This window comes from Burkholderia sp. ABCPW 14, assembly GCF_001523835.1.
Classification (GTDB): Bacteria; Pseudomonadota; Gammaproteobacteria; order Burkholderiales; family Burkholderiaceae; genus Burkholderia; species Burkholderia mayonis.
Window position 1 is genome coordinate 115,344 of record NZ_LOVS01000009.1, and the last position, 55,533, is coordinate 170,876.

Below are 55,533 nucleotides of genomic sequence, written 5' to 3' on the forward strand. Positions count from 1 at the left end.
ACGTCAGCCGAGCAGCAACGCGTCGTCGTCGAGCTTCTCGTGCCGCGTCTTCTCGAACAGCTTCAGCAGATCGGGCACGTCGAGCCCGCGGCGCTCGTCGCCGGACACGTCGAGCACCACCTGCCCCTGATGCAGCATCACCGTGCGATCGCCGTAATCGAGCGCCTGCCGCATGCTGTGCGTGACCATCATCGTCGTCAGCTTGCTCTCGGCGACGATTCGCGCCGTCAGCTCCAGCACGAACGCGGCCGTCTTCGGATCGAGCGCGGCCGTGTGCTCGTCGAGCAGCAGGATCCGCGACGGCTGCAGCGACGCCATCAGAAGGCTCACCGCCTGCCGCTGCCCGCCCGACAACAGGCCGATGCGGTCGGTGAGCCGATTCTCGAGCCCGAGATTCAACAGCCTCAGCTTGTCGCGGAACAGCTCGCGCGACGCGCGGTTCAGCGCCGGCCGAAAACCGCGCCGCGCGCCGCGCGCCATCGCGAGCGACATGTTCTCCTCGATCGTCAGCGCTTCGCAGGTGCCCGCCATCGGGTCCTGGAACACGCGCGCGACGAGCGGCGCGCGGCCCCACGCGGGCTTGCGCGTGACGTCGACGCCGTCGATCGTGATTCGCCCCGAATCGACCGGCTGATCGCCGCTCACCGCGTTCAGGAACGTCGATTTGCCGGCGCCGTTCGAGCCGATGACCGTGACGAACTGGCCGTTCGGGATGCCGAGCGACAGCCCTCGCAGCGCGCGCGTCTCGATCGGCGTGCCGGGGTTGAACGTGAGCTTCAGGTCTTGTGCGGACAGCATTTACGCCCCTCCCGTCTTGCGGGCGAATAGCTTCTTGCGCGTCGCGGGCAGCACGAGCGCGACCGTCACGAGCACGGCCGTCACGAGGTTCAGGTCCTGCGCCTTCAGGCCGATGAACTCGCCGTTGAGCGCGAGCGCGATGAAGAAACGATAGAGAATCGCGCCGAGCACGACGGCGAGCGTCGTGAGGAAGAGCCGCCGCGCGGGCAGCAGCGTCTCGCCGATGATCACGGCGGCGAGCCCGATCACGATCGTGCCGATCCCCATCGAGATGTCCGAGCCGCCCTGCGTCTGCGCGAACAGCGCGCCCGCGAGCGCGACGAGCGCGTTCGACAGCGCCATGCCGGCGAGCGTCGCGCGGCCGGTGGCGACGCCCTGCGCGCGCGCCATCCGCGGATTCGCGCCCGTCGCGCGCATCGCGAGCCCCAGTTGCGACGAGAAGAACCAGTCGAGCCCGAGCTTCGCGATCACGACGACGACGCACAACAGCGCCGGCCGCAGCACGTAGTCGGGCATCCAGTCGGGCTGCAGCACCGTGAAGAGCGTGGGCTCGGTGATGAGCGGCACGTTCGGCCGCCCCATGATCCGCAGGTTCACCGAATAGAGCGCGATCATCATCAGGATGCTCGCGAGCAGATCCATGATCTTCAGGCGCACGTTGAGCCAGCCGGTGACGAAGCCCGCGCACGCGCCCGCGGCGATCGCGACGAGCGTCGACGTGAACGGATCGTGGCCCGCGGAGATCAGCGTCGCGGCGACCGCGCCGCCGAGCGGAAAGCTGCCGTCGACGGTCAGATCGGGAAAGTTGAGGATGCGAAACGAGATCAGCACCCCGAGGGCGACGAGGCTGAAGATGAGGCCGATCTCCAGCGCGCCCAGAAGAGAAAAAAGAGACATGGTGGGGAAATCCTGTTGCAGCGTGCTAGGCGGGACGGGACGGCGCGTGGCGGCGCGCGAGACGCGCGGCGGCGGCGCCCGACCCGGCCCGAGCCCATGGGCCGCGCGCATCGAGCGGCCCGCCGAGGCCCGTCGAGGCCCGCCGAACGAGCACCCTCGTTCGGCGGGCGCCGGCTCGCGCGCTCGCGTTACTTGATGACCGTCTTCGCCTCTTTGACGAGATCGGGCGCGAGCGTCACGCCTTGCTTCGCGGCCGCGTCGGCGTTGACGAACAGCTCGAGGTTGCTGCTCGTCTCGGACGCGATCGCCCCCGGCTTCTCGCCCTTCAGGATTCGCGCGACGACCTTGCCCGTCTGCCGGCCGAGGTCGCCGTAATTGATGCCGAGCGCCGCGACGCCGCCGCGCTTCACGCTGTCGGTGTCGCCCGCGACGAGCGGGATCTTCGCCTCGTTCGCGACCTTCACGAGCGATTCGTACGCGGACACGACGTTGTTGTCGGTATTCGTGTAGATCACGTCGACCTTGCCGATCAGGCTCTTCGCGGCGGGCGCGATGTCGACGGTGCGCGGCGCGGCGGCTTCCTTGAGCGCCATCCCCTGCTTCGCGAGGATCTCCTTCAGCGCCTTCACGACGACGACCGAATTCGCCTCGCCCGGGCTGTAGACCATGCCGACCGTCTTCGCCTTCGGCACGACGCGCTTGATGAGCGCCACTTGCCTGTCGAGCGGCAGCTTGTCGGACACGCCCGTCACGTTGGTGCCCGTCGGTCCCCAGCCCTTGACGAGCTGCGCGGCGACAGGATCGGTCACGCCCGTATAGACGACGGGCACGCTCTTCGTCGACGCGACGACGGCCTGCGCGGCGGGCGTCGCGATCGCGACGATCACGTCGGGGCGATCGCCGATGAACTTGCGGGCGATCTGCGCCGCGGTGCCGGTGTTGCCCTGCGCGCTCTGATATTCCCACTTGAGCTTGTCGTCGCCGTAGCCTTCGGCCTTCAGTTCCGCGCGCACGCCGTCGCGGATCGCGTCGAGCGCCGGGTGATCGACGATCGACAGCACCTTGACGGTCTGCGCGTGCACGGCGCCGGCGCCGAGCATCGCGAACGCCGCGACGCCCGCCGCGATCGAATGAGCGGCAACGATCTTGAATTGCTTCATGAGTCTGTCTCCCCCGGTTCTGAATGGTAGGCGGACCGCGCTCCCCGGAACGTGCGCGGCTCGCGCCGCCGCGCCGAAAACGGGGCGCGACGGCATGCGTCCGAGGATATCATTTCCGCAGACTATTCAATATTTCGGGACAGTCCGGACGAGCGCGCGCCGTCGGACCGCAGGCCGCTTCGCCCAAAACGAAAAAAGCCCGCGCAATTCAAATTGCGCGGGCCTTCCGGCGATTCGAAGCTATCGGACGGCGCTCAGAAAGACGCGACCATCGAGCCCTTGAACTGCTTCGCGATGAATTCCTTCACTTCCGGCGACTGGTACGCCTTCACGAGCTTCTTCACCCAAGGTTGATCCTTGTCCTTCGCGCGGACCGCGATCAGGTTCGCATACGGGCTCGTCAGCGATTCGAGCGCGATCGCATCCTTGGTCGGCTGCAGGTTCGCCGCGAGCGCGTAGTTCGTGTTGACCACGGCCGCGTCGACATCGGACAGCACGCGCGGCAGTTGCGCGGCGTCGAGCTCGGTCAGCTTCAGCTTCTTCGGATTCTCCACGACGTCGAGCACGGTCGCGTTGTTGCCGCCCGTGCCGGCGCCCGCCTTCAGCTTGATCACGCCCTGCGTCTGCAGCAGCAGGAGCGCGCGGTTCTCGTTCGACGGATCGTTCGGCAGCGCGACCTTCGCGCCGGCCGGCAGATCCTTCAGCGACTTGAACTTCTTCGAATAAACGCCGATCGGCGAGATGTACGTGAGGCCCGCGCTCACGATCTTGTAGCCGCGCTGCTTCACCTGGCTGTCGAGGTACGGCTGATGCTGGAAGCTGTTCGCGTCGAGGTCGCCCGCGTCGAGCGCCGCGTTCGGCTGCACGTAGTCGTTGAATTCGATGACCTTCACGTTCAGGCCTTGCTTCTCCTTCGCGACCTTCTGGACGACTTGCCAGACCTGCGCGTCCGGGCCCGCGACCGTGCCGACCTTGATCACCTTGTCCTGCGCTTGCGCGCCGGCGGAAACGGAGAGGGCAGCCGCGCCGGCCGCGACCGCGGAAACAATTTTCAGGAGAGTGCGACGCTTCATCTATTTCTCGCTTGCTTGCAGAACCATCCAGGCTCGATAAAGGGAACGCGACGGCCTGACCGGCCGGGCCGCGCATCGGAAAGCGCAAATGGTGTCACAAGATCGCAAGGCTGTGAAATACATCCCGTTCATATCGGTATGGGAATGCGTCATGCGAGCGCCGGCTCGACGCGGCGGGACGGCGCGGCCGCGTTCGGCCCGCCCCGCGCCACCGCACCCGCGCAAGCCGCGCCGTCGCCGACCTGGAACGCGCTCACCGATTCGCGCAGCCGCGCCGCCTGCTCCTGCAGCGACGACGCGGCGGCGGCCGCCTCCTCGACGAGCGCCGCGTTCTGCTGCGTCATTTCGTCCATCTGCGTGACGGCGCGGCCGACCTGCGAGATCCCGCTCGACTGCTCCTCGGACGCGGCCGCGATCTCGCCCATGATGTCGGTCACGCGCCGCACCGCCTGCAGGATCTCGGTCATCGTCGTGCCCGCCTGGCCGACGAGCGCCGAGCCGTTGTGCACGCGCTCGACCGACGCGTCGATCAACTGCTTGATCTCCTTCGCGGCGGTCGCGCTGCGCTGCGCGAGCGAGCGCACCTCGCCCGCGACGACCGCGAAGCCGCGCCCCTGCTCGCCCGCGCGCGCCGCCTCGACGGCCGCATTCAGCGCGAGGATGTTGGTCTGGAACGCGATGCCGTCGATCACGCCGATGATGTCGGCGATCTTCTGCGAGCTGTCGTTGATCTCGCCCATCGTGCCGATCACGCGGCTCACGACGTCGTTGCCCTTCAGCGCGATCTCGGACGCGCTGTTCGCGAGCCCGCTCGCCTGCCGCGCGTTCTCGGCGTTCTGCTTGACCGTCGCGGTCAGCTCTTCCATGCTCGCCGCGGTCTCCTCGAGCGATGCGGCCTGCTGCTCGGTGCGCTGCGACAGGTCGTGATTGCCCGCCGCGATCTCGTGGCTCGCCGCCGCGATCGACTCCGCCGCGAGGCGAATGCCGCCGATCGTCGACTGCAGGCGGCCCTGCATGTCGCGCATCGCGGCCATCATGCTCGTCTCGTCGCCCGCGCGCACCGCGACGGGCCGCGTCAGGTCGCCCGCCGCGATCCGCGCGGCAAGCGTGGCCGCCTCGTCCGGCTCGCCGCCCAGGCTCGCGCGCACGTTGCGGATGATGACGAGCATCGCCACCGTGATCACGAAGCCGATCACGAACACCACCGCGAGGTGGCCGACGAGCGTCTCGTAGTAGACAGTGTCGATGTCCTTCACGAACACGCCGCTCGAGATGTTCCAGTCCCACGGCGCGAAGCGCGTCACGTAGCTGATCTTCGGCACCGCAGTCTCGCTGTGCGGCAGCCGCCCGCGATATTCGGCGAAGCCGTGCCCGCTCTCCTTCGCCGCGTTCAGGATCGCGACGAAGAGCGGCTTGCCGTCCGGGTCCAGGAAATCGCCGACCTGCGTGCCGACGAGCTTCGGCAGCGTCGGATGCATCAGCACGACGGGCTTCGAATCCATCACGAACAGATAGCCGGAATCACCGTAGCGCATCGCCGACAGGCGCTCGAGCGCGTCGCGCCGCGCATCGGCGTCGCTCATCTTGCCGCTCTGCGCGAGCGCGTAGTACGCCTTCACGACGCCCGCCGCCGAATCGACGAGGTTCGCCATCCCTTCCTTGCGCTCGGCGAGCATCGTGGAGCGCGTCTCGAACGCGCTCCATGCCCCCACTCCCAGCAATCCGACCCATACGAGCGCAAGCGCCAGCCACAACTTGCGATTCAAGCTCATTCTGTTCATCGTGTGTGCCTTCCCGTGTCGTGTTCGTTGCGCACCATCCGCGCCGCGGCCCCGGCAGCGAACGATCGCTGCCGCTATTTACGGCACGCTGGCTTACAACTTGAATGGAAGCGCGACGGCGGCGGCTGTGCTACAAGGACGGCTTGGCCGCGACAGGGCGTCGCGGTCCGCTTTCCGAAGAGGCCTCCATGTACGTGATCGACATCCGCTACACCGCGTCGCTCGAGCGCATCGACGACGCGCTCGAACGCCACCGCGCGTATCTGCAACGCCATCTCGACGCCGGCGTGTTCGTCGCCTGCGGGCCGAAGGTGCCGCGCGACGGCGGCGTGATCCTCGCCGTGCGGATCGATCGCGACGCACTGGATGCGATCCTCGAGACCGATCCGTTCGTCACCGATGGCCTCGTCACGTACACGGTGACCGAATTCCGGACGACGCGCGTCGCGCCGGGCGTCAATCTGCCGGCACTGCCGTAAGCGGCGCGCGGGTTCGGAAAAAGACGGGAAGAAGCGCGCAGGCGGGATCGACTGATGGGACGGCAAAACCGACTGCTTGCGGCAAGACGCCGTTGTCCGCGGCGCTTGCCGCGATCGCCGCGCCGCGATTTCCGCCATCGCCATGAAAAAACCCCGAAGGCCGGACCGGCGTCCGACGCTTCGGGGTGCATGCCGCGCCGACGAGCGGCCGCGCGGCCGCTCGATTCTCTATCAGTCGAGCAGCAGCTTCAGGTCGTGGACCCACGGCCCCGGCCCCTGGCCGTCGCGCACGAAGAGGCGCAGCTTGCCGCTCGGATCGAACACGTAGCTCGCGGCGGTGTGGTCCATCGTGTAGCTGTCGGGCGTCTTGCCCGGCACCTTCGCGTAATAGACGCGGAAGTCCTTCGTCACCTTCTTCAGCTGCGCCTCGTCGGCGGGCCGCAGGCCGATGAAGGCCGGATTGAACGCGGGCACATACTGGCCGAGCAGCGCCGCGGTGTCGCGCTCCGGATCGACGGTGACGAACAGCACCTGCACGCGCTTGCCGTCCGGGCCGAGCTGCTGCAGCGCCTGCGACAGCTCCGCCATCGTCGTCGGACACACGTCCGGGCAGTGCGTGTAGCCGAAGAACACGACGACCGCCTTGCCCTTGAATTCGCCGAGCGTGCGAATCTTGCCCGTCGTGTCCGGCAGCGCGAAGCCGCTCGCGAATTGCGTGTTGCCGGTGATGTCGAGATTCTGGAACGCCGGCTGCTTGTTGCAGCCCGCGATCGACAATGCGCCCGCGAGCATGCAGGCGAACAGCCAGCCGCGCTGCGCGCGGCGGCGTGCGAACAGGGATTTGAGCATCGCAATCGAACCGTTGGAGTTACATCCCGATCACGGGACGTGCGTAGTGGTCGACCAAAAGCGCGGCGAACAGCAGCGACAGATAGACGATCGAATAGCGGAACGCCTTGCGCGCGAGCGCGTCCGAATAGTCGCGGTAGATCTTCCATGCGTACGCGAGGAAGATCGCGCCGAGCAACACGGCGCTCGTCAGGTAGACGGCCCCGCTCATGCCGGAGATGAACGGCATCATCGTGACCGCGAACAGGATCACCGTGTACAGCAGGATGTGCAGCCGCGTGAACTTCTCGCCGTGCGTGACGGGCAGCATCGGCAGGCCCGCGTTCTCGTAGTCCTTGCGGCGGTACAGCGCGAGCACCCAGAAGTGCGGCGGCGTCCAGACGAAGATGATCAGCACGAGAATCCACGCGTCGCCCGGCACCGCGCCCGTGACGGCCGCCCAGCCGAGCGCGGGCGGCATCGCGCCCGACGCGCCGCCGATCACGATGTTCTGCGGCGTCATCGGCTTGAGCAGCAGCGTGTAGATCACCGCGTAGCCGACGAACGTCGCGATCGTCAGCCACATCGTCAGCGGATTCGTGAACGTGTAGAGCGTCCAGGCGCCGAGGCCGCCCAGCACGGTCGAGAACACGAGGATCTGCGCGGACGTGATCTCGCCGCGCGCGGATGGCCGCCACGCGGTGCGCCGCATCATCGCGTCGATCTTCTGCTCGACGAGGCAATTGATCGCAAACGCGGCGCCCGCCAGCAGCCAGATGCCGATCGTGCCGCCGAGCAGCACTGTCCACGGCACCATCCCCGGCGTCGCGAGGAACATCCCGATCACCGCGCAGAACACGGCGAGTTGCGTGACGCGAGGCTTCGTCAGCGCCAGATACTGGGAGAGGCGGCTACCGGGCGTTTGGGAAAGTGTGGTGTCCATGTACGGTCAACGTCACGCGGGCGCGGCGTCGCGCGCGGGTTGCGCGGCGCGGCCGGGACGGCTTGAAAGGATGCGAAAGTTTAGCATGACGACGAGGAGGAGCAGGATCGCGGCCCCCCCGTTATGCGCGACCGCGACCGGCAAAGGCCACTGCAACACGATATTCGTCAAACCCGTGACGAATTGCAGCACGACGACGAACAGCACGCCGTTCGCCGGGCGCCGCAACGACGCGAAGCGGCGCATCTTCAGCGCGAACGCGACCAGGTACGCGACGACGACGAACGCGAACGTCCTGTGCGTCCAGTGAATCGCGACGAGCGCGTCCTGCGTGATCGCGTCGCCGTCGTTCGTCATGCCGAGCGCGCGCCACAGGTGGAAGCCGTTGCGGAAGTCCATCGGCGGAATCCATGCGCCGTTGCAGGTCGGGAAGTCGGCGCACGCGAGCACCGCGTAATTCGTGCTGACCCAGCCGCCGAGCGCGATCTGCGCGACGAGCAGGACGAGCGCGGCGAGCGCCGCCGCGCGATAGCGGCCGGCCCCGGGCTCGTATGCGGGCAGCGGCGTCTGGCGCGCGGCGAGCCAGCCGAGCGTGCCGAGCAGCATGAGGCCGAGCAGCAGATGGATCGTCACGATCACGGGCTGCAGCTTCATCGTCACGGTCCACGCGCCGAACGCGCCCTGCACGAGAATCAGCAGCAGCAGGCTCGTCGGCCACCACGGCGACACGTGGAGCGGCCGGCGGCGCAGCCGCGCGGCCCACGCGATCACGGTCTGCGCGATGATCAGCACGCCGATCGCCATCGCGAAATAGCGGTGGATCATCTCGATCCACGCCTTCGTCATACTGACGGGGCCCGTCGGCATCGCCTGATGCGCGGCGGTGATCGCCGCGTGCGCGACGAACGGCGACGACGTGCCGTAGCAGCCCGGCCAGTCCGGGCAGCCGAGGCCGGAATCGGTCAGGCGCGTGAAGCCGCCGAACATCACGAGATCGAGCGTCAGGAACGTCGTGATCCAGACGAGCTTGCGGAACTTGTCGTCGTCCGCCTTCACCCACACGTACGACAGCGGCAGCAGCGCGATGCAGAGGCCGATCAGGCCGAGTTGCAGTAGATACATCCGTGTTTCTCTCTTACCCTCTATCGCCGGTCGCAGCCGGCGCTCAACCGATGCTCGACCACTTGAGGAGCTTCGTCACGTCCTTCTTGATCTTGCTCGGATCCGGATTCTTCGGGAAACGCATCATCAGATTGCCGTTCGGATCGACGAGATAGATGTGATCGGCGACCTGCGTGCCCGCATCGGCCGGCAGCCATGCGGCGACGGCGGCCGGATCGGCGCGCAGCTTGACCGTGTCCGGATACGCATCCGCGATCGCGGCCGGCACGTTCGCCGCGTCGCTCTTCAGCCACACCATCGTGATCCGTTGCCGCTCGCCTGCCTGCGTCGCGCGCACCTGGCGCATGAAGTAGAGCTTCTTCGCGCACGCGTCGTTGCACGCGCCGCCGTCTTCCATCACGAACAGCCACACGCCGCGCAGCGACGCGAGCGGCACCGTCTTGCCCGCTTCGTCGACGACGTTCAGATCGGGCGGAATCGGCCGCTGCGGCTCGATCAGCGTGCCGTAGTTGGTCGCGCTGCCGCGCGGCTTGATCACGTAATACGTGAAATACGACGCGATCACAGGCGCCGCGCAGACGAGCGCGAGCGCGAGCAGCACCCAGCGGCCGCGCTTCCATGAACCGCGCTGCGCGGGTTCCGCTTGCCGGCCGCCCTGCGGCTCCGTCGGACGGGAAGATTGCATCACCAAAGAAACCTCTTGAAACGATGGACGTCGCGCGGCGCCGCGCGACGGACCGGCGCCGCCGTCACGCGTCGCCGGACTGCTTTTTCGCCGCGCGCCGCGCGGCATACAGACCGAAGCCGGCGGCAGCCGCCGCCATGCCCCACCACTGAAACATGTAACCGTAGTTGCGCTCGACGCCCGTCGTCGGCGCGGGCCAGTCGCGCACGAGTTTGTCGCCGCCGTCGCTCGTCTGCTGAATCACGAACGGCTGCAGCGGCAAGCCGGTTTCCTGCGCGTACGCGGCGGCGTCGAGATTCTGCCGGATCTTCTGATGCGCGGCCGAGCCGCCTTCGCCGAGCTCGAACGCGCGCGACGCGCTGCCGCGCGCGATGCCCTCGATCGTCACGTCGCCCGCTGGCGTCGCGAACGGCTCGATCGCGGTGCGGTCGGCGAAATTGCGCGGCAGCCATCCGCGGTTCACGAGCACGTAGCCGCCGTTCGCGAGCTTCAGCGGCATCACGACATAGAAGCCCGGCTGATCGTTGTACGGCCGGTTGTCGAGGAACACCGCGAGCTCCGGCATGAAACGGCCAACCGCGCGCACGCGGTGGAACTCGATATCCTTCAGCGCGACGGGCTCGCGCGACACGTCGACGGGGCTCGCGTGCTCGTAGCGCGTGATCTGCGATTCGAGCGCCTCCTTCTGATGCGCGCGGTCGCGCTGCCAGAAACCGAGCCGCACCGTCACCGCGATCACCGCGAGAATCAGCAGCGCGGGCAGCCAGCGAATCCTCATCGCGCCGCTCCCTGGGGGCGACGACTGCCCGACCGAAGTGCGATAATGGTTTTTTCTTCCTCTAATTGCCGGTTTCCGGTTAGCTTCATGCACATTCTCGTTCCGATCGCCTTCGTACTCATCATCGCCAGCATGGTATCGGCGCTGTATTTCATGATGCACGACCGGGGCCATACGAAGCGGATGGTCTGGTCGCTCGCGATGCGAGTCGGCCTGTCGATCTCGCTGTTCCTGTTCATCCTGTTCGCGAACTGGATGGGCTGGATCCATTCGACCGGTATTCCGATTGGTCGCTAATGCGGCATAACGCCGCACGAGTACGATCCATTTAAGCAAAAACGCCGCCCGACGAAGTCGGGGCGGCGCACCGGTCGGCCTGCGGCCCTTCGGCGCACATCGCGGCGCCGACGAACCAAGCAAACGGCCCGCGCATCGCTGCGCGGGCCGTTTTCGTTGTTACAGCCAATAGACGACGACGTACAGGCCCAGCCAGACGACGTCGACGAAGTGCCAGTACCACGCGGCGCCTTCGAATGCGAAGTGGTGATCCGGCTTGAAGTGGCCGCGGATCATCCGCGCCAGCACCACCGCGAGCATCGTGCCGCCCAGAAACACGTGGAAGCCGTGGAAGCCCGTCAACAGGAAGAACGTCGAGCCGTACACGCCGGAGCCGAGCGTCAGGTTCAGCTCGTTGTACGCGTGGAAATACTCGAAGCCCTGCAGGAACAGGAAGCAGATACCGAGCACGAGCGTCGCGGCGAGCCATGCGATCGCCTTCGTGCGGTGATCGTCGCGCAGCGCGTGGTGCGACACCGTCAATGTCGCGCCCGACGACAGCAGCAGCGCGGTGTTGAGGGTCGGGATCGGCCACGGGCCCATCGTCTTGAAGTGGCCGACGAGCGCGCCCGGGCCTTCGTTCGGCCACACGGCGGAAAAGTCCGGCCAGATCAGCTTGTAGTCGAGGCTGCCGAGCTGATGCATCGCGATTTCACGCGCGTAGAACAGTGCGCCGAAGAACGCGCCGAAGAACATCACTTCGGAGAAGATGAACCAGCTCATGCTCCAGCGGTACGACTTGTCGACACGCTTGCCGTACATCCCGCTTTCGGACTCGGCGATCGCATCGCCGAACCAGTGATACAGCACGAACAGAAGCCACAGCAGCCCGACGAGCGCCGTGTAGGGCGCCCACGGCTCGCCGTTGACCCACAGCGCAAACGAGCCGAGCATCACCAGCAGGCCGACGGCCGCGCTGATCGGGTGCTGCGACGGATGCGGCACGAAATAGTACGGGCTCTCGTTTTGACCGGTCATGCTTGATTCTCCACTTCAGTCCAATTTGTTCCGGAACGATCCGGCTTATTTCTCTCTCGCGGCGCGCGCGGCGCCGCCTCACCTTCTGCTTGCGGGCTCGCGAAGCCGCGCGCCCGCCAAATCCGAATCCGCTACCCCACCACCGCGCGCACGATCAGGATCAGCACGCCGACGAACAGCGCCGCCCCGATCAACGCGGCGATCAGCACGTACAGCGGGTTGAGCTGCGTCGCGTCCGCTTCGAGATCGCGCCGCTTGCGCACGCCGAAGAACGACCACAGTACCGCCTTCATCGTCTGCAAGAACGTACTCTTGTTACCCGATCCGCTCGTCATTGTCGCCCCTCCCCTATATCAGGCGGCGGGCTTCGCCGCGGCGAAGCCCGTCTGCCCCGCGGCGCCACGCACAGCGGGCGCGGGCGTATTCAGCTCGAAAAACGTATACGACAGCGTGATCGTCTTCACGTCCTTCGGCAGCTTCGGATCGATCACGAACACGACCGGCATGTCGCGCGTCTCGTTCGCCGCGAGCGTCTGTTGCGTGAAGCAGAAGCACTCGATCTTCTTGAAGAACTCGGTGGCCTGCTTCGGCGCGTAGCTCGGGATTGCCTGCGCGACCACCGTTCTGCCCTGCCCGTTCGTCACTTCGTAGACGACCGTCATCAACTCGCCCGGATGCACGTCGATGCTGTTGCGCTTCGGCTTGAAGCCGAGCGGTCCGCGCGCGTTCGCATCGAGCTCGATCGACACCGTCCGGGTGTAATCGATCTGCGTGTTCTTCGCCTCGCGCTCGCTGACGTCGCGCTGCAGCAAGTTGTTGATGCCGGTGATCTGGCAGATCGCGCGATACATCGGCACCAGCGCGAAGCCAAAACCGAACATCAGCCCCGCCACGACGACGAGCTTCACGAGCATCGACCGGTTGAACGCGCGATCGACGTTCGCCTCGGACTTCGACATCAGGCCTTCCTCAATACTGCGTCAGGACGTGGACGCAATCCACTGCCGGACGACGGCACCCACAAAGAAAACGGCGACGACGATGAGCAGGATCAAAAGCAGCCGCTTGTTGCCCGCGCGAATCTCGTCGGGCGTTCGTCTTTTTTGTGAATTCCGGGTCATGCGATATTTTTTCGATTGGACTCCGCCGCCCGCGTCGCACGACGCGGGCGGCGAAAATAGGCAAACCGTTACTCGACCGTCGGCGGATGCTCGAACGTGTGGAACGGAGCCGGGCTCGGCACCGTCCACTCGAGGCCCGTCGCGCCGTCCCACGGCTTGTCGGAAGCCCGCTCGAGCTCGCCGCCGCCGCGATACGCGGGCAGCACGACCGCGAACAGGAAGTACACCTGCGCGAGGCCGAAGCCGAATGCGCCGATTGTCGCGAGCTGGTTGAAGTCGGTGAACTGCGCCGGGTAGTCCGCATAGCGTCGCGGCATGCCCGCGAGGCCGACGAAGTGCATCGGGAAGAACGTGACGTTGAAGAAGATCATCGACGACCAGAAATGGATCTTCCCGCGCGTCTCGTTGTACATCCAGCCCGTCCACTTCGGCGCCCAGTAGTACCACCCGGCGAAGAGGGCGAACAGCGAACCCGCGACGAGCACGTAGTGGAAGTGCGCGACGACGAAGTACGTGCCGTGGTACTGGATGTCGAGCGGCGCCATCGCGAGCATCAGGCCCGTGAAGCCGCCCATCGTGAACACGAACAGGAAGCCGATCGCGAACAGCATCGGCGTCTCGAACGTCAGCGAGCCGCGCCACATCGTGGCCGTCCAGTTGAACACCTTCACGCCCGTCGGCACCGCGATCAGCATCGTCGCGTACATGAAGAAGAGCTGGCCCGTGACCGGCATGCCGGTCGCGAACATATGGTGCGCCCAGACCATGAACGACAGGATCGCGATCGACGCCGTCGCGTACACCATCGAGCTATAGCCGAACAGCGGCTTGCGCGAGAACGCCGGGATCACCTGCGACACGATCCCGAACGCCGGCAGAATCATGATGTACACCTCGGGGTGCCCGAAGAACCAGAAGATGTGCTGGTACATCACCGGATCGCCGCCGCCTGCCGCGTTGAAGAACGACGTGCCGAAGTGACGGTCGAACAGCACCATCGTGATCGCGCCCGCCAGAACCGGCATCACCGCGATCAGCAGGTAAGCGGTGATGAGCCACGTCCACGCGAACATCGGCATCTTCATCAGCGTCATGCCCGGCGCGCGCATGTTGAGCACCGTCACGACGATGTTGATCCCGCCCATGATCGACGACGCGCCCATGATGTGCACCGCGAAGATCGCGAAGTCCATGCCCGGGCCCATCTGCGTCGACAGCGGCGCGTACAGCGTCCAGCCGGCGGCCGTCGCGCCGCCCGGCGCAAAGAACGAGCCGACGAGGAGCACCGCCGCGACGGGCAGCAGCCAGAAGCTGAAGTTGTTCATCCGCGCGAACGCCATGTCGGACGCGCCGATTTGCAGCGGAATCATCCAGTTCGCGAAACCGACGAAGGCCGGCATGATCGCGCCGAACACCATGATGAGGCCGTGCATCGTCGTCAACTGGTTGAAGAACTCGGGCCGCATGATCTGCAGGCCCGGTTCGAACAGCTCGGCGCGAATCGCGAGCGCCATCACCCCGCCCGACAGGAACATGATGAACGAGAACAGCAGGTACAGCGTACCGATATCCTTGTGGTTGGTGGCGAACAGCCAGCGCCGCCAGCCGTGCGGGGTTTCGTGCGCGTGGTCGTCGTGCGCGTGGCCCGCGGCTACGTCGTGCCCGATGCTAGACATGAGAATCTCCTAATGCGAATACGTCGACAAACACAGCGACACGTCAAGCCGCCGGCCCGATCTCGACCCGCCGGGCTTCCTTCGCGTCAGCCCCGCCCGTGATCGTTTCCGGCTTCTTCAGAATGATGCGCTCTTGCGCGATGCCCGCGGCCTTCAGCGCATCGCGCACCGCTTGTGCGCGGCGCTTGGCCAGTTCGGCGTTCGCGTCGGCCGGGCCCGTCTTGTCGGTGAAGCCCGACAGCGCGAGCTTCGCGTCCGGATGCGCCTTCACGTATTCAGCCGCTGCGGCGATCGCGTCCTTCGCGTCGGCCGGCAGTTCGCTCTTGCCCGTCTCGAAATAGATTTCCGCCGGCAGCGCCTGTGCCTGCGCCTGCGCGGCCGCGCCCGAAGCTTCCGCCGCCGGCGCCGCCGTGTCGCCCGCCTGTTGCGCGACGTCTTCCGGCAGCTTGCCGTTGCGTGCGTCGGCCACCTGCTTCGGCTGCAGCGAGTCGCCCTTGTGGTTGCCCCACGAATTGCGTTCGTACGTGATCACCGACGCGATGTCGAGATCCGACAGCGACGCCCACGACGGCATCGCGCCCTTGCCCTTCAGCACCTGCTCGAGGTGGCCGGCGATCGGGCCGTTGACGATCTTGCCGCCGTCGAGCGCCGGGAATACGCCGACGCCCTTGCCGTTCGGCTGGTGGCACACCGCGCAGTTCGCCTTGTAGACCTCTTCGCCGTGCGCCACCAGTTCGGCGCGCGTATACACCTTGCTCGGATCGACCGCGCCGGCTGCGAGCTTCGCCTTCTGCGCGCTCACCCACTTCGCGTAGTCGTCGTCCGACAGCACTTCGACGACGACCGGCATGTACGCGTGCTCCTTGCCGCAGAGTTCCGTGCAGAAGCCGCGGTAGGTGCCCGTCTTCTCCGCCTTGAACCAGGTATCGCGGACGAAGCCCGGGATCGCGTCCTGCTTGACGCCGAACGCCGGGACATACCACGAGTGGACGACGTCGTTCGCGGTCGTGATGATGCGGATCTTCTTGTTGACCGGCACGACGAGCGGGTGATCGACTTCCTGCAGATAGGTGTCGCTGATCGGCTGCTGGCCGTTGACTTCGCTGCGCGGCGTCGACAGCGTCGACAGGAAGCTGATGCCTTCGCCCGGCCCCTTCACGTAGTCGTAGCCCCACTTCCATTGGTAGCCGGTAACCTTGACTGTGAGATCGGCGTTCGTCGTGTCCTTCATCGCGACGACGGTCTTCGTGGCGGGCAGCGCCATCAGCACGACGATGATGAACGGCACGATCGTCCAGATGATTTCGACGGTGGTGCTTTCGTGGAAATTGGCGGCCTTGTGGCCTTTCGACTTACGGTGCGCGAAGATCGAATAGAACATCACGCCGAACACGCCGACGAAGATCACCGTACAGAGGATCAGCATCATCGTGTGGAGGTCGTAAAGCTCCTCGGCGATCTTCGTCACGGGCGGCTGGAGATTGATCTCGTTGACGCGGGGGCCGCCCGGGCTGTCGCCGACCGCCAGAGCGGCGCCGGACAAGAGCAACCCGCTGCATGCCAGCACGCCCGTGAGGGCTCGCTTGATTGTTTTCATAGCTTCCTTACCCAAAATTTCCATTCAAACCCTCCCCCGTCGCTGGCCGCCCGCTTCACGCCGGCCACCCCGTTCAGCCGCAGCGCGACAGCGAAGCGCGCAGCTCGCGCGCGAACTGCGCGCGCCGGTATTGCGCGAGGTGCTGCCCGACCACGACGGCCTCTCCGCGCGACACCAACTTGATGGGATCGCGCGGCGACGCACCCGGCTCGACCCGCACCCAGCGCGGGTTCAATTCGATCTGCGTCAGCCGCTCCGCGCTCATCCGCTCGATGACGAGCCGGTGAGGATACAGCCGGATGCGTTCGTAATCGACCGCATGGCGCGCATAGACTGCGAACGCGACACCCACCGCCAGCAACTCGACCCCGGTGAAAGGCAGCACGAGCCAGGCTCCGCGCCACGACAACAGGACTGCGATCGACAGCGAAAACGCCGCGAGCGAAACGTAGAACGCCACGAATTGACGCGGCGACACCGAACAGTTGCGCTTCATCAGCCAGTCCGCGAGGACCGGTTCGGCGTCATGCAAACCGTTCGCTGCTTCCATCGCTGCCTCTCGCGAATGGCGTCTGATGCTCGCCCTCATCGGGCGGCCGTCCTGTATTGTGAGGACCCCCAGGACGACAAACTGTCGCATTATAGGCGGGTTCAAAGTCATCCACAAGCAAACGGCCATCGCCCGGCAAGCCAAGCGCGACAAGCTTTCCGGCCATTTTAGGAGGCTTTTTCCAGCCTCCCGCGGCCGTTGATTCCCGGCATAACGAAACCCCGCTTTACCGCGTCACGAACGCTTCGGCCGCCCTCTGCCGATGTCCTGCACGCGCACGATGCTGAAGCCTTCCGCAGTCATGCGCGGTGCCGCCTTCCATGCGTGTCCGTAGATCACTTCGAACGTCAGCGGAATCGTGCCGTCGTCGCGCCGGCGCGCTTCGAGCGCGTCGCAGAGCGCCGCGCGCAGGCGGCGCGACGCATGTCCCGACGCGTCGCGCCCGAACGGATACGCGCCCAGGCGGCGCACGTCCGCAAGCAGCGAATCGGGCGACTTGTAGGTGACCGTCAGCGTCTCCTGGTCCATCACCGGAATCTCGAAGCCGCTCTCGACGAGCATGTCGCCGAGATCGTGCATGTCGACGAAATCGATCACGCGGGCGACAGCGGGCGCGTCGCCCGCCGCGGCGGCCGCCTCCGCGCACGCGGCGCGCAGCTCGCGCAGCGTGTCGGGGCCGAGCGTGCTGAACATCAGCAGCCCGTCGACGCGCAGCACGCGATGCCATTCGGGAAACACGAGATCGGGACGCGCGTGCCAGTGCAGCGCGAAGTTGGACCAGAGGAAATCGAACGCGTCGCTCGCGAACGGCAACGCGGAGAAATCGGCTTGCGCGACGCGCGGCCCGCGATGGCCGAGCGCCTTCGACAGCGTCGCCGGCAGGAACCGGCGCCAGCTCGTCTCGGCCGTGTCGCGCGCGGCCGCGCGCGCGAGCATCCCGCGCGACACGTCGACGCCGAACACGGGCGCTTCCGGGAAGCGCGCGCGCAGCAACGGCAGGTCGTCGCCCGTGCCGCAGCCCGCATCGAGCACGCCCGCCGGATTCACCTTGATGTAGTCGAGGCGCTCCCGCATCCGCTGCGCGATTTCGCGCGGCAGGAACGACACGGCGTCGAACGCGGCGGCGCGGCGGTCGAAGATCCGCTGCAAGCGCCGTGGATCATAGGCCGGACGGCTGGTTTCTGCGGGAGCTGGGGACATGTCGGGCACACTGGCGAAGAGCCCGAAGTATACTCGCTCGCTTCGCGCCATTCAGCGAAGCGGCCCGTTGCAGGAGCCGAACCATGGCGAATCCCGCCGTATTGCGATGCGGCATCCGGGCGGCGGCGGCGCGCCTGGGCATTGTCCTGGCACGTTTTTCCGCTGCTGCGCTGCCGAACCGCTGCGCACTGTGCGGCAATTTGTCACATCGGACAATTTGCGACTGTTGCGACAGCGCGCATTGGAATGAGGCGCGGCTGCGCTGCCCGCGCTGCGCGTTGCCGCTGCCCGGCGCGCGCGGACCGGGCGGCGTGATGCGCTACCGCTGCGGCGCGTGCGCCGAGTCGTCGCCGCCGTTCGACGCGACGCTCGCGCTCGCCGATTACCGCGCGCCGCTCGACAGCCTCGCGGTCGACCTGAAGTTCCGCGCGCAGCTCGCGCTCGGCCGCGAACTCGGCGAGCGCCTCGCGCGGCTCGCAGCGGACGCGCTCGACGGCGCGCCGCCGCTCGACGTGATCGCGCCCGTGCCCCTCGCGCGGCGCCGGCTCGTCGAGCGCGGCTACAACCAGGCGTGGACGATCGCGCGGCCGCTCGCGCGCATGCTGAAGGTGCGCGCCGACGCGACGCTCGCCGCGCGCGTGACCGACACCGCGCCGCAATCGCGGCTCGCATTCGATGCACGGCGCGCGAACGTCGCGGCGGCGTTCGAGATCGCGCGTCCGGTCGCGGGGCTGCACGTCGGCATCGTCGACGACGTGATGACGTCGGGCGCGACGCTCGACGCGCTCGCGCGCAAACTGAAAGAAGCGGGCGCGCGGCGCGTGACGAACTTCGTCGCGCTGCGCACCGCGAAGGATTGACGGCGCGCCGCATCGCGCCACCCGTACGCGTTCATACGCTTTTCACCGATCGAATCGAAACATGTTCAACGTCGTTCTCGTCGAGCCCGAAATTCCGCCGAACACCGGCAACGTGATCCGGCTGTGCGCCAACACGGGCGCGCGGCTGCATCTGATCGAGCCGCTCGGCTTCCCGCTCGATGACGCGAAGATGCGCCGCGCAGGACTCGACTATCACGAATATGCGCAGATGCGCGTCCATCGAGATTGGGATGCGTTCATCGCCGCCGAGGCGCCCGATCCCGCGCGCATGTTCGCGTTCACGACGCGCGGCTCGGGACGCTTTCACGATCGCGCGTTCGTGCCGGGCGACTGGTTCGTGTTCGGCGCGGAAACGCGCGGGCTCGCGCCCGAGCTCGTCGAGCGCTTTCCGTCCGGGCAGCGCGTGCGGCTGCCGATGCGGCCGGGCAATCGCAGCCTCAATCTGTCGAATACGGTCGCGGTGGTCGTGTTCGAGGCGTGGCGGCAGGCGGGGTTCGAAGGCGGAGCTTGAGAAGCGCGCGAAGCATCGAGCGGATCGATTCGAGCGATCGGGACCATGGCGAAAAGCTGCGCTGAACGTCGCGTCGCCTGTGTCGCGGCCGGTCGCCGGCGGAAGTGAATCCGGCAAGACGAACGGGCCGGGATCGTTCACGCCGCGACGAACCGCTCCGTGACGGATCGACGGCGAGGACGTCGGGAACGAAGAAGGCCGCGACTTCGTACTACGTCGATGACAGCGCTCGACGCCTCCGTCAAAACCGCGCAAGCTCCGTGCGATAAAGCTCGAGCATCGCGTCGGAAAAGCACGCGAACACGATGCGCTCGAATTTCGCGCCAGCCAACGCATCGACCACCGTGCGCACGGCGATCGCAGTCGCATCGTCGGGCGGGAAGCGATACACGCCGCAACTGATCGCGGGAAACGCAAGCGACACGCAACCGGCGTCGGCCGCCACCTCGAGCGAGCGCCGGTAGCACGACGCGAGCAGTTCGGGCTCGCCGCGCCCGCCGCCGTGCCATACCGGGCCGACCGTGTGGATCACGAACTTCGCGGGCAGCCGGTAGCCGCGCGTGAGCTTCGCGTCGCCCGTCGCGCAGCCGCCGAGCGTCGCGCATTCCTTGACCAGCTCGGGCCCCGCCGCGCGATGGATCGCGCCGTCCACGCCGCCGCCGCCCAGCAACGACTCGTTGGCCGCATTGACGATTGCGTCGAGCGCGAGCGTCGTGATGTCGACGACGCGCGCCTCGACCGACGTCGAACCGATGCTCGGCATGACGTCCTCCATCGAATTGATCGCGATACGCACAGCGTACGCTCGCTCGGCCCGTGCGCACAGACGCACGAAACCGGTGCGCGCAATGCCGCGCGCCCGATTTCGCTTGTCTCGCCTGATTGGGTTCGATTCGGCTCGTCGGAGCCTATTCGGCCTTCGCGTCCCTGCGCAGCAGACCGCTCACCGCGTCGCGCGGCGCGACGCCGTCGAACAGCACCGCGCATACCGCTTCGGTGATCGGCGTGTCGACCCCGCGCTCGCGCGCGATCGACAGCACCGCATGCGCGCACCGCACGCCTTCGGCCACATGGCCGAGCGCGGCCAGAATATCGTCGAGCGAACGGCCGGCGGCGAGTTGCAGACCGACGGTCCGGTTGCGCGACAGATCGCCCGTCGCCGTGAGGATCAGGTCGCCCAGGCCCGTGAGGCCGGTGAACGTCTCCGCGCGGCCGCCGAGCGCGACGCCCAGGCGCGACATCTCCGCAAGCCCGCGCGTGATGAGCGCCGCGCGCGCGTTGAGCCCGAGGCCAAGGCCGTCGGCGATGCCCGTCGCGATCGCGAGCACGTTCTTCACCGCGCCGCCGACCTCGACGCCGACGACATCGTCACCGGTGTAGATGCGCATCGCGCCGTGATGGAACGCGGCGAGCGTGCGCTCGCGGCACGCGGCCGACGCGCTCGCGACCGTCAACGCGACAGGCAGCCCCTGCGCGACTTCGCGCGCGAAGCTCGGTCCGGACAGCACGCCGTAGCTGGCGTGATCCGGCAGCTCCTCGCCGACCATCTGATGCGGCAGCAGCCGCGTGTCCGCCTCGAAGCCCTTGCAGACCCAGACGAAGTGCGCGGGTACGCAGCCCGCATCGCGCATCGCGCGGCACAGCACACGCAGCCCGGCCACGGGCGCGGCGATCACGCAAAGCGCGTCGTCCGCTTGCGCGTGCGACACCGCCGTCGCGAGATCGGCCTCGTAGCGCAGCGCCGGCCGCAACGCGACGCCGTCCAGGTAGCGGACGTTCTCGCGTCGCGCCGCGAGCTCGGCGACGAGCGCGGCGTCGCGCGCCCAGAGCAGCGTGTCGTGCCGCGCGGCGAGATGCGCCGCAAGCGCGGTGCCCCACGCGCCGGCGCCGAGAACGGCGACTTTCATGCTCAGCACCGGGGGTCGTCCGCGCTCAGTTCAGCGTCGTGCCGTTCGGCGCGCCGCCTTGCTGCTGTTGCGAAATTTCCGCGAGACGCTGCTCGTAGAGCGCCTGGAAGTTGATCTCGGCGAGATGGATCGGCGGGAAGCCCGCGCGCGTGATCGAATCGGCGATGTTCGAGCGCAGGTACGGGAACAGAATCGTCGGGCATGCGATGCCGCAGAGCGGATCGATCTGCTCGGCCGGGATGTTGCGGATGTCGAAGATGCCTGCCTGCTTCGCTTCGACGAGGAACGCGACCTTCTCGCGCACCTTCGCGGTGACGGTGCCCGCAACGATGATCTCGTACACGGTGTCGGCGAGGCGCTCGGCCTTCACGTCGACTTCGACTTCAACGGCCGGCATCTCCTGCTCGAGGAAGATCGCAGGCGAATTCGGCTGCTCGAGCGACAGATCCTTCAGGTAGATGCGCTGGATGTTGAAGAACGGTTGGTTTTCGACGTCGGACATGGTGGCTCCCTAAAAATGATTTCGCGGCGGCCGGAACCCTCCGGCACGCCCGGTGTGATCGTGCTTGGACCGCGCGCCGCCCGCAAGGCGGCGGCAGAGCGTTGCTTGCGCCTTGTCAGGCGGCTTCGAGGAGCGGCTTCAGGCCGCCTTCGCGGTCAAGCTTCGACAGGTCGTCGTAGCCGCCGACGTGCATGTCGCCGATATAGATCTGCGGCACGGTGCGGCGGCCCGTGCGCTCCATCATTTCGGCGCGACGCTCCGGCTCCTTGTCGATCAGCACTTTCTCGACGTGCTCGACGCCGCGCAGCTTGAGCAGCCGCTCGGCCTGGATGCAATACGGGCACACCTGCGTGCTGTACATGACCACTTTGTTCACTTCGCCACTCCTTATTTGACGACCGGCATGCCGGCTTGCTGCCACGCGCTCAGGCCGCCCTGCAGGACGTGGACGTCCTGGTAGCCCGCGCCCTCGACGATCTTGCGCGCCTTTTGCGACTGCTGACCGTTCTGGCACACGAGCAGCACGGGCGTGCCCTTGTTCTTCGCGAGCTGGCCGGCCTTCTCCTGCAGGTCGCCGAACTCGACGGAGCGCGCGGACGGCAGATGGCCCGCGCCGTACTCGGCCGCCGGGCGCAGATCGACGACGATCGCATTGCGGCGGTTGATCAGTTGGGTCGCCTCCGCGGCCGACAGGCCGCCGCCTCCGCGCCGCAGCGCGGGCCATGCGAGGAGACCGCCGGAAACCACCAGGATCGCGATGAGCGCGAGGTTCGTGTAATCGGTGAAAAACGTCACGGAGAATCCGCCGAAAAAGAGAAATCGGAAAGGGCAATCCCGCCATTATAAAATAACCGTCCGACGCGATGTCGCCCCCGAGCCGGGTCCGCATGCGCGCTTACCGCTTCCTCACTACCGACCGCAAGCATCTATGTACAAGCTCGTTCTCATCCGCCACGGCGAATCGACCTGGAACAAGGAAAACCGGTTCACCGGCTGGGTCGACGTCGACCTGACCGAACAAGGCAACCGCGAAGCCCAGCAAGCCGGCCAGCTCCTGAAGGACGCCGGCTACGCGTTCGACATCGCGTACACGTCGGTGCTGAAGCGCGCGATCCGCACGCTCTGGCACGTGCAGGACCAGATGGATCTGATGTACGTGCCCGTCGTCCACTCGTGGCGGCTGAACGAGCGCCACTACGGCGCGCTGTCGGGCCTCAACAAGGCGGAAACGGCCGCGAAGTACGGCGACGAGCAAGTGCTGGTCTGGCGCCGCAGCTACGACACGCCGCCGCCGGCGCTCGAGCCGACCGACGAGCGCGCGCCGTACGACGATCCGCGCTACGCGAAGGTGCCGCGCGAGCAGCTGCCGCTCACCGAATGCCTGAAGGACACGGTCGCGCGCGTGCTGCCGCTGTGGAACGAATCGATCGCGCCGGCGGTGAAGGCCGGCAAGCAGGTGCTGATTGCCGCGCACGGCAACTCGCTGCGCGCGCTGATCAAGTATCTCGACGGGATCTCCGATGCGGACATCGTCGGCCTGAACATCCCGAACGGCGTGCCGCTCGTCTACGAGCTCGACGAGAGCCTGAAGCCCATCCGGCACTACTACCTCGGCGACCAGGACGCGATCGCAAAGGCGCAGGCCGCCGTCGCGAAGCAGGGCAAGGCAACCGCGGCGTAACCGCCGCGCGGGCGCGGGCAGCGGCGGGGCCGCGCCCGCGCCGCCCCGCCCGCACGGCGCCGCGCGAACCTGTTTCGCGCGGCGCTGTCGGAATCCTGCTGGCGTTCCCGGTTTCGCCCCAATCCACAAGGCATCCGGACGAACAGTTATACTTGACCGTCCTATGACCGTCCCGTTGCTCCCGCGACAGCCACGCGCTTTCCGATCGCACCAGACTCTATGCGTATGAAATTGAAGAACATCGGCCTGATTGCCGCGGGCCTCGCGACCGGCGTCTTCGCGACGCTGCAAATCTCCGCGTCCGCCCAGCAGGCCGTCACGACGGCCGCAGCGCCGCTGCCGCTCGACCAGTTGCGGCTCTTCGCCGAAGTATTCGGGCAGATCAAGCGCGAATACGTCGAGCCCGTCGACGACAAGAAACTGCTGACCGCGGCGATCAAGGGCATGGTATCGAGCCTCGACCCGCACTCGTCGTATCTCGACAAGACCGATTACCAGGAACTGCAGGAGCAGACGAAGGGCCGCTTCGCGGGACTCGGCATCGAAATCTCGCAGGAAGACGGCCTCGTCAAGGTGATCTCGCCGATCGAAGACACGCCCGCGTTCCGCGCCGGCATCCGTCCGGGCGACCTGATCACCCGCATCAACGATCGCCCGGTGCGCGGCATGACGCTCGACAAGGCGGTCAAGCAGATGCGCGGCGAACCCGGCACGAAGGTCACGCTGACGATCTTCCGCAAGAGCGACGACCGCACGTTCCCCGTCACGGTCACGCGCGCGGTGATCCGCGTGCAGAGCGTGAAGATGAAGCTGCTCGATCCGGGCTACGCGTACATCCGCGTCACGAGCTTCCAGGAACGCACGACGCCCGATCTCGCCGCGAAGCTGCAGGACATCGCGCGTCAGCAGCCGAACCTGAAGGGCCTGATCCTCGATCTGCGCAACAACGGCGGCGGCCTGCTGCAGAGCGCCGTCGGCGTCGCGGGCGCGTTCCTGGCGCCGGATTCCGTCGTCGTGTCGACGAACGGCCAGATCCCCGATTCGAAGCAGATCTATCGCGACAACTACGAGAACTACCGGCTGCCGTCGTTCGATTCCGACCCGCTGAAGAGCCTGCCGCCCGTCTTCAAGACCGTGCCGATGGTCGTGCTGACGAACGCGTATTCGGCGTCGGCGTCGGAGATCGTCGCGGGCGCGCTGCAGGATGCGCATCGCGCGGTCATCATGGGCAAGGCGACGTTCGGCAAGGGCTCGGTGCAGACGGTCCGGCCGATGACGGCGGACAGCGCATTGCGCCTGACGACCGCGTACTACTACACGCCGAGCGGCCGCTCGATCCAGAACAAGGGCATCCTGCCCGACATTCCGGTCGACCAGTACGCGGACGGCGATCCGGACGACGTGCTCGTCACGCGCGAGGTCGACTACACGAACCACCTCGCGAACACGCAGGATCCGAACGAGAAGAAGGAACTCGAGGACCGCGAGCAGCGCCGGATGGAACAGTTGCGCATCCTCGAAGAACAGAACGACAAGAAGACGCCCGAGCAGCGTCAGAAGGATCGCGAACGCAAGCCGATCGAATTCGGCAGCGCCGACGATTTCATGATGCAGCAGGCGCTCAACAAGCTCGAAGGCAAGCCGGTCGAGCAGTCGAAGATGCTCGTCGCCGAAAGTGCATCGAAGGGCGCGGCCGACAAGGCGGCTGGCGCGTCGGCGCCGAAGGCCGCATCGAAGGCGGCGGCCAAGCCCGCGTCGGCGGCCAAGCCGGCATCGGCAGCGAAGCCCGCGTCGGCGCCGCAGCCGCAGTAAACGCGCGATGCAACGCACGGGCCATCGCGGCAAGCCGCCGCGATGGCCCGTTTTCTTTACGCGCCTAGAATAATATCGAGACCGTTTCCCCGCCCCACCGCCCCACGATGAACGACGATCAACTCCTGCGCTATTCCCGCCACATCCTCGTCGACGAAATCGGCATCGAAGCGCAGCAGCGCTTTCTCGACGCGCATGCGATCGTCGTCGGCGCGGGCGGGCTCGGGTCGCCCGCGGCGATGTATCTCGCGGCGGCGGGCGTCGGCACGATCACGCTCGTCGATGCCGACATCGTCGATCTCACGAACCTGCAGCGGCAGATCCTGCACGTGACGGCGTCGGTCGGCCGCCGGAAGGTCGAATCGGGACGCGACGCGCTCGCGCGGCTCAATCCCGACGTGAGGGTGAACACGGTTGCCGAGCGTGTCGACGACGCGTGGCTGAACGCGCACGTGCCGCAAGCAGGCGTCGTGCTCGACTGCACCGACAACTTCGCGACGCGCCACGCGATCAACCGCGCGTGCGTCGCGCATCGCGTGCCGCTCGTGTCGGGCGCGGCGCTGCGCTTCGACGGGCAGATCAGCACGTTCGACTTCCGCGATCCGGGCTCGCCGTGCTACGCGTGCGTGTTTCCGGAAGATCAACCGTTCGAGGAAGTCGCGTGCTCGACGATGGGCGTGTTCGCGCCGACCGTCGGCATCATCGGCGCGATGCAGGCAGCCGAGGCATTGCGCGTGATCGGCGGAATCGGCACGACGCTCGTCGGCAGGCTGATGATGCTCGACTCGCTGCGGATGGAATGGAACACGATGAAGATCGCGCGGCAACCGGATTGCCCGGTGTGCGGCGCGGGGGAATCGCATTGAGCAGTGCGGCGCGGCGGCGCATCGCCGCAGGCGTTGGCGTTGGCGTTGGCGTTGGCGTTGGCGTTGGCGTTGGCGTTGGCGTTGGCGTAGAAACGTAACACGCGATCGCGCTTTCGAACGGCCCGCGACGAACGAGCCTCCCCATTGCGCGCGAACACTTCAGCTCCGGCTTCCGTAGACGACGCGCGCGCCCAAGCACACGCCGCGCCCGGTCAGGCCGCGACGTCCGCCCGCGGTTCGGCGCTCGCGAGCCGCGTGAGCGCCGCCTGCACCTCTTCGGGCTCGAACGCCGCGAGCACGTCCGCGGTCGGCTTCTCGAGCGCCTTCAGATGCGCACGCAGGATCTCCTGCTTCACGACGAGCAACTGGCTCGGATGCATCGAGAACTCGGTGAGCCCCATGCCGAGCAGCAGGCGCGTCAACGCCGGATCGCCCGCCATCTCGCCGCACACCGACACCGGCACGCCCGCACGCTTCGCCTCGCGCAGCGTGAACGCGATCAGATGCAGCACCGCCGGATGCAGCGGATCGTACAGATGCGCGACCGCGTTGTCCGCGCGGTCGATTGCGAGCGTGTACTGGATCAGATCGTTGGTGCCGATCGACAGGAAATCGACGCGCTTCAAGAACAGCGGCAGCGCGATCGCCGCAGCCGGAATCTCGATCATCGCGCCGACGCGCACGTTCGGATCGTACGCGAGCCCCGCCGCGTCGAGCTGCCGCTTCGCCTCGCTGATGAGGTCGAGCGTCTGGTCGATCTCCTGCGCGTGCGCGAGCATCGGCACCAGGATCTTGACCTGGCCGAACGCCGACGCGCGCAGGATCGCGCGCAGCTGCGTCAGGAACATCTGCGGCTCCGACAGGCTCCAGCGGATCGCGCGCAGGCCGAGCGCCGGGTTCGGCGCGGTTTCGTAGCCTTCGTCGTGCAGGTCGAGCGGCTTGTCCGCGCCGACGTCGATCGTGCGGATCGTGACGGGCATCCCGCGCATCAGCTCGACCGCACGCTTGTATGCGGCGAACTGCTCCTCTTCCGTCGGCATCCGGCTCTTGCTCATGAACAGGAACTCCGAGCGAAACAGGCCGACGCCGACCGCGCCCGCGTCGACGGCCGCCTTCGCGTCGTCGGGCAGCTCGATGTTCGCGAGCAGGTCGATCTTCGTGCCGCAGAGCGTCTGCGCGGGCGAGAACTTGAGCCGCTGCAGCTTGCGCTGCTCGAGCGCCTTCTCCGATTGCCGGTACGAGTATTCCTCGAGCACGATCGGCGCGGGATCGACGATCACGATCCCCTGGTCGCCGTCGACGATGATGAGATCGTCCTGGCGGATCAGCGCGCTCGCGTGCTGCACGCCGACCGTGGCCGGAATCCCGAGGCTGCGCGCGACGATCGCCGTGTGCGACGTGCGTCCGCCCAAGTCGGTGACGAACGCCTGGAACGACTGCGTCTTGAACTGCATCATGTCGGCGGGCGCGATGTCGTGCGCGACGACGATCATCTCGTCGCGGCCGTTGCCCGCGGCCCGGTCGAGCGCCTGCGCGGCGGACGGCGCGCCCGCGAGCGCCTTCAGCACCCGCTCGACGACCTGCTCGATGTCCGCCTTGCGCTCGCGCAGGTATTCGTCTTCGATGTCGTCGAAGTGGCTGGCGAGCACGTCGAGCTGCTCGGTCAGCGCCCATTCGACGTTGTAGCGGCGCGCGCGGATGAGGTCGATGGTTTCCTGCACGAGCAGCGCATCGCCGAGGATCATCGCGTGCACGTCGATGAACGCGGCGACTTCGGTCGGCGTGTCGTCGGTCAAATCGGCGCGCAGCGCATCCAGCTCGCCGCGCACCGCATCGAGCGCCGCGCGGAAGCGCTCGATCTCGGCCTCGATCCGCTCGGCCTCGATCAGATAATGTGCGACGTCGAGCGCCGCCGGCGCGATCAGATACGCTCGTCCGATCGCGATGCCTCTTGAAACGGGAATCCCATGCAGCGTGAAGGACACGCGCACCTCCTTGATCACGTGAGCCGCGGCGCACCGCTGCGATGCGCCTATGACCCCGACGGTCGATTATAAATTCCGCACGACCCGCGTGACTGCGTGCAGTGCAGCATCGCTGCGCGGTGTCACATGACGAAAAAAATGCCGCGACGTTGCGCGGCATCCTCGCTGGATAGCGGAACGGCACGCCGCCGTGGCGTTATTGCCCTTCGCCGAATTTGTCGGCGATCAATTTGAGGAGCGCGTCCATCGCCTCTCGCTCGTCCGGCCCTTCGGTCTCGATCGTCACCGTGCTGCCGATGCCCGCCGCGAGCATCATGACGCCCATGATGCTCTTCGCGTTGATCCGGCGACCGTTGCGCGTCATCCAGACTTCCGACTGAAAATTGCCCGCGAGCTGCGTGAGCTTGGCCGACGCGCGCGCATGGAGCCCCAATTTGTTCACGATGGTCGTTTCTTGTTGAAGCATGGTGTTCCGATGAGGTCAAAACGGGCTGCGGCCGGCCTGCCGGCCGCACGGAGGTAATGCGAATCGGTGCGTCGGCTCAGTGCGGCTGGGTCTGTGCTTTCGGCTCCGGCGGAATCGGTGCGCACTCGCCGCAGCCGAGCGCGCTCGGTCGTGGCGGCGGCGTGCCGGCGGCGATCTCGTGAATGCCTTTCGTCGAGCCGGCGAGCGCCTTGTCGACGAGCGTGTCGAGCGGCGTCGTCCGGTAGCAGACGGCGCGCACGAGCATCGGCAGATTGACGCCTGCGAGCACCCGGACGCCTTCGATCTTCGCGAGCTGCCCGGCGATGTTCGCGGGCGTCGCGCCGTACATGTCGGTCAGCACGAGCGCGCCGTTTTCTTCCTTCAGGCGCGCGAGTTCCGCGTGCGCGAACGCCATGACCTGGATCGGATCGTTGTCCGCCTGCACGTCGATACAACCGATGCGCGCGGGCACCCCGCCGTAGATGTGCGCGATGCAGTCCCGCAAAGCGGTAGCGAGCGGCGCATGCGCGATGATGAGAATGCCTGCCATGTCAGCCTTGCAACGTGTTCGGCCCGACCGCCGGGCCTGACGCACGGAAAACCGTGCCGGGCGAGCGGGCATTGTAGCAGGCCAGTCGAGCCCGTCCGGCCGAGCTTCCTGTCCGGCCGAACCGATCCGGCGACGGGGGCCTGCGCAGCCGCCGCCGGGTCGTGCGCGCGTCAGCCGACCGCGCGCTCCAATGCGTCGACGAACATGCCGGCGACGTCGTATCCAGTCTGCTCCATGATTTCGCGAAAGCAAGTCGGGCTCGTGACGTTTACCTCGGTCAGCCAGTCGCCGATCGCGTCGAGTCCGACGAGCAGCAGGCCGCGCGCCGCGAGCACCGGGCCGAGCGTCGCCGCGATCTCGCGGTCGCGCTCGGTGAGCGGCTGCGCGACGCCGACGCCGCCCGCCGCGAGATTGCCGCGCACCTCGCTGCCCTGCGGAATCCGCGCGAGCGAATACGGCACCGGCTTGCCGTCGATCAGCAGAATCCGCTTGTCGCCGGCTTTGATCTCCGGGATGAACTTCTGCACCATGACCGAGCGCGCACCATCGTGGCTCAGCATCTCGATGATCGAGCCCAGGTTCATGCCGTCCGGCTTCACGCGGAACACGCCCATCCCGCCCATGCCGTCGAGCGGCTTCAGGATCACGTCGCCGTGCTCGGCGTGGAACGCGCGCAGCCGCGCGGCGTCGCGCGTGACGAGCGACGGCGCGACGAACTGCGGAAACTCGCCGATCGCGAGCTTTTCCGAATGATCGCGGATCGTCTGCGGCTTGTTGAACACGCGCGCGCCCGCGCGCTCGGCGAGCTCGAGCAGCCACGTCGACGTCACGTACTCCATGTCGAACGGCGGATCCTTGCGCATCAGGATCGCGCCGAACGACGGCAGCGCGCGCGACTCGTGCGCGCGCGCCTCGTACCAGCGATCGCGATGCAGGTCGGCCGTGTCGCCGACGATCGTCACGCGGCGCACGTCGGCCTCGACGCCCGCGACCGTCCACGCGAGCTGGTTCGGCTCGCACGCGTACACCGCATGCCCGCGCCGCGCCGCCTCGGCCATCATCGCGTAGGTCGAGTCCTTGTAGATCTTGAAGCGCTCGAGCGGGTCGGCGATAAAGAGAATGTCCATGCGAGTCCTGATGCTATAAGGGACGCGTCACACCTGGATCGCTTCCGGGTCGGTCTTCTCGAGTTCGACCGACGACGCGAGCAACCCGAGCCGTGCGACGACGCCATACATGTAGAAGCGGTTCGGCGGCGCCGCGCCGGGCTTCGCGTGCGCGTCCGGCAGCGCCGTGTGCTCGAAGCCGAGCGGCACGTAGTGCATGCCGGGCGCGTTCAGATTCTGGTCGCGCTCGCGCGCGCCGTGTGTGCGGTAGAACCCGCCCACCACGTAGCGATCGATCATGTAGACGACGGGCTCCGCCACTTCGTCGCCGATCCGCTCGTACGTGTGGACGCCTTCCTGCACGATCACGTCGCTCACCGGCACGCCCGCCTTCGATTCGGCCATCTGCGCGCGCTCGTGCTTCGTCATCCGGCCGATCTCGGACGCGTCGTGCACGGTCATCACGCCGCGCCCCGCCGTGCCCGCATCCGCCTTCACGACGACGTACGGCTTCTCGCCGATCCCGTATTCGCGATACTTGCGCGCGATCTTCTTGAGCACCGCGTCGATCGCGTCGGCGAGCGCTTCGCCGCCGTCGCTCCCATGCCAGTCCACGCCTTCGACGTGCGCGAAATACGGATTCAGCATCCATGGATCGACGCCGACCATCTTCGCGAACTTCTTCGCGACGTCGTCATAGCAGGAAAAGTGCGTCGACTTGCGGCGCACTGCCCAGCCGGCATGCAGCGGCGGCAGCAGATACTGTTCGTGCAGGTTCTCGAGCACGCCCGGGATGCCCGCCGATAGATCGTTGTTGAGCAGGATCGAGCACGGATCGAAGTTCTTGAGGCCGAGCCGGCGCGGCGTGCGCTCGAGCGGCTCCAGCACGATCTTCTGGCCGTCGGCGAGCGTGATCGGCGTGATGTCGGAGATGCTCGGATCGAGCGAGCCGAAGCGCACGTTCAGCCCCGCCTGGCGCATGATCGTCGCGAGGCGCGCGACGTTCTCGAGATAGAACGCGTTGCGCGTCGGCAACTCGGGAATCACGAGCAGATTCTTCGCATCCGGGCAGATCTTCTCGATCGCGGCCATCGCCGCCTGCACGGCGAGCGGCAGCACTTCGGGCGGCAGGTTGTTGAACGCGCCGGGAAACAGATTCGCGTCGACGGGCGCGAGCTTGAAGCCCGCGTTGCGCAGATCGACCGAACAGTAGAACGGCGGCGTGTGTTCCTGCCATTCGAGCCTGAACCAGCGTTCGATCGCAGGCGTGGCGTCGAGGATCTTCCGCTCGAGCTCGAGTAGCGGGCCGTTTAACGCCGTAACGAGATGGGGAACCATGTGTAACTCGCGGACGTGAGAAAAAAGATTGTAGAGCAATTGCCCGTCGCATTTGGGGATTGTTCCCGGGATCGCAAGGATTTACCGAATGTTTGTCGCTATTGACCCGATAGCCCGAAGGGTCAACGGATGCGGCCCGCGCCGGGCGGACGTCGAGGCCGGCACGCGACGCCCGGCGCGCAGCCACGCCCCAAAGAAACGACGAATCGAATGACGAAAAAAAACCCGCCTCGGAGGCGGGTCGAAGTCGCTGCGCTCATTCCGGCGGGCGGCGAAGCATGCGTGCGCTTCGACGTCCCGGGATCGGGGATGAATCCGATTATTCGACGTGCTCGCCATGCAGGATCACGTCGAGGCCTTCGCGTTCTTCTTCTTCCGTCACGCGCAGGCCGATCACGAGGTCGATGACCTTCAGCAGCACGAAGCTGACGATGCCGCTGTAGACGAGCGTGATCAGCACGCCCTTCGCTTGCAGCAGCAGGCTGCCGTCGGCGCCGCCGATATCCTTCACCGCGAACACGCCCGTCAGCAGCGCGCCGAGGATACCGCCCACGCCGTGCACGCCGAACGCGTCGAGCGAATCGTCGTAGCCGAGCTTCGACTTGAGCCACGTCGCCGACCAGAAGCAGACGACGCCCGCGGCGATGCCGATCACGAGCGCGCCCGCGACACCGACGAAACCCGCAGCCGGCGTGATCGCGACAAGGCCCGCGACGGCGCCCGACACGATGCCGAGCACGGAAGGCTTACCCTTCGCGATCCACTCGGCGAACATCCAGCCGAGCGCCGCGCATGCGGTCGCGACTTGCGTCGTCAGCATCGCGAAGCCGGCACGGCCGTCGGCCGCGACCGCGGAACCCGCGTTGAAGCCGAACCAGCCGACCCACAGCATCGAACCGCCGATCAGCGTCAGCACGAGGTTGTGCGGCGCCATCGCTTCGCGACCGTAGCCGACGCGCTTGCCGAGCACGAGGCATGACATCAGGCCCGCGATGCCGGCGTTGATGTGCACGACGGTGCCGCCCGCGAAGTCGAGCACGCCGTCCGACGACAGCCAGCCGGTCGGCTCCCAGACCATGTGCGCGATCGGCACATAGACGATCAGCGACCAGAGCGTCATGAACACGAGCATCGCCGAGAACTTCATCCGGTCGGCGAACGCGCCGCAGATGAGGGCCGGCGTGATGATCGCGAACGTCATCTGATAGACGAAGTAGACGGTCTCCGGAATCGTCGGCGCGAGGTGGCTGACGGTGAGCGTCGTCGCCTTGTCGCCGTGGATGTAGTTCATCCCGGACAGGAACACGCGCGAGAAGCCGCCGATGAAGCCGCTGCCCGGCGTGAACGCGAGGCTGTAACCGACCACCGTCCACAGGACCGTGATGAGCGCCGTGATCGCGAAACTCTGCATCACGGTCGCGAGCACGTTCTTCTTGCGGACCATGCCGCCGTAGAACAGCGCGAGGCCCGGGATCGTCATGAACAGCACGAGGGCGGTCGACGTCAGCATCCACGCGGTGTCGCCCGAGTTGATCTTCGACGAATCGACCGAGAACGGCGCGGTCGGTGCGGCAGGTGCAGCGGCCGCCGAAGCCGGTGCGGCCGCGGATGCGGCGGCGGAGGCCGGCGCGGCAGGTGCCGAAGCGGCCGGCGCGGACGCGGCGGCGGCGGGGGCCGACGTGTCGGAAGCGGCGGCGGCCGATGCGGCGGCGGGGGCCGACGACGCGTCGTCGGCCATCGCGGCGCCGATGCCGCCCGCAAGCAGCGAGCCGGCCATCAACAGGGACATCAGGATTTTGCGCATCTTGGTTTTCCTCTTATCGCTCGTGTCTCTTATTACAGGGCGTCAGCGCCCGTCTCCCCAGTACGGATCCGAATCACCTGCTCGATCGACGTGACGAAGATCTTGCCGTCGCCGATCTTCCCCGTCCGCGCCGCGCGCTCGATCGCCTCGACGGCCTGGTCGACGAGGTCGTCCGATACCGCGGCCTCGATCTTCATCTTAGGAAGGAAATCGACGACATACTCGGCACCCCGGTACAGCTCGGTGTGCCCCTTCTGGCGGCCGAACCCCTTGACCTCCGTCACCGTGATGCCCGAGACGCCGAGCGCCGAGAGCGCCTCGCGCGTCTCATCGAGCTTGAACGGCTTGATGATTGCGGTAATCAGTTTCATGAAGTCCTCTCGCTATGGTAGTTGTCCCATCACTGCTGCAATGTGTAGCGGAACATCTACAGCAACTCGCATGCCATGTCGGCTCATGCAGGTCTCGACAGGCTTTCAGGCAGATTTCCGCCATCGACGCACGCTTGCGCGAACGCAAGCGCGCCTTGGCCGAACGGCCAACGCGGGCCCGGTTTGCTGGCGCGCTGAAAGGAAGGTTGCTAGAGTGCACGCACGTCCGGCGCACGGCGAACGCGGCTTCTCGCGGTCGAATGCCCGGAAAACGGGCCTGCGAGCGCACCAATTTCGGTCATGCGCAATTCGTAGGCACGACCGCAACGGCAATTGCACAAATTTTGTGCATCTGGAAGGGGAACACCATGAAGCAACCCAGCGACGTTTTCAACGACCTGCAATCGCGCATCGGCGATCTGCTGAAAAACTCGCCGGCCAAGGACGTCGAGCGCAACGTGAAGGCAATGCTCACGCAAGGCTTCTCGAAGCTCGATCTCGTCACCCGCGAGGAATTCGACACGCAGGCGCAAGTGCTCGCGCGCACCCGCGCGCGGCTCGAGGAGCTCGAAAAGCGCGTCGCCGAGCTCGAACAGAAACTGGCCGACGTCCAATCGTGACGGCCGCCGCCGCTCGCATTCGCTGAGCGGTTCACCCCTGCAGCTCGCGCCACGCCGGCAAGCGCGCATCGAAACCATTCTCCGGACACCACGGGCGACGCAATTCGCGCCGCCCGGTCCGGTCCACGCGGAGTCGAATCATGTCGCTTGCCGTGGTGCGCAGCCGCGCGCCCGCTGCCGGCCGCGCGCCGGAAGTCACCGTCGAAGTCCACCTCGCCAACGGGTTGCCGTCGTTCTCGATCGTCGGCCTGCCCGATCTCGAAGTCCGCGAAAGCCGCGAGCGCGTGCGCGCCGCGCTGCAGAACTGCGGCTTCGAATTCCCAGTGCGGCGGATCACCGTCAACCTCGCCCCCGCCGACCTGCCGAAGGAGTCCGGACGCTTCGATCTGCCGATCGCGCTCGGCATCCTCGCGGCAAGCGGCCAGCTTCCGGCGAACGCGCTCGACGGCCGCGAGTTCGCGGGCGAGCTGTCGTTGACAGGCGCGCTGCGGCCGATGCGCGGCGCGTTCGCGATGGCGTGCGGCGCCGCGCGCGGGCAGCAGGCGGACGAAAGCGGCTCGGCCGAGTCCGCGCCTTTGCCCGCCGCCGCACCCGAGCTCTATCTGCCGCTGCCGAGCGCAGGCGAAGCGGCGCTCGTGCCGGGCGTGACCGTGTACGGCGCGGCCGACCTGCCCGCGTTGTGCGCGCATCTCGCCGACGCGCCGGACGGGCGGCTCGCGCCGGTCGCTGCGCCCCGCCTCGACGATCTGCCCGCCACGTCCGCGCCCGACCTCGCCGACGTGATCGGCCAGACGGGCGCGAAGCGCGCGCTCGAAGTCGCGGCGGCGGGCGGCCATCACATGCTGATGATCGGGCCGCCGGGCGCGGGCAAGTCGATGCTCGCCGCGCGCCTGCCGGGCCTCTTGCCGCCGCTCACCGACGACGAGGCGCTGACGTCGGCCGCGATCCTGTCGTCGAGCCGCGCGGGCTTCGCGCCCGCTCAATGGCGGCGGCGACCGTTTCGCGCGCCGCATCACTCGTCGAGCTCGGCCGCGCTCGTCGGCGGCCGCAATCCGCCGCAGCCCGGCGAAATCACGCTTGCGCACTTCGGCGTGCTGTTTCTCGACGAACTGCCCGAATTCGACCGGCACGTGCTCGAGACGCTACGCGAGCCGCTCGAAGCGGGCCGCATCACGATCTCGCGCGCCGCGCTGCAAGCCGATTTCCCGGCCGCGTGCCAGTTGATCGCCGCGATGAATCCGTGCCCGTGCGGCTGGCGCGGCGATCCCGGCGGCCGCTGCCGCTGCTCGCCCGACGTCGCCGCGCGCTATCTGCGCAAGCTGTCCGGGCCGCTCCTCGACCGGATCGACATCCAGATCGAGATCCCGGCGCTCACACCCGCCGAACTCGCCGAACGGCCGGCAACGGCGGGCGAATCGAGCGCGGCCGTCGCCGAACGCGTCGCCCGTGCGCGCGAGCGGCAATTCGCACGGCAACGCAAGACGAACCACATGCTGACGGGCCGCGAAACCGACGCGCTCTGCCGCCCGGACGGCATGGGCGAAGCATTGTTGCGCGAGGCGGGCGAGCGGTTTCGCTGGTCGGCGCGCGCGTACTACCGGGTGCTGAAGGTCACGCGGACGATCGCGGATCTGGCGGGCGACGACGCGCCGAGCGCGGGGCAGATCGCCGAGGCGATCCGTTATCGGCGGGTGTTTTCGCCGGTCTGAATGGGAGCCGATTGCGGGCCCTTGCGCCTGATCCGGCCGACGAGCGGGAAGATGCAAAGAAAGCGTCGCGCAGCGTGGTGCGACGAAGTGCGAGGCGGGGCGCGCGTCGAATCATCGGCTTGTCGTCGAAGCCTTGCGCCGACGCGCCATCGGCAATGTTCGCCGGCAATCACCGTTCAGGATAAGGGCGAAGGCGGCCGACGCGGCCGGCCACCAGCTTGAATGATGATTCGAGCGGGATGACAGATAGGTCGAAGCGCGCCGCGCCCCGATCCCGAACGGCGACACGCGTCTATGCAGCGAGCGCCGCGTCGCGGCAAGCGGCGCGATACCGATCGTGCCGCGCAGGAGCGCCCGACGCTCGCGATACGCAAATGGTGTGTCATCGGCCGCCCGCTTCACGCGATTCCAGCAGCAGATATTCGCCATCGCCGGACACGCCCGAGCCGATCTCAACGAACCGATGCGCGCGGTAGAACGCTAGCGCCCGGTCGTTCAGCGTCAGACACTTGAGTCGATAACGCGCGGCGGGCCAGCCGGGCAGCGCACGCAGCAACGCGCTGCCGATTCCTTCACGCAAGCGCGATCCTGCGACGTACAGGTGATGGATGAAGCGCTCCGGCCCCCACACCGAGATGAAGCCGACGATGCCCGAACCCGCCGCTTCGGCGACGAGCAGCGATTCGCCTCGCGTGTGTTCGTCGAAATCGTCCAGCGCGAAACCATCGGCTGACAGCCAGTCGAACGTGTCGCGGCGAGTTTGCAGAAAGATTCGGCGCAACGCCGGCCGGTCGTCGGCAGCGGCAGTGCGAACGGTGATCGTCATGATCGTTTTACCCGGGTACGGTGGAGAACGAAGACAATGGGCGGCACGCAGGTCTCGCCGTCGGCGACGAAACGATCGACGCGCCCGCCCGGCCGACGGTTGCGACACGCCGCGCGGCGAGCGCCTGACGCAAACGCGCGAACGCGGTCCGATGCCGTTTCTCGATCGTTGCCTGCTGCAACGCGATCCGGGCGCGGACGCCGCGGACTCGTGACGTGCAACGCGCGATGCGCAACGGCGGACGTCGATAACGCAATGAAGCGCTACAACCGCGAAACGAAGGCGGCAGGCGAATCGTAATATAGTAGGGACAATAACGCCGCACATTTTCCATGGCGTCATCGTCCCGCGCGCCGAGCGCCTGTTGCGGCGTCGGACCGTCCAAGATTTGCCTTCCCCGACTGGAGCGAACGCGCATGGCCTTGCTGCCCGGCACCCTCACCATTCCCGACAGGCGCGAACACGCGCGGCACCGGCTGCTGATGTTCCATCACGCGTGCGGCTCCGCGACGAACTACTACAAATGGGCGACCGGGTTTCCGGCGCATATCGAGGTCTGGCTCGTCGAGCTGCCGGGCCGCGGCAGGAATCTCAACCGCCCCGCGATCGACGCGCTGCCGCAATTGCGCGACTACCTGCGCGAGCTCGCTCCCGAGCTCCCTTCCGACTACGCGATCTTCGGCCACAGCATGGGCGCGCTCGTCGCGTATTGCTTCGCGCACGACATGACGCAGCTCGGACGTCCGCCGCGCTGGCTCGGCGTGTCGGGCGCCGACTCACCGTTCGCGGCATCGCGGCGCCGCGCGTTTCCGGTTCATCAGCGCGCCGACGCGGCGATTGTCGACTACCTCGCGTCGCTCGGCGGCACGCCGCCTGAGGTCTTCGCACACGACGAACTGCGAACGATGCTGCTGACGCTCGCAAAGGCCGACTTCCGGATCGTCGAGGCATTCTTCCCGCTCGCATCGCCGACGCCGCTGCCCGTTCCCGTCACGGTCTTCGCGGGCCGGCAGGATGCGGTGCTGTCCCCGGAAGGGCTGAGTGACTGGCAGCGCGCGTCGACGCGGCCGATCGAGCTCCGGGCGTTCGACGGCGGGCATTTCTACCTGCTTGACGACCTGTCCGCGGTCCATGACGCCGTGGACGCCGCGCTCGCTCAGCATGAGCGGCCGCGCGGCGGAAATGCCGAGCGGCCGCTGGCGAACGGCGCGACGGATAACGATGTCTTCGATGGAGCGCCTTGCGTCAGATAGCCGCGCGATTTGGCGCTTGCGCGCAGTCGGCGCGGACGCCGATCGCCCGACGACGCCCCAGCGCTTTGCGCTCGTTCGGCCGGCACGAAAGCGCTTCGTCCACCGGGGTCTTCGGCACCCATGCGCAAGCGCACGCCGTGGCGGCCAACCTGCCCGCCCAACAAACGGGCGACTCCCGGAAAACTCGCACCACGGAACCGCCGGAAAGCCTCGAGAAAACCGCGCCGCACCGTCGGAAGCCACGCTCCACTGGGCATCCGGGCTTGCCTCTCGCCGCCCGAACGGCAAATAAATGGCTGTCAAGACTTGACTTATGCACAATTAGGCGAATCCGACCCAACTTTCGCACGTCCCAGCCAATACTTGAAACCTATTTTGCAAGTCATTGATTTTAATTATTTTTTGCAGGTGCAAAGATTCGAGGCAATTTAACTGAAGGGCCCTCTGGCGGGACTTTGCAGAAGGCCCGGCAAAGTTTTCAACAAAGTTATCCACAGTCTCTGTGGATAGTCGAAAAAAACCCGCAAAATCCGACGATTAGCGCCCTTTCTTGCGAAGGAACTTTCAGTTCGGAATCGGCTCTTAGGCGTTCCGCATGGCTCGATCAGTCGAGTTTCAACGAGCCGAAAAATTGTTCGAGCGGCTCGGCGGCGAGCGGCGCGTCGGAGATCACGATGATTTCGTACACGTGCCGGCCGTGCGCGACGAGCCGCGCGATCACCGTCTTCGACGCGCCCGCGTCGGATGAGACCGATTCCCGCGCCGCACCGGACGCCCCGCCCGACGCGCCACCAGGCGCCCCGCTCATCCGCAACTCGACGCCCGCCGTCAGGCCGCCCGCCGCGAGCGGCACGAGCACCGCCTGCTCGGCCGGCTGCGCACGCAGGTTGCGCGCCAAACCGGTGCGCAGATAGTCGAGCACCGCGTGCCGGGTCGCGTCGCGGTCGTCGGGCAGCATGACCGTGCCGACGGCGAACACCGCACCCCCGACGTGCGCCGCCTGCATCCGCATCTTCATCGGTACGCCGCCGATCGCGACCGGGTGCTCTTCGACGGTCGGCTTTGCCGGCAGGTCGATCGTGTAGCCGGCGTCGTTGTGCAGCGTGCGCCAGTCGTAAGCGGGCGAGCAGGCGGCAAGCGACGCGAGCGCGCCGAACACGACGGCGGCGCGGCGCGCACGGGCGGCGAAAGATGCGACGAACGCGCGCAACGGCTCCAACAGACGGAGCGAAGCCGACCGGCCCAATGGCTCCACCGGCCCACGTGAACCAACGAGGCCGAGCCGGCCGACCAGACGAAGCAAACGAAGCGGACGCGCGTAGCGAAAACCGGCACGAATCATGAAAGGAACGGGTTGCAATGGACGGTAAACGAAGCCGCATTATCGCCGGTCGGCGCGTCCGCGCGGCGCCGGTGCGCGCGCCCGATTGACGGTACAATGAGCGCCGTTCGCACCGCTTGGGCGCGCCGCCCGTGTGGCGTCGCCCGCATTCCAGAGGTTCAGCAGATGAGTCCCGCTCCCGCCCCCACCGGCCGCCGCGCCGGCCCGTTGCGCTACGTGGCGATCGCCGTCGCCGCCGTCGCGATCGCCCTCGCCGGCTATTTCGCGTTCAACGGCAAGTCGAGCGCGCCCGAAGCGACGTTCACGCTCTTGTCCGGCCAGAAGATCTCGACCGGCGCCGATCTGAAGGGCAAGGTCTACCTCGTCAACTTCTGGGCGACGAGCTGCGCGACCTGCATGCAGGAAATGCCGCAGATGGTCGACACGTACAACCGCTTCAAGGGCCAGGGGCTCGAGTTCGTCGCGGTCGCGATGAACTACGATCCGCCGATGTACGTCGCGAACTACGCGCAGACCCGCCAGTTGCCGTTCAAGGTCGCGCTCGACGACGGCAGCGTCGCGAAGCAGTTCGGCAACGTCCAGCTCACGCCGACGACGTTCGTGATCGGCAAGGACGGCAAGATCCTGAAGCGCTATGTCGGCGCGCCGCAGTTCGCGGAGCTCGACCAACTGCTGCAGAAAGCGCTCGGCACGAGCGCGTAAGCCTTCCGGCCGCGCCGCACGGCGCGCCGCCTCCCTCCGACGGATCGCGCGAGACGGGTCACGCCCGCTTCAGCGGTCCGTTTCTCCTTTCGCCGACAGCCCGTAGCGCTTCATCTTCTCGTAGAGCGTCGCCTTGCCGACGTGCAGCTTGTCGGCCGTCGTGGCGACCGCGCCGCCCGTGCGATTCAGCGTCTCTGCGATCACCGCGCGCTCGAATTGCTCGACGCGCTCCTTGAGCGACTGCTCGGCGTCCTGTTCCGCGTCCGCGTCTGCCCCTGCGTCGCCAATAATGCCTTCCGTCACGCCGAGCACGAAGCGGTCGGCCGCGTTGCGCAGCTCGCGCACGTTGCCCGGCCAATCGCGCTGCATCAGGCTCGCGCGCTGGCGATCGGTGAGAAGCGGCGCGGGGCGCCCGTAGCGAACGGCCGCATCGAGCATGAAATGCTCGAAGAGCGGCACGATGTCTTCGCGACGCTCGGCGAGCGGCGGCAGCGCGATCGTCACGACGTTCAGCCGGTACAGCAGATCGCGCCGGAACGTGCCGGCCGCGACGTGCTCGCTCATGTCGCCCTTCGCCGCCGCGACCACGCGGCAGTTCACGCGGATCGGCTGGTTCGAGCCGAGCCGCTCGAGCACGCCGTCCTGCAGCACGCGCAGCAGCTTCACCTGCAGCGCAAGCGGCATGCTCTCGATTTCGTCGAGGAACAGCGTGCCGCCCGACGCGTACTCGAGCTTGCCGATGCGACGTTTTGCCGCGCCGGTAAACGCGCCCGGCTCGTAGCCGAACATTTCGGATTCGAACATCGGCTCCGGCAGCGCGCCGCAGTTGACCGCGATGAACGGCTTGTCGCGGCGCGGCGACAGCTCGTGCAGGCTGCGCGCGATCAGCTCCTTGCCCGCGCCGGTGTCGCCGTTGATGAGGACCGACGCGTCGGTCGGCGCGACGTTCGCGATCAGCCGCCGGACCTGCTCGATCGCGGGGCTTCTGCCGATGATCCGCGGTGCGACGACGCCCTGCCCCGCGAGCTCGCGCCGCAGCGCGTGGTTCTCGAGCACGAGCGCGCGCCGCTCGAGCGCGCGCCGCACCGTCTCGGTCAGGCGCTCGGCCGCGAACGGCTTCTCGATGAAATCGTATGCGCCGTCGCGCATCGCCTGCACGGCCATCGAGATGTCGCCGTGCCCGGTGACGAGCACGACGGGGACGTCGGGCGTGCGTTCGCGGCACTGCGCGAGCAGGTCGAGCCCGCTCGCGCCGGGCAGGCGGATGTCGGACACGATCACGCCGGCCGCATCGCCGACGATCGCCTTCTCGGCCGCCTCGACCGAACCGAACCCGACGACGTCGAAGCCCGCGAGTTGCAGGCTCTGCACGCTCGCGCGGCGCACGAGTTCGTCGTCTTCGATGTAGATCACTTGCAGGCGGTTCGCCATCTTCTGTCACCCAATGATGCTGTGCGGGCCGAGCGCGGACGCGCGTTCAGCTCGCGGCGGAAGTGTCCGGATGATGCGTGCGCGCGCGGCGCAGCGTCAAGACGAACTCCGCGCCGCCCGCCGGCGCGTTGCGCGCGGTGAGCGAGCCGCCGGCGTCGCGCGCGATCGACGACGAGATCGCGAGGCCGAGCCCGAGCCCGCGCCCCATTTCCTTCGTCGTGAAGAACGGCTCGAACAGACGCGCGAGCGATTCCGGCGGAATCCCCGGCCCATTGTCGCGCACGGCGATCGACAGCGTCGCGGCCGTCGCGTCGATGGTCACGTCGATGCGCGGCGCGGCGACCGCCGCAACCGCGTCGAGCGCGTTGCCGAGCAGGTTGATGAGCACCTGCTCGAGCCGCAGATCCTCGCAGCGCGCGACGAGCGGCACAAAGTCGAGCGACGGATCGAAGCGCACGGTTTCGACGGGATCGCGCGTCTCGTCGCGCAGCGTGAGCCCGAGCTCGACGCCCTTCATGCGCGCCTTCAGCAGCGCGAGCACGTTGCGCAGCGCGCGCGCGACATGCGCCTGCTCGTTGCGCGGCTTCGCGCGCCCGACGAACAGCTTCAACTGATTGGTGATCTTGCCCATCCGCTCGGTGAGCGCCGCGATCGCCTCGAGATTCTCGCGCGCGGCCGCCTGGTCGCCGCGGTCGAGCAGCACGCGCGTGTTGTCGGAGAAGCTGCGCAGCGCGGCGAGCGGCTGGTTCAGCTCGTGCGTGATGCCGGCCGCCATCTGGCCGAGCGCGGCGAGCTTGCTCGCCTGGACGAGCTCGTCGTGCGCGGCGCGCAGCTCCTGCTCCGCGCGGATCCGTTCGCCGACCTCCTTCTTGAGCCGCGCATTCGCCTGCGACAGATCGGCCGTGCGCTCCTCGACGCGCCGGTTCAGCTCCGCATACGCGCTTTGCAGCAGCACGCGGCTGCGGAGCATCTCCTTCACGCGCGCGCGCCGCGTGCGCCAGTAGAAGCCGAGCAGGCTGAGCGACACGAAGCCGAACGCGGTGACGATCGTCGCGTTGCGCGCGTCGGTGTCGACGGGCTCGATCCGCGCGAGCGTGACGAGCTGCCAGTCGGGCTCGCCGAGCAGGCGGCGCGTCGCGAGATAGCGCGGCGCGCGCCGCCCCGCGCCCATCCGGACGATCTGCGCGTCCGGGCCGAGCACGCGCTCGACGCGCAGCGGAAGCGGCGTCACCGGATATTGCGCGTATTGGCGCGTCTCGTGGATCGACGTCGCGATCGGCCCCGGCAGCGGCCTGAGCGTGTGGTACTTCCACTCGGGCACCGACGACAGGAAGATGACGCCGTGGTCGTCGGCGACGATGAGCGGCTCCGACGCGTCCGCGCCCTGGAACCATTCGAGATTGAGCTTCACGACCGCGACGCCGATGATCTTGCCGTCGCGCCGCACGGGCTGCGAGATGTAGTAGCCGGGATCGCGCGAGATCGTGCCGATCCCGAAGAAGCGGCCGGTGCCGCCCTTCACCGCGTCGATGAAATACGGACGAAACTGGTAGCCGATGCCGGTGAAGCTGTCCGGCCCGCGCCAGTTGCTGGCCGCGACGCACAGCCCGTCCGCCGTGATCACGTAGGTCGCCGTCGCGTGCGCGTGGCGGTTCATGTCCTCGAGGTACAGGTTCGCGCGATTCACACGGCGGCGATTGCCGGGCGCGGCGAGAACGTCTTGCACGAACGGGTGGCCGCCCAGCAGGTACGGCAGCGATTCGTAGCGGTCTAGCGTGCTTTTCAGCGCGTTGGCGGTGCGGTCGACGCGCGCCGCCGCGCTGTTCCGCAGATCGGCGACGCCCCGCTGCCACGTGATGGTCCACGTGAGCGCGCAGGCCGCCGCGAGCATCGCGGCGAGCGCGAGAAGGACGAACAGACGGCGCTTCACGGTGACGGCTTCCGGACTGTATGGATCGTCTATTGTGGCATAGCCCCCGCTCGGAAAGACCGCGGGGCCGAACGGAGCGCGCCTCGACGCGCCCGGTTCGGCCCCGCCCGGCGCGGGCGCCGCTGCGCGCCCCGCCGTGTTTCCGCTCATCGTCAGACCCGGGCGGCTTCGCCCGCTGCGACTTCGCCGCCGCCCGTGAGCGCGGCGCGCAGCTTCTTGCGATCGAGCTCCTTCTCCCATGCGGAGACGACGACCGTCGCGACGCCGTTGCCGACGATGTTGGTCAGCGCACGGCACTCGCTCATGAAGCGGTCGATGCCGAGAATCAGCACCATGCCGGAGAGCGGAATGGTCGGCACGACGGCGAGCGTCGCGGCGAGCGTGATGAAGCCCGCGCCCGTCACGCCGCTCGCGCCCTTCGACGTCAGCATCGCGACCGCGAGCAGCGTGAGCTGCTGCATCCACGTGAGCTCGATGTTGGTTGCCTGCGCGATGAACAGCACGGCCATCGTCATGTAGATGTTGGTGCCGTCGAGGTTGAACGAATAGCCGGTCGGCACGACGAGGCCGACGACCGAGCGCGAGCAGCCGGCCTTCTCGAGCTTCTCCATCAGTTGAGGCAGCGCCGCTTCCGACGAACTCGTGCCAAGCACGATCAGGAGCTCTTCCTTGATGTAGCCGACGAAGCGGATGATCGAGAAGCCCGTGAAGCGCGCGATCGCGCCGAGCACGACGAGCACGAACACGATCGACGTCAGGTAGAACGTGCCGATCAGCTTGAGCAGCGGCACGAGCGAGCCCACGCCGTACTTGCCGATGGTGAACGCCATCGCGCCGAACGCGCCGATCGGCGCGAGCTTCGTGACGATGTGCACGATGCCGAACAGCACGCGCGTGATGCCGTCGATGAAATCCGTGACGACCTTGCCGCGATCGCCGAGATGCGCGAGCACGCTGCCGAACAGCAGCGCGATCAGCAGGATCTGCAGGATCTCGCCTTGCGCGAACGCGTCGATCATCGTGTTCGGGATGATGTGCATCAGGAAGTCGACGGTCGACTGGCCGTGCGCCTTCGCCGCGTACGACGCGACTTCCTTGCCGTTCAGCGTCGCCGGATCGATGTTGAAGCCGACGCCCGGACGCAGGATGTGCGTCGCCGCGAGACCGAGCACAAGCGCGAACGTCGACACGATCTCAAAATAGAGGAGCGCCTTGCCGCCGACGCGTCCCACCTTCTTCATGTCCTGCATGCCGGCGATGCCCGTCACGACGGTACAGAAGATGATCGGGCCGATCACCATCTTGATCAGCTTGATGAAGCCGTCGCCGAGCGGTTTCATGTCGACGGCGAGCGACGGATAGTAATGACCGAGGATCACGCCGACGACGATGGCGAAGATCACCTGCACGTAGAGGACTTTATAGAACGGTTTCTTCACGATGGTTCCAGAGAAGAGAGAAGATGAGTCGAAGCAGGCCGGCGTCACGCGCGCGGACGAAAGCCAGGGGAGCCACTCGCCCGCGCGGCTGTCGTGCCGCAACAAGCGATGGCCTCAGTGGATCCGAGGGAGGTGGATTGAGTGGGTCATCGAATGTCTCCTTGCTGTAATAGTTAGGCCGAAGCGGCCTTGGGCGTTTACTTTGCAAGGTCGATGCCAGCTGCTCGATCAGGCCCAGCCTGTTGATTTCTCTGGATTTTCCTAATCAAGACCGGCGCACGCATTCCGGTTTTCCGGAAATCCGGAATGCGGCCGTCCGGATCGCCGGACGGATCGCGCCTTTCGTCCGATGTTTCCGTGCCGAACCGCCTGCTCGGCAAGCACATGCGGCGCCGGTGCGACGAGCAGGATGAAACCGTGGTACGTCGCGATCATCCGCGCCGTTGGCGCGAAGCTGAAGCCGCGCCGCGCGGGCGCCGTGCTCATACGACGCGGTCGGCCCGCAATTGCGCGATCTCGCGCTCGGACATCCCGAGCCAGCCGCCGAGCACGTTCGCGGTATCCGCGCCGAGCACGGGCGGCGCGCCGCGCACGGGCAGGCGCTCGCCGTCGAAGCGGTACGGCGGCGCGAGCACATCGACCTCGCCCGCGACCGGATGCGGCCGCCGCGTGACGAGCCCGGCCGCCTGCGCGCGCTCGGACGTGAGCGCCTCGCGCAGGCCGAGCACTTCGCCGCACGGAATGCCGGCCTCCGCGAGCGCCGCGAGCAGCGCCGCGCGCGTCCGCGCGCCAAGCTCGCGGCGAATCTCCGGCAACAGCTCGGCGCGATTCGCGGAGCGCGCGATGTTCGTCGCGAAGCGCGCGTCGGCCGCGAGCGCCGGCCGGCCGATCACGCCGCAAAAGCGCGCGAACTGCGGGTTGTTGCCGACCGTGATCACGATCGGGCCGTCCGACGCGTCGAATACGCCGTACGGAACGATCGACGGATGCGCGTTGCCGTAGCGCGGCGGGTCTTCGCCCATCAGCAGCGCCTCGAGCCCGTAGTACGACGTGACCATCAGCCCGCAATCGAAGAGCGCCATCTCGATGCGCCGCCCGCGGCCCGTCGCTTGCCGCTCGTAGAGCGCGGCGAGGATCGCCTGCGCCGAATACATGCCGGTGAAGAGGTCCGCCACCGCGACGCCGAACTTGAGCGGCGGCTGCCCGGCGTCGCCGTTCAGCGCCATCAGGCCGGCCTCGCCCTGCACGACGAGGTCGTAGCCCGGCCGGCTCGCTTCGGGCCCCGAGCGGTCGTAGCCGGAAATCGCGCAATGGACGAGCAGCGGATTCAGCGCGGCGAGCGCGTCGTAGCCGAGGCCGAGCTTCTCCGCGCCGCCCGCCTTGAAGTTGTGCACGAGGACGTCCGCCTGCGCGGCGAGCGCGCGCGCGACGCGCTGCCCCGCCGCCGCCTGCAGATCGACGCAGATCGAGCGCTTGCTGCGGTTCACGCTGTTGAAGTAGGTCGTCTCGGTATCGCCGACGCGCATGCCCCAGTCGCGCGTGTCGTCGCCGCGCTGCGGATGCTCGACCTTGATCACTTCCGCGCCGAGATCCGCGAGCACCATCGCGCACCACGGTCCCGCGAGCACCCGCGAGAAGTCGAGCACCTTGACGCCCGCGAGCGGCTGCGCACCTCGTTCGTTGCGCATCTTCGTCTCCTCCGTCCGTTCGCGGTTCATTGCTTCGACAGCGCGATGTAGCGCGCGAGATGATGATCTTCGTCGCCGAGCTGGTGATCGATCATCACGAGCCGCTTCGCATAGTGCGACAGCGGCAGCTCCCACGTCATCCCGATCCCGCCGTGCAACTGGATGCTCTCCTCGGCAACCAGCGTGCCGATCCGGCCGACGCTGTACTTCGCCGCGGCAAGCGCCCGCTCGCGCGCGACGCGCGGCGCGTCGAGCTGCGCGGCGGCGTTGATCACGGCGGAGCGCGCCTGCTCGATTTCGAGCAGCACGTCCGCCATCCGGTGCTGCAGCGCCTGGAAGCCGCCGATCGGCACGCCGAACTGCTTGCGCGTGCGCAGGTAGTCGAGCGTGTGCGCCTTCGCGACGTCCATCGCGCCGAGCGCTTCCGCCGCGAGCGCGAGCAGGCCGAAGCCGATCGCGCGCTCGATCGCGTCGGCCGCCTCGCCCGGCGCGCCGAGCAGCGCGGCGTGGGCGAGCGTCACGCGCTCGAAGCGCACGTCGGCCGCCCGACCGCCGTCGATCTTCCGATAGCCGCGCACCGACACGCCCGGCGCCGACTTCGGCACGACGAAGAGCGACAGGCCCGCCGCGTCGTCGTCGCCGCCCGCGGTGCGTGCGCTGACGACGTAGAACGTCGCGTGCTCGCCGCAGTCGACGACGGCCTTCGTTCCGTCGAGCACCCAGTGATCGCCTTCGCGCATCGCGCACGTGCGCACCGTGTGCAACTCGTGGTGCGTGTCGGGTTCCGCGTGCGCGAACGCGCCGATCGCGCGGCCTTCGATCAGCTCCGCGACGAGCGCGCGATGCGCGTCGCCGCCCGCGTCGGCGAGCGCGCGCCCGGCCATCAGCGCGCCCGCGAACGGCTCGACGACGAGCCCGCGCCCGAGGCATTCGAATACGAGCGCGATGTCGAAGCCCGCGCCGCCGAAGCCGCCGCAGTCCTCGGGAAACAGCGCGCCGATCGCGCCGAGTTCGGCGAAGCGCCGCCACATGTCGTCGCTAAAGCCTGCGTCCGACAGCGCGACCCTGTCGCGCACGGCAAACGGATATTGCTCGGCGACGAAGCGATTCAGGCTGTCCGCCAGCATCCGGCGGTCTTCGGTATGTCGAAAGTCCATCGTGTTCTCCTGTCGACCAGAGTTGGCGCTTTAGCGCTTACTCTGGTCCCATGCATCGCTGTCGACCAGAGTTGGCGCTTTAGCGCTTACTCTGGTCCCATGCACCGCTGTCGACCAGAGTTGGCGCTTTAGCGCTTACTCTGGTCCCATGCACCGCTGTCGACCAGAGTTGGCGCTTTAGCGCATACTCTGGTCCCATGCACCGCTGTCGACCAGAGTTGGCGCTTTAGCGCTTATGTCGACCGGAGTCAGTGCTTCAGCATCGACTCCGGTCCCACGCTTCGCGCTCTGGTCCCCCGCAAAACCTACAGCCCGAGGATCATCTTCGAGATGATGTTCTTCTGAATTTCGTTCGAGCCGCCGAAGATCGACAGCTTGCGATTGTTGAAGTACTGCGTCGCCGCGCTCGCCGCTTCGGGCAGGCCGCCGAGCGGTTCGCCGTCGTGGCCGGCGTCGAGCGCTTCGTCGACGAACGGCTGCGCGTACGGCCCCATCGCGCGCCGCATCAGCGACGAGATCTCCTGGCGGATCTGCGTGCCGCGAATCTTCAGCATCGAGCTCTCGGCGCCCGGCGCGCCGCCGCCCGCGACCGCCGCGAGCACGCGCAGATTCGTCGTCTTCATGTTGTCGAGCTCGATCTCGACGCGCGCGACACGCGCGGCGAAGAGCGGATCGTCGGCGAGCGGCCGGCCGTTCTTCTTCACCTTCGCCGCGACCGCGCGCAGCCTCTCGAGCGCCGCAACCGAGAAGCCGACGCCCGCGATGTTCGTGCGCTCGTACGTGAGCAGGTATTTCGCGAAGGTCCAGCCGCGGTTCTCTTCGCCGACCAGGTTCTCGACGGGCACGCGCACGTCGGTGAAGAACACCTCGTTCACTTCATGCTCGCCGTCGAGCGTGACGATCGGGCGGACTTCGACGCCCGGCGAATTCATGTCGACGAGCAGGAAGCTGATGCCTTCCTGCTTGCGCACGTCGGTCGCGGTGCGCACGAGGCAGAAGATCATGTTCGCGTAGTGGCCGAGCGTCGTCCACGTCTTCTGGCCGTTGACGACGTAGTGATCGCCGTCGCGCACCGCGCTCGTTTTCACCGACGCGAGATCCGAGCCCGCGCCCGGCTCCGAGTAGCCCTGGCACCACCAGTCGGTGCCGTCGAGGATGCGCGGCAGCCAGCGGCGCTTCTGCGCTTCGCTGCCGTACTTGATCAGCACCGGGCCGAGCATGTTCACGCCGAACGGCACGATGCGCGGCGCGCCCGCGAGCGCGCACTCGTTGTCGAACAGGAACTTCTGCGCGACGCTCCAGCCGGAGCCGCCCCACTCGCGCGGCCAGTGGCTCGCGAGCCAGCCCTGTTCGTCGAGGATCGCGTGCCATTCGCGCATGTCCTCGCGCGTGAGCCGCAAGCCGCCCTTCACCTTGCGCGCGATGCGCGGCGGCAGCTTGTCGGCGAGAAAGCGCTGCACTTGCGCGCGGAACGCTTCCTCTTCTGCGGTGAAATTCAGATCCATGTGGCGTAGTTCTCGAATGCTTGAGGCAATTGAATTGACGGGCGATCGAACACGGCGTCAGTCGATGCGGTTCAGGCTCGCGAAGGTCTCGCCGCGCGCGACGAGATCGACGAGGAGCGGCGACGGCTTCCAGAAGACCGGGTCCTCGATCGCGAACGCACGGATGTCGGCGAGCACGTTCGCGAGGCCCACGGTGTCCGCGTAATGCATCGGGCCGCCGCGATAGCGCGGGAAGCCGTAGCCGTGCAGGAACACCGCGTCGACGTCGAGCGGGCGCAGCGCGATCTTCTCGTGAACGACGTTCGCGCCTTCGTTGATCATCGCGGCGAGATAGCGGCGCACGATTGCTTCGTCGGTGAACGCGCGCGGTGTCACGCCCTTCTGCGCGCGCGCGTCGGCGACGATCGCCTCCACTTCCGGATCCGGCGCGCCGACGCGCGCGCCGTCCGGATACAGGTAGTAGCCGCGGCCCGTCTTCTGGCCGAACCAGCCGCGCTCGCACAGGCGGTCCGGGATCTCGACGTAGCGCAGCCGCGGATCGCGCGTCGGCGCGCGGCGCTTGCGCGTCGCCCAGCCGATGTCGCCGCCCGCGAGGTCCACGACCTGGTACGGCCCCATCGGGAAGCCGAATTCGCGCACCGCGCGGTCGATCTGATACGGCGACGCGCCGTCTTCCATCATGTAGTCGGCGGCCGTCCGGTAGACGGCGAGCACGCGATTGCCGATGAAGCCGTCGCACACGCCCGCGCGCACCGGGATCTTCTTCAGCTTCTTCGCGAGCGCGAACGCGGTCGCAACGACGTCCGCGCTCACCTGCGCCGGCACGACCACTTCGAGCAGCTTCATGATGTTCGCGGGCGAGAAGAAGTGCAGGCCGATCACGTCGGATGCGCGCGCGACGCTCGCGGCGATTTCGTCGATGTCGAGATACGACGTGTTCGTCGCGAGCACGGCGCCCGGCTTGCAGACGCGCGCGAGCTCCGCGAACACGGCCTTCTTCACCGCCATGTCCTCGAACACCGCTTCGATCACGACGTCGGCCTGCGCGAGTGCGTCGTACGACGTGCAGCCCTTGAAGCGCGCGAGACGCGCGGCCTGCGCGGCGGGCGTCATCCGGCCCTTCGCGACAAGGCCCGCGTAGACCTTCTCGACATGCGCGCGGCCGCGTTGGAGCGATGCGTCGTCGCGCTCGATCATCGTCACCGGAAGGCCGGCGTCGAGCGCCGCGACCGCGATGCCCGCGCCCATCGTGCCGCCGCCGACGACGCCGATCCGCTCGATCGAGCGCGCCGCGCCGCGCCGCGTTTCCGGCGACTTCGCCGCTTCGCGCTCCGCGAAGAACGCATGAACGAGCCCCGCGCGCTGCGGGCTGTCGAGGCATTCGAGAAACAGCCTGCGCTCGGTGCGCAAGCCCTCGTCGATCGGTTGCGCGAGCGCCGCGGCGACCGCGTCGACGATCTTCGCCGGCGAGAACAGCCCGCGCGACTTCTTCGCGACGTCGGCGCGCGCCGCGTCGAGCGCCGCTTCGGCCGCCGCGCGATCGGCGAGCCCTTGCGCATCGCGCGTGCGGCGCACGGGCGCGCCCGCCGCGAGCAGTTCCTGCGCGTACGCGAGCCCTTCGGCGAGCGTGTCGTCGCTGTGCGCGAGCCGATCGACGAGGCCGAGCGTCAGCGCCTCCTCGGCCGACGCGTGCCGGCCGCTCAGCATCAGGTCGAGCGCGGCCTTCGCGCCGATCAGGCGCGGCGTGCGCTGCGTGCCGCCCGCGCCCGGCAGCAGGCCGAGCTGCACTTCCGGCAGGCCGAGCTTCGCGCCCGGCACGGCGATCCGGTAGTGCGCGGCGAGCGCGATCTCAAGGCCGCCGCCGAGCGTCGCGCCGTGCAGCGCGACGACGACGGGCTTGCCGCTCGTCTCGATCCGGTTGCACACGTCGGGCAAGAGCGGCGGCACGGGCGGCTTGCCGAATTCGCGGATGTCCGCGCCGGCGATGAAGTTGCGCCCGGCCCCGACGATCAGCACGGCGGCGAGCGCGGCGTCGGCGTCGGCCGCGTCGAGCGCGTCGACGAGACCGCGCCGCACGGCGGCGGACAGCGCGTTGACGGGCGGATGGTCGATCGTGACGACGAGCACCTTGTCGCGCCGCTCGCGCGTGACGGTGCCGGTTTCGTGGGATGCCTGCTGATTCATGTCTCTCGCTCCGTACGGAATGCGCGCCTTCGCTCCAACAGACAGGGCGCAGGGTTTGCCATGATTCTCGATTGATCTAGATTGATTGACAATTCCAGCTTTCTTTAACAACCTGTCAAGCCATATTTGACAAACACTTTGGACAAGCGGGCACGGCGATGGATCTGAATGCGCTCACGCTGCTCGTCGACATCCTCGACGCGGGCAACCTCAGCAAGGCGGCGCAGCGGCTCAAGATGAGCCGCGCGAACGTCAGCTACCGGCTCAACCAGCTGGAGAAGTCGATCGGGCTGCAGCTCGTGCGGCGCACGACTCGGCGCATCGAGCCGACCGAGATCGGGCTGCGGCTCTACGAGCACGGCCGGCGTATCCAGAACGAGCTGTTCGCCGCGCGCGAGGCGGTGACGACGCTCGGCCTGGACTTGCAGGGCCGCGTGCGACTGTCGGTGCCAAGCGGCTACGGGCAGCTCGTGATGTCGAACTGGCTGATCTCGTTCAAGCAGCGCTATCCGGGGATCGTGCTCGACGTCGTGTTCGAGAACCGCGTCGAGGATCTGATGCGCGACGAAGTCGACATCGCCGTGCGCGTGATGTCCGAGCCGCCGCAGAATCTCGTCGCGCGCGACATGGGCGCGGTGCGCTACGTCGCGTGCGCGTCGCCCGGCTTCGCCGCGACGCACGGGATGCCGACCGAGCTCGATCAGCTGTTCGACGCGCCCGTGATCACGGCGACGGTGGTCGGCCGGCAGTTGCGCGTCGCCGCGTATCTCGGCGACGAGCGGCACGAGGTGCTGCTCGAGCCGACGCTCATCTCCGAGAATTTCCTGTTCCTGCGCCAGTCGATCCTCGCCGGGCTCGGCGTCGGCATCGTGCCGGACTACGTCGTGCACGACGACGTGCGGCGCGGCGCCGTCGTCACGACGCTCGACGCGTACCGGCTCAGCATCTTCGGCACGCACATGTACATGCTGTACATGCCGAACCGGCATCACACGCGCGCGACTTCTACGTTCATCGAATTCGTGCTCGAAGAGGCGAGGAACGCGGGGCGCGGCCGATGACGCGCGGCGGCATCGGTTCGGCCGGGCGATGCCGGACAGCCGCGCCGATCGGGCGCACGCCGCCCCGGTCGATGGCCGACGGCGGCGTCAGTCTCTCATGCTCGCGCGGCGCATCGCGCGCCGATTGGATGTCGATCGCCGCAGCGACGCGCAGGGCGATGTCGATCGCGATGGCGCTGACAGGCTCGACACGCATCCCCTCGCGAGTCGGCGAAAGGTGCGCCGCATGGCGGTTCGACACGGACGACGGCATGCCGAAGACAAAGCCCGCGCGAGGCGGACGTCCGGAAACGAGCCGGACCCACCGGACATCGCCGCCGGGTTGGCGCCGCCGACCCGAGACGGCAGTCCGCGCGACGTTCGCACATACGCGTCTAAGGGTTTATTGTCGGATGACAAGCCGCTTCCGGCGCGGCGACAATAGCGCGCCCGCGCGGCGCCGCGCGGGCGCTGCCGCCGTGTGTCGTCGTCGCTGTCTTTCCTTCGTACCGAGGTGTTCATGACCGACCGGATCCGTCCGCGCTCGTCCAACCCGTGGGCAGGCGCGATCGCCGCCGCCCTGTTCGCCGTCACCGCCGGATGCGCGAACGCGCCCGGTTCGGGCGCGCCGAACGCCGCGGCTGCCGCATCGGCTTCCGCAGCCTCCGCGGCTTGCGCGACGCCGACGGCGGAACCGCAGGCCGCGCCCGCCGAGCTGTCGAGCTGGGTCGACAAGCCGGGCTGGACCTCGCAGCGCGACATGATCGCGGCCGCGCATCCGCTCGCCGCGCAAGCCGGCCAGGAGATGCTGAAGGCGGGCGGCACCGCGGTCGATGCGGCGATCGCCGCGCAAATGGTGCTGATGCTCGTCGAGCCGCAGGCGTCGGGGATCGGCGGCGGCGCGTTCCTGCTGCACGCGGACGGCAAGACGGTCGAAGCGTACGACGGCCGCGAGACCGCGCCCGCCGCCGCCACCGACCGCCTGTTCTACGGCGCCGACGGCAAGCCGCTGCCGCCGTCGGCGCTCGGCGCACGCGCGGTCGGCGTGCCGGGCGTGCTGCGAATGCTCGAGCTCGCGCATCGCGCGCACGGCAAGCTGCCGTGGCGGCGCCTGTTCCAGCCCGCGATCCGGCTCGCCGAGCAAGGCTTCCCGCTCGGCCCGCGACTCGCGGCGACGATCGCGAACGATCCGTCGCTGGCAAGCGATCCTGCCGCGCGCGCGTACTTCTACGACAAGAACGGCGCGCCGAAGCCGGCCGGCACGACGCTCAAGAATCCGCAACTCGCGGCGACGCTCAGGCTCGTCGCCGCGCACGGCGCGAACGCGCTCTATACCGGCGCGATCGCGCGCGACATCGTCGCGAAAGTCCGCCAGGCGCCGAATCCGGGCATGCTGAGCGTGCAGGATCTCGCGCAGTACCGCGCGAAGGTCCGCGAGTCGCTGTGCGCCGACTATCGCAAATGGACCGTGTGCGGGATGCCGCCGCCGTCGGCGGGCGGGCTCGTCGTCGCGCAGATGCTCGGCCTGCTCCAAGCGCAGCCGGACTGGCGGCAGATCGGCGCGCAAAAGCCGGTGCGCAACGCGACGGGCCTCGAGCCGACGCCGTTCGCCGCGCATCTGTTCAGCGAAGCGGGCCGCCTCGCGTACGCGGACCGCGCGCAGTACGTCGCCGATCCCGATTTCGTCGCGCCGCCGGGCGGCAGTTGGAAGAGCCTCGTCGAGCGGCGCTACGTCGCCGAGCGCGCGCGCCTGATCGGCGACACGACCGTCGGCAGCGCAAGCGCCGGCTCGCCGTCCGGCCTGCCGCCCGCGTCCGCCGCGGACCGCGGCGCGGAGCCGCCGTCGGCGTCGCAGATCACGGCCGTCGACCGCTACGGCAACGCGGTGTCGATGACGTCGACCCTCGACGACCGGTTCGGCTCTCGGCTGATGGTGCGCGGCTTCCTGCTCAACAGCCAGTTGCTCGACTTCTCGCCCGTGTCGACCGAGCACGGCAAGCCGGTCGCGAACCGCGTGCAGCCGGGCAAGCGCGCGCGCTCGACGCTCGCGCCCGAGCTCGTGTTCGAGAAGGGCTCGCGGCGGCTGATGATGGCGCTCGGCTCGGCGGGCGGCGCGTCGACCGCGAACTACGTCGCGAAGACGCTCGTCGGCATGACCGATTGGGGGATGACGATGCAGCAGGCGATCGCGCTGCCGAACTTCGGCTCGCGCAACGGGCCGACCGAGCTCGAAAAGGGGCACGTGTCCGATGCGCTCGCCGATGCGCTGAAGGAGCGCGGACACGACGTGCGCATCGTCGAGCTGGGGTCGAGCCTGCAAGGGATTCAGCGGATCAACGTCGAGGGGCGGTCGGTATGGTTCGGCGGATCGGATCCGCGGCGCGACGGCGTCGTGGCGGGGGATTGAGCCCGCCGCGGGCGCCGCGTCTCGCGAAAAGCACAAAAGAACCGCAGCCTTCGCGGCCATGCCGTTCGGTTAAGCGTGGTTCGCCGTGGCCTAGCCTTGCAGACCAACGAAAAAGGCCGCTCCGGTATCAATCGGAGCGGCCTTTTTGATCTTAGCCGAACGGCATGGCAGCCTTCGCTGCGGGTTTTTCATCGAATAACCGGACGTCGGTTGGACGGACGGTCCGGCCGGACCGTCGCCTACCGTCAAACCACCCCGGCGCCGTGCGCCTGGAGATCGGCGTGATAGCTCGACCGCACCATCGCGCCGACGGCCGCGTGCGTGAAGCCCATCTGGTACGCCTCGTCCTCGTACATCTTGAACGTGTCCGGGTGCACGTACTCGCGCACCGGCAGGTGGTGTTCGGACGGCTGCAGGTACTGGCCGATCGTCAGCATGTCGACGTCGTGCGCGCGCAGATCGCGCATCACCTGCAGGATCTCTTTGGGCGTCTCGCCGAGGCCGACCATCAGGCCCGA

The 55,533-nt window shown here is 67.6% G+C and carries 55 protein-coding genes (1 of these 55 cut by a window edge); 13 read left to right on the forward strand and 42 right to left on the reverse strand.

Annotated elements, in window-relative coordinates:
- Positions 1-3: 3 nt before the first annotated feature.
- From WS62_RS02350 to WS62_RS02370, 6 genes are all read right to left on the reverse strand, one after another.
- Positions 4-798, reverse strand: coding sequence for an ABC transporter ATP-binding protein (locus WS62_RS02350; protein ID WP_066567194.1), 795 nt, complete (start codon positions 796-798; stop codon positions 4-6).
- On the reverse strand, positions 799-1,695 hold the full coding sequence (locus tag WS62_RS02355; RefSeq protein ID WP_066567196.1) for an ABC transporter permease: 897 nt from the start codon (positions 1,693-1,695) through the stop codon (positions 799-801).
- Between the two features lie 188 nt (positions 1,696-1,883).
- Positions 1,884-2,855 (reverse strand): ABC transporter substrate-binding protein, encoded by a 972-nt coding sequence (locus WS62_RS02360; RefSeq protein ID WP_066567204.1) that lies wholly within the window; start codon positions 2,853-2,855, stop codon positions 1,884-1,886.
- Positions 2,856-3,109: 254 nt separating this feature from the next.
- Entirely contained in the window at positions 3,110-3,928 is an 819-nt protein-coding gene (locus WS62_RS02365; RefSeq protein WP_066567206.1) for a MetQ/NlpA family ABC transporter substrate-binding protein, read from the reverse strand.
- Positions 3,929-4,081, reverse strand: a complete 153-nt coding sequence (locus WS62_RS32315; RefSeq protein WP_082720631.1) for a permease — start codon at positions 4,079-4,081, stop codon at positions 3,929-3,931.
- Positions 4,078-5,709, reverse strand: coding sequence for a methyl-accepting chemotaxis protein (locus WS62_RS02370; protein WP_066567208.1), 1,632 nt, complete (start codon positions 5,707-5,709; stop codon positions 4,078-4,080). Before WS62_RS02370 ends, WS62_RS32315 begins: the two co-directional genes overlap by 4 nt.
- A gap of 188 nt (positions 5,710-5,897) precedes the next feature.
- Here WS62_RS02370 and WS62_RS02375 point away from each other — a divergent pair, with 188 nt between their 5' ends.
- Entirely contained in the window at positions 5,898-6,188 is a 291-nt protein-coding gene (locus WS62_RS02375; protein ID WP_066495451.1) for a YciI family protein, read from the forward strand.
- A 231-nt stretch (positions 6,189-6,419) separates the two neighbouring features.
- Here WS62_RS02375 and WS62_RS02380 read toward each other — a convergent pair whose 3' ends face one another.
- The 5 genes from WS62_RS02380 to WS62_RS02400 all read right to left on the reverse strand — a co-directional run bounded on the left by WS62_RS02380 (position 6,420) and on the right by WS62_RS02400 (position 10,544).
- The gene (locus WS62_RS02380; RefSeq protein WP_066567211.1) at positions 6,420-7,037 is read right to left on the reverse strand and encodes an SCO family protein; all 618 of its coding nucleotides are present in this window, start codon (positions 7,035-7,037) and stop codon (positions 6,420-6,422) included.
- Between the two features lie 19 nt (positions 7,038-7,056).
- Positions 7,057-7,959 (reverse strand): heme o synthase, encoded by a 903-nt coding sequence (gene cyoE / locus WS62_RS02385; RefSeq protein WP_066495464.1) that lies wholly within the window; start codon positions 7,957-7,959, stop codon positions 7,057-7,059.
- A gap of 12 nt (positions 7,960-7,971) precedes the next feature.
- Positions 7,972-9,081: a COX15/CtaA family protein gene (locus tag WS62_RS02390; RefSeq protein WP_066495481.1), complete on the reverse strand. Its 1,110-nt coding sequence runs from the start codon at positions 9,079-9,081 to the stop codon at positions 7,972-7,974.
- A gap of 43 nt (positions 9,082-9,124) precedes the next feature.
- A complete protein-coding gene (locus tag WS62_RS02395) occupies positions 9,125-9,766 on the reverse strand; it encodes an SCO family protein (protein WP_066567355.1) in 642 nt (213 codons plus the stop codon).
- 64 nt (positions 9,767-9,830) lie between these two features.
- The gene (locus WS62_RS02400; RefSeq protein WP_066567213.1) at positions 9,831-10,544 is read right to left on the reverse strand and encodes an SURF1 family protein; all 714 of its coding nucleotides are present in this window, start codon (positions 10,542-10,544) and stop codon (positions 9,831-9,833) included.
- Between the two features lie 87 nt (positions 10,545-10,631).
- Between WS62_RS02400 and WS62_RS02405 the strand changes: the two genes are divergently transcribed.
- The gene (locus WS62_RS02405) at positions 10,632-10,841 is read left to right on the forward strand and encodes a twin transmembrane helix small protein (RefSeq protein WP_004200193.1); all 210 of its coding nucleotides are present in this window, start codon (positions 10,632-10,634) and stop codon (positions 10,839-10,841) included.
- 159 nt (positions 10,842-11,000) lie between these two features.
- On the opposite strand, the gene WS62_RS02410 is transcribed toward WS62_RS02405, so the two are convergent.
- From WS62_RS02410 to WS62_RS02440, 8 genes are all read right to left on the reverse strand, one after another.
- On the reverse strand, positions 11,001-11,858 hold the full coding sequence (locus WS62_RS02410) for a cytochrome c oxidase subunit 3 (RefSeq protein WP_059471820.1): 858 nt from the start codon (positions 11,856-11,858) through the stop codon (positions 11,001-11,003).
- A gap of 131 nt (positions 11,859-11,989) precedes the next feature.
- Entirely contained in the window at positions 11,990-12,193 is a 204-nt protein-coding gene (locus tag WS62_RS02415) for a DUF2970 domain-containing protein (protein ID WP_066567218.1), read from the reverse strand.
- A gap of 18 nt (positions 12,194-12,211) precedes the next feature.
- Positions 12,212-12,817, reverse strand: a complete 606-nt coding sequence (locus WS62_RS02420) for a cytochrome c oxidase assembly protein (RefSeq protein WP_066567220.1) — start codon at positions 12,815-12,817, stop codon at positions 12,212-12,214.
- 21 nt (positions 12,818-12,838) lie between these two features.
- A complete protein-coding gene (locus WS62_RS32325; protein WP_004550920.1) occupies positions 12,839-12,979 on the reverse strand; it encodes a cytochrome oxidase small assembly protein in 141 nt (46 codons plus the stop codon).
- Between the two features lie 68 nt (positions 12,980-13,047).
- On the reverse strand, positions 13,048-14,655 hold the full coding sequence (gene ctaD / locus WS62_RS02425; RefSeq protein WP_066567222.1) for a cytochrome c oxidase subunit I: 1,608 nt from the start codon (positions 14,653-14,655) through the stop codon (positions 13,048-13,050).
- Between the two features lie 43 nt (positions 14,656-14,698).
- Positions 14,699-16,276, reverse strand: a complete 1,578-nt coding sequence (gene coxB / locus WS62_RS02430) for a cytochrome c oxidase subunit II (RefSeq protein WP_066567225.1) — start codon at positions 16,274-16,276, stop codon at positions 14,699-14,701.
- 49 nt (positions 16,277-16,325) lie between these two features.
- Positions 16,326-16,802, reverse strand: a complete 477-nt coding sequence (locus WS62_RS02435; RefSeq protein ID WP_066567228.1) for a DUF2244 domain-containing protein — start codon at positions 16,800-16,802, stop codon at positions 16,326-16,328.
- 234 nt (positions 16,803-17,036) lie between these two features.
- A complete protein-coding gene (locus WS62_RS02440) occupies positions 17,037-18,002 on the reverse strand; it encodes a methyltransferase domain-containing protein (protein ID WP_066567358.1) in 966 nt (321 codons plus the stop codon).
- An 83-nt stretch (positions 18,003-18,085) separates the two neighbouring features.
- On the opposite strand from WS62_RS02440, the gene WS62_RS02445 reads away from it, so the two are divergent.
- Complete coding sequence (locus WS62_RS02445) at positions 18,086-18,862, forward strand: ComF family protein (protein WP_066567231.1); 777 nt, start codon at positions 18,086-18,088, stop codon at positions 18,860-18,862.
- Between the two features lie 61 nt (positions 18,863-18,923).
- Complete coding sequence (gene trmL, locus WS62_RS02450) at positions 18,924-19,394, forward strand: tRNA (uridine(34)/cytosine(34)/5-carboxymethylaminomethyluridine(34)-2'-O)-methyltransferase TrmL (RefSeq protein WP_066567233.1); 471 nt, start codon at positions 18,924-18,926, stop codon at positions 19,392-19,394.
- Between the two features lie 241 nt (positions 19,395-19,635).
- Here trmL and WS62_RS02455 read toward each other — a convergent pair whose 3' ends face one another.
- The 5 genes from WS62_RS02455 to WS62_RS02475 all read right to left on the reverse strand — a co-directional run bounded on the left by WS62_RS02455 (position 19,636) and on the right by WS62_RS02475 (position 22,598).
- Positions 19,636-20,157 (reverse strand): O-acetyl-ADP-ribose deacetylase, encoded by a 522-nt coding sequence (locus WS62_RS02455; RefSeq protein WP_066567360.1) that lies wholly within the window; start codon positions 20,155-20,157, stop codon positions 19,636-19,638.
- A 145-nt stretch (positions 20,158-20,302) separates the two neighbouring features.
- Entirely contained in the window at positions 20,303-21,301 is a 999-nt protein-coding gene (locus WS62_RS02460) for an NAD(P)H-dependent glycerol-3-phosphate dehydrogenase (RefSeq protein WP_066567234.1), read from the reverse strand.
- A 25-nt stretch (positions 21,302-21,326) separates the two neighbouring features.
- Positions 21,327-21,803, reverse strand: a complete 477-nt coding sequence (gene secB / locus WS62_RS02465; RefSeq protein WP_010101430.1) for a protein-export chaperone SecB — start codon at positions 21,801-21,803, stop codon at positions 21,327-21,329.
- Positions 21,804-21,918: 115 nt separating this feature from the next.
- Entirely contained in the window at positions 21,919-22,179 is a 261-nt protein-coding gene (grxC, locus tag WS62_RS02470) for a glutaredoxin 3 (protein ID WP_059471830.1), read from the reverse strand.
- Between the two features lie 11 nt (positions 22,180-22,190).
- Positions 22,191-22,598, reverse strand: a complete 408-nt coding sequence (locus WS62_RS02475; protein WP_066567235.1) for a rhodanese-like domain-containing protein — start codon at positions 22,596-22,598, stop codon at positions 22,191-22,193.
- A 133-nt stretch (positions 22,599-22,731) separates the two neighbouring features.
- Between WS62_RS02475 and gpmA the strand changes: the two genes are divergently transcribed.
- The 3 genes from gpmA to WS62_RS02490 all read left to right on the forward strand — a co-directional run bounded on the left by gpmA (position 22,732) and on the right by WS62_RS02490 (position 26,162).
- Positions 22,732-23,484 carry a 2,3-diphosphoglycerate-dependent phosphoglycerate mutase gene (gpmA, locus tag WS62_RS02480; RefSeq protein WP_066567237.1) on the forward strand — a complete coding sequence of 251 codons (753 nt, stop codon included), beginning with the start codon at positions 22,732-22,734 and terminating at the stop codon, positions 23,482-23,484.
- A gap of 219 nt (positions 23,485-23,703) precedes the next feature.
- Positions 23,704-25,296, forward strand: coding sequence for a S41 family peptidase (locus WS62_RS02485; RefSeq protein ID WP_066567239.1), 1,593 nt, complete (start codon positions 23,704-23,706; stop codon positions 25,294-25,296).
- A gap of 107 nt (positions 25,297-25,403) precedes the next feature.
- A complete protein-coding gene (locus WS62_RS02490; protein WP_066567242.1) occupies positions 25,404-26,162 on the forward strand; it encodes a HesA/MoeB/ThiF family protein in 759 nt (252 codons plus the stop codon).
- Between the two features lie 212 nt (positions 26,163-26,374).
- Here the strand turns inward: WS62_RS02490 and ptsP are convergent, their stop codons facing one another.
- From ptsP to WS62_RS02525, 7 genes are all read right to left on the reverse strand, one after another.
- On the reverse strand, positions 26,375-28,165 hold the full coding sequence (gene ptsP / locus WS62_RS02495; RefSeq protein ID WP_197422744.1) for a phosphoenolpyruvate--protein phosphotransferase: 1,791 nt from the start codon (positions 28,163-28,165) through the stop codon (positions 26,375-26,377).
- A gap of 178 nt (positions 28,166-28,343) precedes the next feature.
- Positions 28,344-28,613, reverse strand: coding sequence for an HPr family phosphocarrier protein (locus tag WS62_RS02500; RefSeq protein WP_010101417.1), 270 nt, complete (start codon positions 28,611-28,613; stop codon positions 28,344-28,346).
- A 76-nt stretch (positions 28,614-28,689) separates the two neighbouring features.
- Entirely contained in the window at positions 28,690-29,163 is a 474-nt protein-coding gene (locus tag WS62_RS02505) for a PTS sugar transporter subunit IIA (protein WP_066495521.1), read from the reverse strand.
- A 170-nt stretch (positions 29,164-29,333) separates the two neighbouring features.
- Complete coding sequence (gene gshB, locus WS62_RS02510) at positions 29,334-30,290, reverse strand: glutathione synthase (RefSeq protein ID WP_066567245.1); 957 nt, start codon at positions 30,288-30,290, stop codon at positions 29,334-29,336.
- 27 nt (positions 30,291-30,317) lie between these two features.
- Positions 30,318-31,607, reverse strand: a complete 1,290-nt coding sequence (gene gshA, locus WS62_RS02515; RefSeq protein ID WP_066567251.1) for a glutamate--cysteine ligase — start codon at positions 31,605-31,607, stop codon at positions 30,318-30,320.
- Positions 31,608-31,926: 319 nt separating this feature from the next.
- Positions 31,927-33,411 carry an ammonium transporter gene (locus WS62_RS02520; RefSeq protein WP_197422745.1) on the reverse strand — a complete coding sequence of 495 codons (1,485 nt, stop codon included), beginning with the start codon at positions 33,409-33,411 and terminating at the stop codon, positions 31,927-31,929.
- A 32-nt stretch (positions 33,412-33,443) separates the two neighbouring features.
- Complete coding sequence (locus WS62_RS02525; RefSeq protein WP_004198020.1) at positions 33,444-33,782, reverse strand: P-II family nitrogen regulator; 339 nt, start codon at positions 33,780-33,782, stop codon at positions 33,444-33,446.
- Positions 33,783-34,150: 368 nt separating this feature from the next.
- On the opposite strand from WS62_RS02525, the gene WS62_RS02530 reads away from it, so the two are divergent.
- Both WS62_RS02530 and WS62_RS02535 read left to right on the forward strand, forming a co-directional pair.
- Complete coding sequence (locus tag WS62_RS02530) at positions 34,151-34,402, forward strand: accessory factor UbiK family protein (RefSeq protein ID WP_010101376.1); 252 nt, start codon at positions 34,151-34,153, stop codon at positions 34,400-34,402.
- A 140-nt stretch (positions 34,403-34,542) separates the two neighbouring features.
- Positions 34,543-36,111 carry a YifB family Mg chelatase-like AAA ATPase gene (locus tag WS62_RS02535; protein ID WP_066567253.1) on the forward strand — a complete coding sequence of 523 codons (1,569 nt, stop codon included), beginning with the start codon at positions 34,543-34,545 and terminating at the stop codon, positions 36,109-36,111.
- Positions 36,112-36,493: 382 nt separating this feature from the next.
- Here the strand turns inward: WS62_RS02535 and WS62_RS02540 are convergent, their stop codons facing one another.
- A complete protein-coding gene (locus tag WS62_RS02540) occupies positions 36,494-36,937 on the reverse strand; it encodes a GNAT family N-acetyltransferase (RefSeq protein ID WP_066567256.1) in 444 nt (147 codons plus the stop codon).
- Between the two features lie 416 nt (positions 36,938-37,353).
- On the opposite strand from WS62_RS02540, the gene WS62_RS02545 reads away from it, so the two are divergent.
- On the forward strand, positions 37,354-38,190 hold the full coding sequence (locus WS62_RS02545; protein ID WP_066567259.1) for a thioesterase II family protein: 837 nt from the start codon (positions 37,354-37,356) through the stop codon (positions 38,188-38,190).
- A 604-nt stretch (positions 38,191-38,794) separates the two neighbouring features.
- Here the strand turns inward: WS62_RS02545 and WS62_RS02550 are convergent.
- On the reverse strand, positions 38,795-39,532 hold the full coding sequence (locus WS62_RS02550) for a hypothetical protein (protein ID WP_156440837.1): 738 nt from the start codon (positions 39,530-39,532) through the stop codon (positions 38,795-38,797).
- A gap of 165 nt (positions 39,533-39,697) precedes the next feature.
- On the opposite strand from WS62_RS02550, the gene WS62_RS02555 reads away from it, so the two are divergent.
- Positions 39,698-40,234, forward strand: a complete 537-nt coding sequence (locus WS62_RS02555) for a peroxiredoxin family protein (RefSeq protein WP_066495538.1) — start codon at positions 39,698-39,700, stop codon at positions 40,232-40,234.
- Positions 40,235-40,303: 69 nt separating this feature from the next.
- Here the strand turns inward: WS62_RS02555 and WS62_RS02560 are convergent, their stop codons facing one another.
- The 7 genes from WS62_RS02560 to WS62_RS02595 form a co-directional block, all read right to left on the reverse strand.
- On the reverse strand, positions 40,304-41,665 hold the full coding sequence (locus WS62_RS02560) for a sigma-54-dependent transcriptional regulator (protein ID WP_066567263.1): 1,362 nt from the start codon (positions 41,663-41,665) through the stop codon (positions 40,304-40,306).
- Positions 41,666-41,711: 46 nt separating this feature from the next.
- Positions 41,712-43,745 (reverse strand): sensor histidine kinase, encoded by a 2,034-nt coding sequence (locus WS62_RS02565; protein ID WP_066567265.1) that lies wholly within the window; start codon positions 43,743-43,745, stop codon positions 41,712-41,714.
- A 2-nt stretch (positions 43,746-43,747) separates the two neighbouring features.
- On the reverse strand, positions 43,748-45,037 hold the full coding sequence (locus tag WS62_RS02570; RefSeq protein ID WP_059471982.1) for a dicarboxylate/amino acid:cation symporter: 1,290 nt from the start codon (positions 45,035-45,037) through the stop codon (positions 43,748-43,750).
- Positions 45,038-45,516: 479 nt separating this feature from the next.
- Positions 45,517-46,722 (reverse strand): CaiB/BaiF CoA transferase family protein, encoded by a 1,206-nt coding sequence (locus WS62_RS02580; RefSeq protein ID WP_066567371.1) that lies wholly within the window; start codon positions 46,720-46,722, stop codon positions 45,517-45,519.
- Positions 46,723-46,748: 26 nt separating this feature from the next.
- Complete coding sequence (locus WS62_RS02585) at positions 46,749-47,879, reverse strand: acyl-CoA dehydrogenase family protein (protein WP_066567269.1); 1,131 nt, start codon at positions 47,877-47,879, stop codon at positions 46,749-46,751.
- A 305-nt stretch (positions 47,880-48,184) separates the two neighbouring features.
- A complete protein-coding gene (locus tag WS62_RS02590; protein WP_066567271.1) occupies positions 48,185-49,384 on the reverse strand; it encodes an acyl-CoA dehydrogenase family protein in 1,200 nt (399 codons plus the stop codon).
- 57 nt (positions 49,385-49,441) lie between these two features.
- Positions 49,442-51,568, reverse strand: coding sequence for a 3-hydroxyacyl-CoA dehydrogenase NAD-binding domain-containing protein (locus WS62_RS02595; protein WP_066567278.1), 2,127 nt, complete (start codon positions 51,566-51,568; stop codon positions 49,442-49,444).
- Between the two features lie 158 nt (positions 51,569-51,726).
- Here WS62_RS02595 and WS62_RS02600 point away from each other — a divergent pair, with 158 nt between their 5' ends.
- The gene (locus WS62_RS02600) at positions 51,727-52,629 is read left to right on the forward strand and encodes a LysR family transcriptional regulator (protein WP_066567280.1); all 903 of its coding nucleotides are present in this window, start codon (positions 51,727-51,729) and stop codon (positions 52,627-52,629) included.
- Here WS62_RS02600 and WS62_RS35815 read toward each other — a convergent pair.
- The gene (locus WS62_RS35815) at positions 52,580-52,882 is read right to left on the reverse strand and encodes a hypothetical protein (protein ID WP_156440838.1); all 303 of its coding nucleotides are present in this window, start codon (positions 52,880-52,882) and stop codon (positions 52,580-52,582) included. The two genes, WS62_RS02600 and WS62_RS35815, sit on opposite strands and share 50 nt — an antisense overlap.
- A 246-nt stretch (positions 52,883-53,128) precedes the next feature.
- On the opposite strand from WS62_RS35815, the gene WS62_RS02605 reads away from it, so the two are divergent.
- On the forward strand, positions 53,129-55,015 hold the full coding sequence (locus WS62_RS02605) for a gamma-glutamyltransferase family protein (RefSeq protein WP_066567288.1): 1,887 nt from the start codon (positions 53,129-53,131) through the stop codon (positions 55,013-55,015).
- A gap of 245 nt (positions 55,016-55,260) precedes the next feature.
- Here WS62_RS02605 and lipA read toward each other — a convergent pair whose 3' ends face one another.
- A protein-coding gene (gene lipA, locus WS62_RS02610; RefSeq protein ID WP_066567290.1) for a lipoyl synthase crosses the window boundary here: on the reverse strand, positions 55,261-55,533 show its final stretch. Its footprint extends 717 nt past the window's final position; 273 of the gene's 990 nt are visible here — the last part of the coding sequence; its start codon lies off the right edge, out of view — the gene reads right to left on this strand; its stop codon occupies positions 55,261-55,263.

Excerpts from the sequence above, each read along its gene's own strand:
- WS62_RS02350 (WP_066567194.1), bottom strand. The coding sequence starts at position 798 with ATGCTGTCCGCACAAGACCTGAAGCTCACGTTCAACCCCGGCACGCCG.
- WS62_RS02355 (WP_066567196.1), bottom strand. The coding sequence starts at position 1,695 with ATGTCTCTTTTTTCTCTTCTGGGCGCGCTGGAGATCGGCCTCATCTTC.
- WS62_RS02360 (WP_066567204.1), bottom strand. The coding sequence starts at position 2,855 with ATGAAGCAATTCAAGATCGTTGCCGCTCATTCGATCGCGGCGGGCGTC.
- WS62_RS02365 (WP_066567206.1), bottom strand. The coding sequence starts at position 3,928 with ATGAAGCGTCGCACTCTCCTGAAAATTGTTTCCGCGGTCGCGGCCGGC.
- WS62_RS32315 (WP_082720631.1), bottom strand. The coding sequence starts at position 4,081 with ATGACGCATTCCCATACCGATATGAACGGGATGTATTTCACAGCCTTG.
- WS62_RS02370 (WP_066567208.1), bottom strand. The coding sequence starts at position 5,709 with ATGAACAGAATGAGCTTGAATCGCAAGTTGTGGCTGGCGCTTGCGCTC.
- WS62_RS02375 (WP_066495451.1), top strand. The coding sequence starts at position 5,898 with ATGTACGTGATCGACATCCGCTACACCGCGTCGCTCGAGCGCATCGAC.
- WS62_RS02380 (WP_066567211.1), bottom strand. The coding sequence starts at position 7,037 with ATGCTCAAATCCCTGTTCGCACGCCGCCGCGCGCAGCGCGGCTGGCTG.
- cyoE (WP_066495464.1), bottom strand. The coding sequence starts at position 7,959 with ATGGACACCACACTTTCCCAAACGCCCGGTAGCCGCCTCTCCCAGTAT.
- WS62_RS02390 (WP_066495481.1), bottom strand. The coding sequence starts at position 9,081 with ATGTATCTACTGCAACTCGGCCTGATCGGCCTCTGCATCGCGCTGCTG.
- WS62_RS02395 (WP_066567355.1), bottom strand. The coding sequence starts at position 9,766 with ATGCAATCTTCCCGTCCGACGGAGCCGCAGGGCGGCCGGCAAGCGGAA.
- WS62_RS02400 (WP_066567213.1), bottom strand. The coding sequence starts at position 10,544 with ATGAGGATTCGCTGGCTGCCCGCGCTGCTGATTCTCGCGGTGATCGCG.
- WS62_RS02405 (WP_004200193.1), top strand. The coding sequence starts at position 10,632 with ATGCACATTCTCGTTCCGATCGCCTTCGTACTCATCATCGCCAGCATG.
- WS62_RS02410 (WP_059471820.1), bottom strand. The coding sequence starts at position 11,858 with ATGACCGGTCAAAACGAGAGCCCGTACTATTTCGTGCCGCATCCGTCG.
- WS62_RS02415 (WP_066567218.1), bottom strand. The coding sequence starts at position 12,193 with ATGACGAGCGGATCGGGTAACAAGAGTACGTTCTTGCAGACGATGAAG.
- WS62_RS02420 (WP_066567220.1), bottom strand. The coding sequence starts at position 12,817 with ATGTCGAAGTCCGAGGCGAACGTCGATCGCGCGTTCAACCGGTCGATG.
- WS62_RS32325 (WP_004550920.1), bottom strand. The coding sequence starts at position 12,979 with ATGACCCGGAATTCACAAAAAAGACGAACGCCCGACGAGATTCGCGCG.
- ctaD (WP_066567222.1), bottom strand. The coding sequence starts at position 14,655 with ATGTCTAGCATCGGGCACGACGTAGCCGCGGGCCACGCGCACGACGAC.
- coxB (WP_066567225.1), bottom strand. The coding sequence starts at position 16,276 with ATGGAAATTTTGGGTAAGGAAGCTATGAAAACAATCAAGCGAGCCCTC.
- WS62_RS02435 (WP_066567228.1), bottom strand. The coding sequence starts at position 16,802 with ATGGAAGCAGCGAACGGTTTGCATGACGCCGAACCGGTCCTCGCGGAC.
- WS62_RS02440 (WP_066567358.1), bottom strand. The coding sequence starts at position 18,002 with ATGTCCCCAGCTCCCGCAGAAACCAGCCGTCCGGCCTATGATCCACGG.
- WS62_RS02445 (WP_066567231.1), top strand. The coding sequence starts at position 18,086 with ATGGCGAATCCCGCCGTATTGCGATGCGGCATCCGGGCGGCGGCGGCG.
- trmL (WP_066567233.1), top strand. The coding sequence starts at position 18,924 with ATGTTCAACGTCGTTCTCGTCGAGCCCGAAATTCCGCCGAACACCGGC.
- WS62_RS02455 (WP_066567360.1), bottom strand. The coding sequence starts at position 20,157 with ATGCCGAGCATCGGTTCGACGTCGGTCGAGGCGCGCGTCGTCGACATC.
- WS62_RS02460 (WP_066567234.1), bottom strand. The coding sequence starts at position 21,301 with ATGAAAGTCGCCGTTCTCGGCGCCGGCGCGTGGGGCACCGCGCTTGCG.
- secB (WP_010101430.1), bottom strand. The coding sequence starts at position 21,803 with ATGTCCGACGTCGAAAACCAACCGTTCTTCAACATCCAGCGCATCTAC.
- gpmA (WP_066567237.1), top strand. The coding sequence starts at position 22,732 with ATGTACAAGCTCGTTCTCATCCGCCACGGCGAATCGACCTGGAACAAG.
- WS62_RS02485 (WP_066567239.1), top strand. The coding sequence starts at position 23,704 with ATGCGTATGAAATTGAAGAACATCGGCCTGATTGCCGCGGGCCTCGCG.
- WS62_RS02490 (WP_066567242.1), top strand. The coding sequence starts at position 25,404 with ATGAACGACGATCAACTCCTGCGCTATTCCCGCCACATCCTCGTCGAC.
- WS62_RS02500 (WP_010101417.1), bottom strand. The coding sequence starts at position 28,613 with ATGCTTCAACAAGAAACGACCATCGTGAACAAATTGGGGCTCCATGCG.
- WS62_RS02505 (WP_066495521.1), bottom strand. The coding sequence starts at position 29,163 with ATGGCAGGCATTCTCATCATCGCGCATGCGCCGCTCGCTACCGCTTTG.
- gshB (WP_066567245.1), bottom strand. The coding sequence starts at position 30,290 with ATGGACATTCTCTTTATCGCCGACCCGCTCGAGCGCTTCAAGATCTAC.
- gshA (WP_066567251.1), bottom strand. The coding sequence starts at position 31,607 with ATGGTTCCCCATCTCGTTACGGCGTTAAACGGCCCGCTACTCGAGCTC.
- WS62_RS02520 (WP_197422745.1), bottom strand. The coding sequence starts at position 33,411 with ATGCGCAAAATCCTGATGTCCCTGTTGATGGCCGGCTCGCTGCTTGCG.
- WS62_RS02525 (WP_004198020.1), bottom strand. The coding sequence starts at position 33,782 with ATGAAACTGATTACCGCAATCATCAAGCCGTTCAAGCTCGATGAGACG.
- WS62_RS02530 (WP_010101376.1), top strand. The coding sequence starts at position 34,151 with ATGAAGCAACCCAGCGACGTTTTCAACGACCTGCAATCGCGCATCGGC.
- WS62_RS02535 (WP_066567253.1), top strand. The coding sequence starts at position 34,543 with ATGTCGCTTGCCGTGGTGCGCAGCCGCGCGCCCGCTGCCGGCCGCGCG.
- WS62_RS02540 (WP_066567256.1), bottom strand. The coding sequence starts at position 36,937 with ATGACGATCACCGTTCGCACTGCCGCTGCCGACGACCGGCCGGCGTTG.
- WS62_RS02545 (WP_066567259.1), top strand. The coding sequence starts at position 37,354 with ATGGCCTTGCTGCCCGGCACCCTCACCATTCCCGACAGGCGCGAACAC.
- WS62_RS02550 (WP_156440837.1), bottom strand. The coding sequence starts at position 39,532 with ATGATTCGTGCCGGTTTTCGCTACGCGCGTCCGCTTCGTTTGCTTCGT.
- WS62_RS02555 (WP_066495538.1), top strand. The coding sequence starts at position 39,698 with ATGAGTCCCGCTCCCGCCCCCACCGGCCGCCGCGCCGGCCCGTTGCGC.
- WS62_RS02560 (WP_066567263.1), bottom strand. The coding sequence starts at position 41,665 with ATGGCGAACCGCCTGCAAGTGATCTACATCGAAGACGACGAACTCGTG.
- WS62_RS02565 (WP_066567265.1), bottom strand. The coding sequence starts at position 43,745 with ATGAGCGGAAACACGGCGGGGCGCGCAGCGGCGCCCGCGCCGGGCGGG.
- WS62_RS02580 (WP_066567371.1), bottom strand. The coding sequence starts at position 46,722 with ATGCGCAACGAACGAGGTGCGCAGCCGCTCGCGGGCGTCAAGGTGCTC.
- WS62_RS02585 (WP_066567269.1), bottom strand. The coding sequence starts at position 47,879 with ATGGACTTTCGACATACCGAAGACCGCCGGATGCTGGCGGACAGCCTG.
- WS62_RS02590 (WP_066567271.1), bottom strand. The coding sequence starts at position 49,384 with ATGGATCTGAATTTCACCGCAGAAGAGGAAGCGTTCCGCGCGCAAGTG.
- WS62_RS02595 (WP_066567278.1), bottom strand. The coding sequence starts at position 51,568 with ATGAATCAGCAGGCATCCCACGAAACCGGCACCGTCACGCGCGAGCGG.
- WS62_RS02600 (WP_066567280.1), top strand. The coding sequence starts at position 51,727 with ATGGATCTGAATGCGCTCACGCTGCTCGTCGACATCCTCGACGCGGGC.
- WS62_RS35815 (WP_156440838.1), bottom strand. The coding sequence starts at position 52,882 with ATGCCGTCGTCCGTGTCGAACCGCCATGCGGCGCACCTTTCGCCGACT.
- WS62_RS02605 (WP_066567288.1), top strand. The coding sequence starts at position 53,129 with ATGACCGACCGGATCCGTCCGCGCTCGTCCAACCCGTGGGCAGGCGCG.